Source organism: Nitrosomonas communis (assembly GCF_900114745.1).
GTDB classification, from domain to species: Bacteria; Pseudomonadota; Gammaproteobacteria; order Burkholderiales; family Nitrosomonadaceae; genus Nitrosomonas; species Nitrosomonas communis_A.
On the sequence record NZ_FOUB01000032.1, the window covers coordinates 1 to 41,475 of the forward strand.

General features: G+C 45.2%; 32 protein-coding genes and 6 pseudogenes. 22 read left to right on the plus strand and 16 right to left on the minus strand.

Features of this window, described 5'->3' with window-relative positions:
- Nucleotides 1-365 precede the first annotated feature (365 nt).
- The gene (locus BM122_RS12145) at nucleotides 366-1,643 is read left to right on the plus strand and encodes a L,D-transpeptidase family protein (RefSeq protein ID WP_256212029.1); all 1,278 of its coding nucleotides are present in this window, start codon (nucleotides 366-368) and stop codon (nucleotides 1,641-1,643) included.
- Nucleotides 1,644-1,660: 17 nt separating this feature from the next.
- Here the strand turns inward: BM122_RS12145 and BM122_RS12150 are convergent, their stop codons facing one another.
- On the minus strand, nucleotides 1,661-2,536 hold the full coding sequence (locus BM122_RS12150) for a hypothetical protein (RefSeq protein ID WP_074905805.1): 876 nt from the start codon (nucleotides 2,534-2,536) through the stop codon (nucleotides 1,661-1,663).
- 95 nt (nucleotides 2,537-2,631) lie between these two features.
- Here BM122_RS12150 and BM122_RS12155 point away from each other — a divergent pair, with 95 nt between their 5' ends.
- From BM122_RS12155 to BM122_RS12165, 3 genes are read left to right on the plus strand one after another with little or no spacing between them, the layout of a single operon-like run.
- Nucleotides 2,632-4,584, plus strand: a complete 1,953-nt coding sequence (locus BM122_RS12155; RefSeq protein ID WP_074905806.1) for a hypothetical protein — start codon at nucleotides 2,632-2,634, stop codon at nucleotides 4,582-4,584.
- A 21-nt stretch (nucleotides 4,585-4,605) separates the two neighbouring features.
- Nucleotides 4,606-5,646, plus strand: a complete 1,041-nt coding sequence (locus BM122_RS12160) for a DUF6519 domain-containing protein (RefSeq protein ID WP_074905807.1) — start codon at nucleotides 4,606-4,608, stop codon at nucleotides 5,644-5,646.
- Nucleotides 5,647-5,675: 29 nt separating this feature from the next.
- Entirely contained in the window at nucleotides 5,676-5,984 is a 309-nt protein-coding gene (locus tag BM122_RS12165) for a DUF6519 domain-containing protein (RefSeq protein WP_074905808.1), read from the plus strand.
- A 184-nt stretch (nucleotides 5,985-6,168) separates the two neighbouring features.
- On the opposite strand, the gene BM122_RS12170 is transcribed toward BM122_RS12165, so the two are convergent.
- The 4 genes from BM122_RS12170 to BM122_RS12185 are packed head-to-tail and all read right to left on the minus strand — an operon-like array spanning nucleotide 6,169 to nucleotide 10,386.
- Complete coding sequence (locus tag BM122_RS12170; RefSeq protein ID WP_074905809.1) at nucleotides 6,169-7,368, minus strand: ABC transporter permease; 1,200 nt, start codon at nucleotides 7,366-7,368, stop codon at nucleotides 6,169-6,171.
- On the minus strand, nucleotides 7,365-8,567 hold the full coding sequence (locus BM122_RS12175) for an ABC transporter permease (protein WP_074905810.1): 1,203 nt from the start codon (nucleotides 8,565-8,567) through the stop codon (nucleotides 7,365-7,367). Before BM122_RS12175 ends, BM122_RS12170 begins: the two co-directional genes overlap by 4 nt.
- A complete protein-coding gene (locus BM122_RS12180) occupies nucleotides 8,564-9,235 on the minus strand; it encodes an ABC transporter ATP-binding protein (protein ID WP_074905811.1) in 672 nt (223 codons plus the stop codon). Before BM122_RS12180 ends, BM122_RS12175 begins: the two co-directional genes overlap by 4 nt.
- Entirely contained in the window at nucleotides 9,232-10,386 is a 1,155-nt protein-coding gene (locus BM122_RS12185; RefSeq protein ID WP_074905812.1) for an efflux RND transporter periplasmic adaptor subunit, read from the minus strand. The genes BM122_RS12180 and BM122_RS12185 overlap by 4 nt, the downstream gene beginning before the upstream one ends.
- Nucleotides 10,387-10,712: 326 nt before the next feature.
- On the opposite strand from BM122_RS12185, the gene BM122_RS12190 reads away from it, so the two are divergent.
- Entirely contained in the window at nucleotides 10,713-12,386 is a 1,674-nt protein-coding gene (locus tag BM122_RS12190) for a MutS-related protein (protein WP_074905813.1), read from the plus strand.
- Nucleotides 12,387-12,548: 162 nt separating this feature from the next.
- Here the strand turns inward: BM122_RS12190 and BM122_RS23325 are convergent, their stop codons facing one another.
- Complete coding sequence (locus BM122_RS23325; protein WP_177198119.1) at nucleotides 12,549-12,725, minus strand: hypothetical protein; 177 nt, start codon at nucleotides 12,723-12,725, stop codon at nucleotides 12,549-12,551.
- A gap of 549 nt (nucleotides 12,726-13,274) precedes the next feature.
- Between BM122_RS23325 and BM122_RS12205 the strand changes: the two genes are divergently transcribed.
- Complete coding sequence (locus BM122_RS12205) at nucleotides 13,275-14,960, plus strand: GGDEF domain-containing protein (RefSeq protein ID WP_074905816.1); 1,686 nt, start codon at nucleotides 13,275-13,277, stop codon at nucleotides 14,958-14,960.
- A 256-nt stretch (nucleotides 14,961-15,216) separates the two neighbouring features.
- Here the strand turns inward: BM122_RS12205 and BM122_RS23330 are convergent, their stop codons facing one another.
- Together BM122_RS23330 and BM122_RS12210 are read right to left on the minus strand one after the other, a co-directional pair.
- Complete coding sequence (locus BM122_RS23330; RefSeq protein WP_177198120.1) at nucleotides 15,217-15,390, minus strand: hypothetical protein; 174 nt, start codon at nucleotides 15,388-15,390, stop codon at nucleotides 15,217-15,219.
- Nucleotides 15,391-15,570: 180 nt separating this feature from the next.
- The gene (locus BM122_RS12210; RefSeq protein ID WP_074905817.1) at nucleotides 15,571-15,834 is read right to left on the minus strand and encodes a hypothetical protein; all 264 of its coding nucleotides are present in this window, start codon (nucleotides 15,832-15,834) and stop codon (nucleotides 15,571-15,573) included.
- Between the two features lie 1,289 nt (nucleotides 15,835-17,123).
- Here BM122_RS12210 and BM122_RS23335 point away from each other — a divergent pair.
- The 3 genes and pseudogenes from BM122_RS23335 (at nucleotide 17,124) to BM122_RS12225 (ending at nucleotide 18,619) form a co-directional block, all read left to right on the plus strand.
- Nucleotides 17,124-17,513: a hypothetical protein gene (locus BM122_RS23335; RefSeq protein ID WP_177198121.1), complete on the plus strand. Its 390-nt coding sequence runs from the start codon at nucleotides 17,124-17,126 to the stop codon at nucleotides 17,511-17,513.
- Nucleotides 17,473-17,724 carry a protein NO VEIN domain-containing protein gene (locus tag BM122_RS26080; protein WP_177198122.1) on the plus strand — a complete coding sequence of 84 codons (252 nt, stop codon included), beginning with the start codon at nucleotides 17,473-17,475 and terminating at the stop codon, nucleotides 17,722-17,724. The genes BM122_RS23335 and BM122_RS26080 overlap by 41 nt, the downstream gene beginning before the upstream one ends.
- A 140-nt stretch (nucleotides 17,725-17,864) precedes the next feature.
- Nucleotides 17,865-18,619 (plus strand): annotated as a pseudogene (locus BM122_RS12225) (IS5 family transposase).
- A gap of 39 nt (nucleotides 18,620-18,658) precedes the next feature.
- Here the strand turns inward: BM122_RS12225 and BM122_RS12235 are convergent.
- Together BM122_RS12235 and BM122_RS12240 are read right to left on the minus strand one after the other, a co-directional pair.
- Nucleotides 18,659-20,602 carry a gluzincin family metallopeptidase gene (locus BM122_RS12235; protein WP_074905821.1) on the minus strand — a complete coding sequence of 648 codons (1,944 nt, stop codon included), beginning with the start codon at nucleotides 20,600-20,602 and terminating at the stop codon, nucleotides 18,659-18,661.
- 109 nt (nucleotides 20,603-20,711) lie between these two features.
- A complete protein-coding gene (locus BM122_RS12240; RefSeq protein WP_074905822.1) occupies nucleotides 20,712-23,498 on the minus strand; it encodes a caspase family protein in 2,787 nt (928 codons plus the stop codon).
- Between the two features lie 750 nt (nucleotides 23,499-24,248).
- Between BM122_RS12240 and BM122_RS12245 the strand changes: the two genes are divergently transcribed.
- The 5 genes from BM122_RS12245 (at nucleotide 24,249) to BM122_RS12265 (ending at nucleotide 30,326) form a co-directional block, all read left to right on the plus strand.
- Nucleotides 24,249-24,698 (plus strand): hypothetical protein, encoded by a 450-nt coding sequence (locus BM122_RS12245; protein WP_083398475.1) that lies wholly within the window; start codon nucleotides 24,249-24,251, stop codon nucleotides 24,696-24,698.
- Nucleotides 24,699-25,157: 459 nt separating this feature from the next.
- Nucleotides 25,158-25,856 (plus strand): zinc metalloprotease, encoded by a 699-nt coding sequence (locus BM122_RS24165; RefSeq protein WP_074905824.1) that lies wholly within the window; start codon nucleotides 25,158-25,160, stop codon nucleotides 25,854-25,856.
- Complete coding sequence (locus tag BM122_RS12255; protein WP_218152067.1) at nucleotides 25,801-26,841, plus strand: DUF8189 domain-containing protein; 1,041 nt, start codon at nucleotides 25,801-25,803, stop codon at nucleotides 26,839-26,841. The genes BM122_RS24165 and BM122_RS12255 overlap by 56 nt, the downstream gene beginning before the upstream one ends.
- A 193-nt stretch (nucleotides 26,842-27,034) precedes the next feature.
- Nucleotides 27,035-28,969 (plus strand): DNA/RNA non-specific endonuclease, encoded by a 1,935-nt coding sequence (locus tag BM122_RS12260; RefSeq protein ID WP_074905826.1) that lies wholly within the window; start codon nucleotides 27,035-27,037, stop codon nucleotides 28,967-28,969.
- A 175-nt stretch (nucleotides 28,970-29,144) separates the two neighbouring features.
- Nucleotides 29,145-30,326 carry a S8 family peptidase gene (locus BM122_RS12265; RefSeq protein ID WP_074905827.1) on the plus strand — a complete coding sequence of 394 codons (1,182 nt, stop codon included), beginning with the start codon at nucleotides 29,145-29,147 and terminating at the stop codon, nucleotides 30,324-30,326.
- A gap of 583 nt (nucleotides 30,327-30,909) precedes the next feature.
- Here the strand turns inward: BM122_RS12265 and tnpA (BM122_RS12275) are convergent.
- The 3 genes and pseudogenes from tnpA (BM122_RS12275) to BM122_RS26575 form a co-directional block, all read right to left on the minus strand.
- On the minus strand, nucleotides 30,910-31,407 hold the full coding sequence (gene tnpA / locus BM122_RS12275) for an IS200/IS605 family transposase (RefSeq protein ID WP_256212030.1): 498 nt from the start codon (nucleotides 31,405-31,407) through the stop codon (nucleotides 30,910-30,912).
- Between the two features lie 129 nt (nucleotides 31,408-31,536).
- Nucleotides 31,537-31,881 carry an IS110 family transposase gene (locus BM122_RS12280; protein ID WP_218152068.1) on the minus strand — a complete coding sequence of 115 codons (345 nt, stop codon included), beginning with the start codon at nucleotides 31,879-31,881 and terminating at the stop codon, nucleotides 31,537-31,539.
- Nucleotides 31,882-32,097: 216 nt separating this feature from the next.
- Nucleotides 32,098-33,062, minus strand: a pseudogene (locus BM122_RS26575) (IS3 family transposase); the annotation flags it as partial.
- A 60-nt stretch (nucleotides 33,063-33,122) separates the two neighbouring features.
- On the opposite strand from BM122_RS26575, the pseudogene tnpA (BM122_RS12295) reads away from it, so the two are divergent.
- The 4 genes and pseudogenes from tnpA (BM122_RS12295) to BM122_RS24180 form a co-directional block, all read left to right on the plus strand.
- Nucleotides 33,123-33,322, plus strand: a pseudogene (tnpA, locus tag BM122_RS12295) (IS200/IS605 family transposase); the annotation flags it as partial.
- A 392-nt stretch (nucleotides 33,323-33,714) separates the two neighbouring features.
- On the plus strand, nucleotides 33,715-36,477 hold the full coding sequence (locus tag BM122_RS12300) for a Tc toxin subunit A-related protein (RefSeq protein ID WP_074905829.1): 2,763 nt from the start codon (nucleotides 33,715-33,717) through the stop codon (nucleotides 36,475-36,477).
- Nucleotides 36,478-37,117: 640 nt separating this feature from the next.
- A pseudogene (locus BM122_RS26085) lies at nucleotides 37,118-37,432 on the plus strand (transposase).
- A 16-nt stretch (nucleotides 37,433-37,448) separates the two neighbouring features.
- Nucleotides 37,449-37,631 (plus strand): transposase, encoded by a 183-nt coding sequence (locus BM122_RS24180; protein WP_218152071.1) that lies wholly within the window; start codon nucleotides 37,449-37,451, stop codon nucleotides 37,629-37,631.
- A 163-nt stretch (nucleotides 37,632-37,794) separates the two neighbouring features.
- Here BM122_RS24180 and BM122_RS12310 read toward each other — a convergent pair whose 3' ends face one another.
- Complete coding sequence (locus BM122_RS12310; protein ID WP_074905830.1) at nucleotides 37,795-38,070, minus strand: transposase; 276 nt, start codon at nucleotides 38,068-38,070, stop codon at nucleotides 37,795-37,797.
- Between the two features lie 65 nt (nucleotides 38,071-38,135).
- A complete protein-coding gene (locus BM122_RS12315) occupies nucleotides 38,136-38,534 on the minus strand; it encodes a LexA family protein (RefSeq protein WP_074905831.1) in 399 nt (132 codons plus the stop codon).
- Between the two features lie 77 nt (nucleotides 38,535-38,611).
- On the opposite strand from BM122_RS12315, the gene BM122_RS12320 reads away from it, so the two are divergent.
- Nucleotides 38,612-38,896, plus strand: a complete 285-nt coding sequence (locus BM122_RS12320) for a DapH/DapD/GlmU-related protein (RefSeq protein WP_218152072.1) — start codon at nucleotides 38,612-38,614, stop codon at nucleotides 38,894-38,896.
- Between the two features lie 664 nt (nucleotides 38,897-39,560).
- Here the strand turns inward: BM122_RS12320 and tnpA (BM122_RS12330) are convergent.
- A pseudogene (gene tnpA / locus BM122_RS12330) lies at nucleotides 39,561-39,955 on the minus strand (IS200/IS605 family transposase).
- A gap of 191 nt (nucleotides 39,956-40,146) precedes the next feature.
- On the opposite strand from tnpA (BM122_RS12330), the gene BM122_RS25175 reads away from it, so the two are divergent.
- From BM122_RS25175 to BM122_RS25185, 3 genes and pseudogenes are all read left to right on the plus strand, one after another.
- A complete protein-coding gene (locus BM122_RS25175; protein ID WP_256212032.1) occupies nucleotides 40,147-40,401 on the plus strand; it encodes a thermonuclease family protein in 255 nt (84 codons plus the stop codon).
- A gap of 8 nt (nucleotides 40,402-40,409) precedes the next feature.
- On the plus strand, nucleotides 40,410-40,601 hold the full coding sequence (locus BM122_RS25180) for a thermonuclease family protein (protein ID WP_256212033.1): 192 nt from the start codon (nucleotides 40,410-40,412) through the stop codon (nucleotides 40,599-40,601).
- 514 nt (nucleotides 40,602-41,115) lie between these two features.
- A pseudogene (locus BM122_RS25185) lies at nucleotides 41,116-41,475 on the plus strand (transposase); the annotation flags it as partial.

Here is a 41,475-nt window from a genome sequence, read left to right on the forward strand (position 1 = left end):
TAGTACTGATCAAATAATCCGTGTATAAATCTAAATACTTTGTTTTCATGCCAGGAATATACGCTATCAGCGTGGGGCTGCGTAACATCAGTTAATATATTGATTAAACGATAATGATTCTTTTATATCACAGCGCAGAGGATTTTTATCCGACGAAATATCTTGATCAAGTTATAATCGCAATGCTTTAGGATTTCAGAATTTTTCTGATAAAAAGTAGAGTATTGTGCTGTCTTAAGATGCTGTTTTAGGTCAGAACGCAGCTAAATGCCAATTGGTTTATAGAGATTTGCTTGAATATCAAGCACCTGATAGGACTATCGAAGAGGTCAGGCTTGCAATCAATAAAGCATGGATGTTAAGTAATGAAAATTTCCAGCAACAGATTAAGGATTGATCACAAAAACTGGCTAAACCAAAGCCACATGGCGGTATTAGGGAGTCTGAAGAGTTTAAAGGTAAACAGATCAATCGAGCTTGTTGCCTTGAATTGCACACTTTCATCGTCGTTGCGTCATGGACTAATGTGCGGTTTGCTCGGCGTTATTTTCCTTCTGAGTGGCTGTCAGTCAATTTTGACTGAACCATCAGCATTGCCCGTTCCTGTGGCCAAGCCGTTGCCCGTTCCAGCAGCTAGTCATGAATTCAGCTTCGATCCAGATCGAGAGGATGTAGTCGGCACACTGCGAGTCGTTACTGTTAACAAAGGTGACACACTTTCTGATATCGCCCGGCGATTTAATCTTGGCTATGAAGAGATCGTGAGCGCCAATCCAGGCGTCGATCCATGGTTACCGGGAGTAGGCACTAAAATTGTGATCCCAACTCTGTTCGTACTGCCGGACGCCCCGCGTAATGGCATCGTGGTTAATCTTGCAGCAATGCGGCTATTTTATTTTCCAAAGACCAAGGCAGGAAAACCGCAGAAAGTCATTACTCATCCGCTTGGCATTGGGCGCGTGGAATGGAAAACACCAGAAGGTCTGACTAAAATCACCTCCAAAGTAGAAAATCCTAGCTGGATACCGACACCTTCCATCCGCAAAGAACACGAGAAAAATGGGGATCCATTGCCAGCCGTCGTGCCGCCAGGACCTGATAACCCGATGGGCACCCATGTGCTGAGACTGGCGTGGCCGAAATTTGCCATCCATGGTACTGATAAGCCGCCGAGTGTTGGTTTGCGCGGCAGCCATGGCTGTTTGCGCATGTATCCAGAAGACATCGTGCGCATTTACAACGACGTACCAGTTGGTACACCGGTGCGAGTAGTCAATCAGCCGCGTCTGTTTGGCTGGCGTGGCCGTGAACTATATATGCAGGCCTATCCTACCCTGGAAGACGACAAGCGCAATCACGATAAATCACTCAAGAAATTGTTGAGCGAGACACGCTCGACACCTAAAGCGAAACTCGATGCACGATCTAAAGCTAAGATCAACCAAGCCTTACTCAAGGAAGTGATTCGCAAGCCGCGCGCCCTAGCCACTCCAATCACACAGCCGAATATGACTCTAAGCGCCTATCTCGCCCGCACTGCACATGTGCGAAACACACTGCCGCTCAATGCCACCTGGGATGGCGACATGAGCAGGCAATTGACGGCCGCAGAAGTACTCGAGATGGCAGAAAGGGAACCTTAATAGCTTGACCAGATCATTTATTGAATTGTTGTGATAAGGTTAATCCCAATTTTATATTCCTCGGCAGGCGGGCTATTTAACGTGATTTCCCACATAGTAATGTCAGCAGGGTTAATCCCATAAAACCCTCCTAATATGTTCTGGCAGCGCATATCATTAGGGTCAGGACGTGCCATAGATGGGGGAGGGCAAAATGTATAAATTCTGAAAATTGATCGCCCAATCTGCGGTAAATCGTAGGTCTGTTGCCAAATTTTCCCATCCCTTGTCGTTAGCTTGAACACAACCGCATCCGAAGAGGGGTTCACATAACTATTAGCAACTTCTAGATTGAAGCCCAGCCCCAAAGCGCCAATCGATTCCGAAGCGATAGAGAGACTGTCCCCGACGCTGCCACCGGAGCTAATATCTGCAACCACTCCAATAGATGAAAAGCTGCGAGCTAGCCATTGCGTCTGCCCGGTAGCACTAAACGTGCTGCCTGCCTGGATTAAAGAACTTGCCATGGTATCCATGGTATCAATGCTGCCAAGCAAAACAGTATGTTCTCCTTGGCCAAGATTATTGAAGAATAACTCCCACGCTTTCACTCGGGTTAGGTCAAAATTGCCGGTCGGCCCCCAAGCTGCCATCGTCCAGCCATTCCCGTTGGGATCTAGAGAAAATCTGTAGGGAAACACGTAATTGCCATTGTGCATAGAGTGATATAAGGAAGTCGTTCTAAACACATCCAGCGGCTTTCCTTGTTGCCAGATACTGCCATCCTCCATGGTCAAGCTCATGATCAGTGCATTCGGATCCAGATTTGGATCAGCTTTTACTAATGCCACAATTTGGCTGTGGTTAGTGGCTGTCAGATCAAAATAGGACTGTGTCTCTTTGCGTAACGACACAGTTTCCCACGGATCGCTTTCTGATCGGTAGACCGCTTTTATAAATCTAGAGGGATCATACCATTCGCTACCGCAAGCGCAAGGGTACCCTAGCTTTGCTGGAGTTGCTGGCCAACGATATCGCAGGATGGCCTGCGCGTGCGGTGGAATATTACAAACTGCTTAGCTGGACGCAAGCGCTCAATCATTTACATTTGGAACGGGGGCGTACGGTTGATTTACGCAACAATCATCAATTGGAGTTACTGAATAGTCCTTTTGATCAACTGACACATACCGTAGACGTGCGGCGAATTAATTCCCAGCATACGATAGGTCGTCACAATATTCCGAGCATCGGTATGTTCGTCTGGCGGCTCAAATCTTATTCGGTTACCCAATCACCGGCTTACTGCGTAGAAGCAGAGGGACATCATTGTTTTACCTTTAGTGTATTAGGCAATGATGCACCACTTTTTGTAAAACCGAAGCCAGAAACAGATCCTACTCATATTGCCGATGAATTTAATTTACCGGTGCCAATGCGCCGAAACGCATTAGCAGCACATAAAGATCATCTCTATGGAGTAAACAACAGTTTTTATATCGAAATAGGAATAAAAGATGGGAAATCCGAGGATATAAAACTTATACCGCTGCCTTACAAAATCATTTCAGCGGATTTAAGTGGTTGGCAATATCATCCGCACCTTGGAACGGTAGCCGTTGATCCAGTGTTGGGCCGAATTACTTTTTCGCCGCAACAGGCACCAAAAAATGGGATATGGGTCAGTTATCGCTATGGCTTTAGTGCAAATATGGGCGGGGGAGAATATGACCGACAACTGTTTCGGCAAACCGATTTTAAAGTATTTAGTGTTAAACAAGATGGTCCACTTAAAACTATTACTGAAGCTATCAAGCAATGGGTTGAAACTAAGCCTGCTCATGGCATTATTGAGATCAACGATAGTCGAGAGTATGTTGAGCCAATTAAAATTGAGTTTGCTGATGGTCACAAAAGTCTCCAGCTACGTGCAGCCAATGGAAAACGTCCAATGATTCGACTGATAGATTGGCGAACGAGCCAGCCCGATGCCTTGATTATTTCGGGAAAGGTAGGGGAACATTTTACGATGGATGGAGTGATGATTACAGGCCGAGCTGTGCAATTGGATGGCGATTTGAAACATGTGACTATTCGTCATGCTACTTTAGTGCCGGGGTGGAGTCTGGACTGTAACTGTCAGCCACAGTGCATAACCGAGCCTTCCCTTGAAATTTTCAGCCCACGCGTTTGCGTTGTTATTGAGCATTGTATTTTAGGTTCGATTCAGATTAATCCGACTTTACCAGAATCGAATGAAGAACTGGAGCCATACACCCATCTTTCGGAAGATGAGGAAATGCAAACTTATATTTTGGAGAATGTAGTTCAGCGAGCTCAGTGTGAAGGTGTGGAAAGAGAAATCCGGCTAGATCCAATCCGCTTATGTATCAGTGACAGCATTGTTGATGCAACCAGCTCCGATCAGGAGGCGATTGGTGGACCAGACTGTCCAATTGGATACGCAGTTTTGACCATTATCCGTAGCACGGTATTTGGCAAGATACAGGTGCATGCCATTGAGTTAAGTGAAAACTGCATTTTTGATGGACTCATCACGGTCGCACGGCGGCAATACGGTTGCTTGCGATTCAGCTTTATCATTCCTGGATCGCGCACACCATCGCGTTACATGTGTCAGCCTGATCTGGTGGAGAGTGCGATCGAGGAGAGCCTCCGTAAACAAGCGAAGCTACTCCCTACAGCCAGCGAAATTGAGGCAGCAAAATACTGTGAACGAATTCGTGTTAAACCGCAATTCAATAGCATACGTTACGGTACACCGACCTACTGTCAGTTAGCCTTGAACTGCGCTCGCGAGATTAAACGAGGTGCGGATGATGAATCAGAAATGGGTGTTTTTCATGATCTCTTTCAACCACAACGTGAAGCCAATTTGCGCACTCGCTTGGATGAATATATTCCGGCAGGGTCAGATGTAAGCATTATTTTTGCCAGTTAAATCAGAATTAGGAGAATGACAATGAAGGGTGATTTTTCAAGGGATACATTTGATCCACTCAAACATTTCAGCCGTGTATTGGAACAGCAGGGGCGTGTACGAGTTGATGCTGATTCGAATGAGCAAACAGCCATTTTGCTGCATTACTTACGTACTCTCGTTACTGATTTGATTGGGCCATATGCTGGTCCAGAAGACTCATATGGATTTAAGATAGGACAAACAAATAATGGGGATTTTACAATAGGTGAAGGGCGCTATTATATCAATGGAATCTTATGTGAAAATGAAAAACTTGATAATGGCAAAGAGGATATTACTTATAAAACACAGCAAGATTACCCCAATCCCCCACATTTAGATCCTGGGGAAACTTATCTGGTTTACCTTGATGTCTGGGAGCGCCATATTACAGCTCTGGAAGATGATTACATTCGTGAAACAGCGCTTGGTGGACCGGACACTGGAACCCGCACCAAGATAATATGGCAGGTCAAAATAGAGCAATGGGGCAAGACAAATCCCATTCCAGAATCATGCAAAAAAATGCATTTTGAATGGGAGGATGAATGGGTAACCCGCTGGCAACCTGCCAACCGTGGTTTATTGAAAGCGCGTGTAAAGCGCCCAGAAGAATCGAGTGGTCCCTGTCTGACTGCGCCAGATGCGAAATATCGAGGTCAGGAGAATCAGCTCTATCGAATTGAAATTCATCAAGGAGGTAAAGTAGGGGAAGCAACTTTCATATGGTCCAGGGACAATGGTTCGGTAGCCAGTCGAGTGCTGAAATTATCTGGCACTGAATTGAATGTAGAGAAGCCGCTGGGTTTTGAACCCGGAATTTGGGTGGAACTTAGCAATGATGAGCAGGAGCTGAGAGGAGGAAAGCCTGGTGTCTTGAGGAAATTGATCAAAGTGGAAGGCGACCGCTTCACACTCGAGTCACCATTATCTACACCTTCTGACATTCCAAATAACGAGGATTGGCCAACCAAGGTGCGCCGCTGGGATCAACGCGGAGATGCAATACTTGTGAGAGAAGGGAAAGGTGAGGATGGATAGAAATTGAAAATGGCATCGAGATTCAATTTGTGTCAACTAATAGCAATGGTGAAAGTGAGAATACCAGTGGTGAGAAGCTGACGCACATCTATCGAACCGGAGATTACTGGCTCATACCTGCCCGGGTTGCCACAGGTGATATCGAATGGCTTGTAGAGTTAGATGATAAAGGAAAGCCAAAGCTAGTAGATGGAAATAAAGATCCTATTCCAAAACAACCATTTGGTATAGATCATTATTATGCACCTTTGGCGATTTTGGCCACAGACGGAAACCCACATAATTGTCGGTGCTCTTTCACATCCCTTAGAAAATGTCTCAAGGATCAAGAAGATTAGCTTACTGAATAATAATGGTAAATCGAATATGAGGATATTAATATTGAAGGGTTTAATTTCTTCAGGTTAGATTTCTTGTCCTCTTGATGCGTTAGAAACAGAAAGGACGACTGACCCGAAGGGAAAAAACGGCATAATACCTTGCTGCTCATAGCGGGGATAGTCGTTTTTATGTCGCCGCAATTTATTCCGTCCTCAGTGCATCAATCGGATTAAGTTTTGCCGCGTGCATGGCAGGAACGACACCTGCTGCCAGACCAATCAGAATGGAGACAGTTAATGCACCCATGACAAAGTCCCAAGGAATATTGACAGGCAATTCGCTTACTACGATTTGGAGAAGCTTAGCGAGTGTAGTGCCAATTGCTAATCCAGCTAATCCGCCAAGTGCTGAGAGTATCGTAGATTCCATCAGAAACAATAGGCGGATACGGGCGCGGGTGGCACCTAGCGCATTGAGCAATCCAATTTCGGCCACACGCTCAGCAACAGAGATATGCATCAGCGTTACCATGCCTACGGCACCGACCAGTAGCGAAATGCTACCCAAGGCAGCGACAGCAAAGGTGAGCACTGTCAGTACAGTAGAAAGGGTAGAGAGCATTTGTTGTTGAGGCGTCAAGGTAAAATCTTCGCGCCCATGCCGTTCGATGAGAATGCGCCGCACATCCTCCGTAACAGCTTGCAAGGGTGCTTCGGGTGGATAGACGATTTGTATTTCCATTAAACCTTCCCGATTGAACACTTCTAGTGCGCGCGCAGTGGGAATAAATACCGTGTCGTCCAGATCGAATCCCAGTATTTGGCCTTTGAGCGCCATCACACCAATGATGCGAAAGCGCGAGCCGCCTACCTGCAAAATGGCACCGAGCGGATTGGCATTACCAAATAGTTCGTTGTGTGCTTTTGCCCCGAGCACAGCAAATGCGCGTGGATTGCGTGGATCATCCGCAGGCAAGAACTGACCAATCGCCACGCTCATATTGAATGCCTTGTCAAAATCAGAACTTTGTCCATAAATCGTCACACGTCGACTGCGACCTGCCGCACGGATTTCAGCATTCCCCATCACACTGGCATTGATATATTGAGCGTGGCGAGAGTGCTTTAAAGCCAGTGCGTCTTCAATGGTCAATATGCGTACACTACTGATGGCGCCGACCGATCTACCGTGGGCCATGCTTTTTCCAGGGGTGACAGTCAGAATATTAGTGCCAAATTGGGTAAATTCAGCTAATACGAAGCGCTGAATGCCTTCTCCTATTGAAGTGAGCAGAATAACAGCGGCAATGCCGATAGCAATTCCCGAGGCTGACAGTAGCGTGCGCAGCCAATGAGCACTCAGAGCACGCAGAGCGAATTGCAATGTATCAAGTGTACTCATCTGCCGCTGAGTGCCTTGACAGGATCCAGCCGTGCAGCGCGGGCGGCAGGAAGCAGGCCAGCAAGGATGCCCGTTACCAGTGCAATGACGATACTGGCGAGACTAGCCCAGACAGGTGGCCAGGCAGGTAATTGTGGATAAGCCAGACGGATCAATAAACTTCCCACATGCCCCAACATAAAACCGAAGATGGCACCAGTCAGTGATAACCAGGCAGCCTCAGTGAGAAATAAGCGGCGGATGTCACTTCCTGGAGCTCCGATGGCTTTGAGCAGCCCAATTTCATCAGTACGCTGACTGACCGCTACCAGCATCACATTCATGATTAGAATACCCGCTACTGCTAGACTGATCGCAGCGATACCCGCTACACCGAGGGTCAGTGCACGGAAGATGCGATCGAAGGTAGCGAGCACTGCATCCTGAGTGATAATGGTGACATCCTCCTCGCCATCATGGCGCTGCACCATGAGTTCGCGGATAGCTTGCTTGGCGGAGGAAATGTCATTACGATTCCTGACTTCGACCAGGATACGGAAGAGTGAGGTCGTATCTAATAATGCCTGAGCATGATCAATCGGAATAATTACGATCTCATCTGAATTGAAACCCATTGTTTCTCCTTGCCTGGCAAGCACTCCTGATACGATGAATCGTCGATCAGCCAGCCGGACACGCTGGCCGATTGCATTGCCTTCAGGAAAAAATTCCTCAGCTAATTCTGCTCCCAAGACAATTTGCGCGCTGTATTGTGCGCCATGCGCCAAAAAACTTCCTTGCGCCAATTCCATGTGACGGATGGGCAAGAGATCTCCGGTACTCCCGAGGATAGTGACATCGCGTAAACGACCGACGGCAGCGAGCTCGGCGGTACCTACATTGAGTGGGGCATAGCGTCGAATTTGATGAAGCTGGCCAAGCCAGCGAGCATCTTCTAATGTCAGATCGCGTGGAGTCTGCCCCATAGATGCACCCGGGAAGCTACCTGCGGTTTCCGCGCGACCAGGTAAAACGATAATCAGATTAGTCCCGATGGATGAAAAACGATGAATCACAAAACGACGCGCGCCATCACCTAGTGCTGTTAGAACGACGACTGCAGCTACACCCAGCGCCATGGCTAGAATGATGAGGAATGAGCGAGTGGGGTAGCTTTTAACCGTTTTAAAGGAAAATAGAAAGATATCCTGCAGCTTCATTGCTCATCTGCCACAATGAGACCATCGCGCATGGCAATCCGCCGGTGTGCTCGTAGCCCTAGTTCACGATCATGTGTTACGACAATAAGGGTAGTGCCAGCATGGTGCAACTCTTCCAGCAGCGCTACGACTTCCACACCAGTTCGATGATCGAGGTTACCGGTTGGTTCATCTGCCAGCAAAGCAGTGGGGCGCAGAATGGTCGCGCGCGCAATGGCTACCCGCTGGCGCTGACCCCCGGATAATTCAGCCGGTCGGTGTTGAGCACGTTTACTCAGATCAAAAGCATGCAGTGCTTTTTCTATGCGTATTTTGCGCTCAGCTGGTGGGATACCCGCCAAAATCAATGGCAGCTCGATATTTTCAGCAGCAGTAAGACGGGGTACCAGATGAAACGATTGAAAGACAAAGCCAATTTTTTCCCTACGCACACGTGCCTGCTCGGTTTCGGTTAGATCAGTGACATCGCTACCATCGAGCTGGTAGCGCCCGCTATCAGGTCTGTCCAGTACGCCGATGACATTGAGCAAAGTAGATTTGCCTGAGCCAGAAGTCCCCATGATGGATACATATTCACCCGAAGCAATTGCCAGATCAATGTGATCAAGCGCACGAATTTCCTGCTCACCCATATGAAAGATTCGGGTAATGGCGGTAAGTTGAATCATGATTGATTGGTTTTAGGTTTGACGATGACGCCGGCAGCAATGTCTTCGTTATCAAAGGATGTCAATACCTGCTCACCTTCTTTCAAGCCGCTGATGATTTCCGTGAATGCCCAATTGGCCAGTCCCGTTTCTATGGTGCGCTCTTCAATGCGATCATGCTGGTCTAATACCAGTACTTTGCTCTGTTGTCGGATAGCTTGTGTCGGGATACGTAACACCTGTTCATGCCGATCAATAATGACTTCGACATCAGCGCTGTAGCCCACTAACAGAGCATAGTTTGAGCCTTCGGTAAAATTGACTTCAACATCAACAGTACGAGCCTGCTTTTCTATTTCAGTGACATAGGGCGCAATACGGCGCACCGTACCGGCAAAAGTTTGGCCAGGTAAGGCATCGAGTGTGATGCGTGCTTCTTGTCCGATTTTTATTTTGGGGGCATCTATTTCATCCATTGGTGCAGTAACATACAAGCAGCTATCATCGATCAAATCAATCGCGGGAGGCGTAGGAATACCCGGAGGGGAGGGCATGGTATATTCACCCAGTTCGCCTGTGACTTGCGCAATAATGCCCGCAAAGGGCGCATAGAGTATGGTGCGATCCAGATTGGCTTGAGTGACTTCGATCTGAGCTTGGGTACGTTTGACATCTGCTGCCGAGGCAGCACAGTTTGCCTGACGGGCTTGCGCATTAGCATCAGCTTCTTCAGCCCGTTGTGAACTGATAAACCCTTGCGCAACCAGTTGCTGGGTTCGGATTGATTCGCGTCTTGCATTGTCTGCCATAATGCAGGCTTCGCGCTGCCGGCTTTTGGCAGTGACCCATTGTTGTTTAGCCAATTCATGTTGTGCTACCAGATCAGCATTCCACAGCTTCAACAGAATATCCCCCTGCTTGACACGATCACCTTCATCTACGGGTAGTTTAACAATTTGCCCTCCTACAGCAGGAGCCAGTTTGGCTCGCCGGCAAGCTTTAATCGTGCCAGCACGCGTATTGACGACAGTGGCTTCCACTGTGCCGCGTGTAATGGTACCAACTTCGACTTCTACAGGCGGTTTGCGTGTGAAGTACCAGCCTGCATAACTCAGCAGGGCGGCTATGATGAGCAAGATGAGCCAATGAGACAATATTTTTGTTTTAAGCATGATAGAAATGCCTCAGTCACTTCAATAGGCAAATATACTCATATATTGTTATCAATTATTATTAAGTAAATTTATCATCGATTACACTAGAATCGTTTTGCCTGATTATGCCACGCATAGACGGTATAGATATGCTAGATTCTTAACACTCGGAAAACTTCGACTGCAAATGGTTGGCAGCCGGCATGAGAAGCTTTACATATTGTAATTGGGCGAAATTAATTTTGTTTCAGTAATATTATTTTATGCTCGTTATGGATGAGTGCGGGTAGACACAAGTATGCAAATTATCACAAGCGTTATTTTGTTAAAAGCAGGAAATAGCCATGAATGATGCAACAGAATCCAATTCCATTTCTATTTGGCGCACACCATTTATTTTATCAAGTGGTAAGCAGCCTGCAGGTATACGAGATACGCGGCCAACTGACGCTGATTATGGTGTACTGGATCCCAAAACATTCCATGCGATAGAAGCGGATGCTTTATTTGAGGAAATCAATCAAGCTGAAATGCAGATAGGGCAATCGGTACTTTACCGATCATTGGCTAGACCTACCCATGATGTACAATTGCTGCAGAAAAAACAGGAAGCATTACGCGAGTTAGCAGCCCATCCCGAACTATTTGCAGCACTGGATAGCTTCATTAAGAAAATGGTGTCTGGGGAAGAATCTCTCTACTATCTGCTCTATGGAGAGTTTGCGGGTGGACTGACCACAGATAATCCAAAAAATAAGACAGGGAAACTGGAATTTGGTGGCTATGGTTATCATCAGTTTATTGATGGAACTGAATTCGCGGTCAGTCTGGTTGAAGAAGCGGATTCGCTGCCACCCGTGCAAAGTACGTATTTGCAGGAAATGATTCAAGCCATTCGTGATTTTGCTAATTCCCGAATTTACGCTTTAATGCATGGCCCAATTTACGTTATCGATGGTAAGTTTAAAACCAAGGAAGAAAAACCACCTTATTTGCCTGTTCCCCGCTTTCGGCCCTCTGTGTTCAAATGGCTGCCCACACTGATTTTTTTGTCCATAGTAAGTGGTTTGCTTTATTTCTTTCAAAACATGCTGGTTGAGTTAGGTGTCACTTATATTGGCTATGGCATGCTGATACTTACCATACCGATCATTCCCATTATCATGCAGGCTGTCAGTTCTTCCGACCGGGATTCCGTGATTTATCCTTTACAAAGACTTTTCCGACAAAGCCCTGATCTGGCTAAAGCAATGGAAGCGCTTGGCATGATTGATGAATTGCTGTCTTTGCTCCGCTATGCTCAGTCTGTCAATGGGGAAAGGGTGTTGCCTGAAATCATCGAGGCAGGGCAACACACGCTTACTGTCAGAAATGCAAAAAATCTATTGCTTGCCAGAATGCAACCAGACTATGTTCCCAACGATATCCAATTGAATGCAGCCAATCGTCTACTGATTATCACCGGGCCGAATAGCGGTGGAAAAACAGCTTATTGCAAAACTGTCGTACAGATTCAACTGTTAGGGCAAACGGGGAGTTATATCCCTGCAACGGCTGGGCGGTTAGTGCCAGCAGAGCATATTTTTTATCAAGTACCTGAACCAGGACGCTTAGAGGAAGGAATGGGGCGTTTTGCTCACGAACTGAAACAAACCCGTGAGATTTTTTTCAATTCGACTTCCCTCAGCCTGGTCGTGCTTGATGAGCTGGCGGAAGGGACTACCTTTGAAGAAAAAATGACGCTTTCCGAGTATGTACTCAAGGGCTTTCATAAGCTCGGTGCAACGACCATACTGGTCACTCATAACCACGAGCTGTGTGAACGTTTACAAGGCGAGGGTATCGGCAGCTATTTGCATGTCGAATTTTTACCAGAAGGCCCAACTCACCGCTTGATCTCAGGGATATCCCGTGAGAGTCATGCTGATCGTGTGGCAAGTGCTATCGGTTTCAGTAAAGAAGATGTAGAAAAGCATCTTGCGGCATTAAAAGATTCTGCTGTATCCGAGAAGGATTAATAGTAGTTTACTTATTAATATTCAACATGTAGAGATAAATCAAACAAATAATTTACTCGCTTTGAGGGATATCTTGTATGTTTGTGTAAACGGTGCACTAGTTACCATTTAAAAATTCTATCTTAAAACAGGATAGTAAATAAACTCAAAACAACTTTCCAATTAGAAACAGGCATTGTCTAATTTTTGCTGATATTGTGTATCGTATTGCCAGTTGCATTGGTCGCATTGGTCATTGATAACAGGTTTATTCCAGCTATAACTAAGATGCTCTGTCATTCCAGTTTCTAGTGCTGCTTCATCAGCTTCTTCGTAAGCTGCTTGAATAGACCATTTCACCAATCAGATCTGCCGGCTTCTTGTAATGAGCCAGTAGGCTGCTTTTGCCTAACCTCCATTCTTTTTTAGGAGGTTATCGGCAGAAATTAGCACAAGTTCCGGATGACAAGGCTTCAATTTGCTCACATTGATGGAATTGAGCCTTGCCCAGCCTTCATTGGGAAACTTCTTTGGCCCACCTCCTGGCACTTACCCAGAGTCTCCAGGCTACTCCACCATGACGGAGCACAGGCTATCAGGCTATTTGAGGCTGCCACATATAGAGGAATTATAGTTGTAGAATGGGACTAATTAATAGATAGTATAAACACTAGAAATTCTTTAAATAGCAGTATCTTAGATTTCCTTTGCTTAATATCAGGAAGTAATGAAACTGCAAGAAATATCTGTTATGTCTCGATATATGAGATACATTTTTTCGTAATCGTAAACAGCAATAGGTAATAGTTCACGTTAAATTGTTAACCTACGTGAGAATAGGTTGCCTAGGCAAGTTGAGAGATTACATAAATATGACACACAAAACTACCATACTGTACCACGATATATATGCTTAAATTTCCTTTGGGGCACGGTTTATTCTCAAAATGTGATGACTATAAAGTCATTATTGCCGGCAGCCTGTCAGTTGTAGGATTGGCGCTAGTAGCGGGCATTGCAGTCTATAGTCTGATGAAACCTCAAATTGAATCTGCATTTAGCAGAAACATGGAAATCGCATTGAAGAATAAGCCACATTTTTTTGAAAATCAAACTGAGAAATTTCCGATGTATGCTCACCATGACTCGTTTCTAGCATGGGCTGATAATCAGCTTATTCTGCATATTAAAAAAGATGTGCTGGATCAGTACGAGCAGCGTATCGGAAGCATCACAACGGAAAAAAGGCTGCCGCAGCTAACAAGCTATCTCAGAGAAATCAAGGAAATCAGTAAAAGTGCTGAGCTCATATTGTGCGAAACGCTAGAAGTAGCGGGGCAGGAAATGATATGTCTTTTGAGTAATGCTCATTTTGTTAAATTCGAGCAGTTGCCAAGTGAAGTTAGAGAGACAAAAACGCTCATGAGTTACGCACTGGATGGGAAATCAGGCATTACTAGCATGAATGAATATCGGCAAGTACCCGTGGTGGCATCATTTACTCCGGTGGGCTCGCTTGGTATGGCACTGATACTGGACAAGGAAGAGTTATGCAGCGCGATGATGGAGCAAGGAAAAATCATCGCAGCGTTTGTTTTTGTGCTAATAATCACAGGATTACTGCTATTGTTCTGGCTGATACTGCCTCTAATGCGCAAATTGGCCCATTCCGAGAGAAAAGCACGGGAACGTTTGAAAGAATGCCAATGTCTGCATGGAATTCGCCGCGATATGGAGCATAATTTGCCGGAGGAAGAGTTTTACCAAAAAGTCATGGTGCGTCTGATAAAGGCGATGCAGTTTCCAGAAATCACCTCTGTCATGATCAAACTTGGCGATAAGCAATTTGTTTCTGATCGATACAATAAGGATTTAATGCATAGGCTGCAAGCTCAGATCATAGTCAATGGTGAAGCTTATGGATGGTTACAAGTCATTTATAGTGAAGAACGACCCTTTTGGATACCGGAAGAACAAGATTTGATCGATACGATCGCAAGTGATCTGGGAAGATGGATTGAGCAGAACCAGACAAAGCAACGCATTACCCAGATGGCGACCCACGATGGACTAACCGGACTACCTAACCGTTATTTACTACACGACCGCATCAAACAAGTACTGGCTCATGGTCGCCGTACACATGAACAGGCAGCGGTGCTATTTATTGATTTAGATCGTTTCAAGAGCATTAACGATTCACAGGGGCATGCAATAGGTGATTTGCTCTTGCAGGAAGTAGCAACAAGGCTAGCTGCAATTATACGTAGCGCCGATACGGTAGCGCGTCATGGCGGAGATGAATTTATTATACTTTTACAAAACATCACAGATAGCCAGGAAGCGAAAGTGGTGGCGCAAAAAATATTAAATGAATTGACCCAGCCGTTTCATATTCATGGGAAGGAATTGCATATAGGCGGCAGTATCGGCATTGCCCTCTTCCCGCACGATGGAGACGATGTGGAGACATTGCTGAGGAATAGTGATATCGCCATGTACCATGCCAAAAAGAGCGATCGCAATAGCTATCGGTTCTTTTCTCCCGAAATGAATCAAAAAATAGCAGAGAATGGTTCAGTAGAGTTGAGATAATTGGGTTGGTTAGGATAATTATTCCAATTCCAAATCAAACATGACGCGGAGGCGAGCCGCAGACACTATAAAAATAATACGGCAAGGTGAAGCCGACAAAGTCAGTTTTGATTTAGAAGTAGAATTAGGCTTCTTTTATATGAAACGATAAAGCAATATGAGGCAACTTACTTGTCCTTTGTATAGGTGTTTTTACGAATGTTCTGTCTCTGGAGGGATGATGCTCGGAATCAGCGCCGTAGAAACCAGAGTAATTCTAGTATGCATTAGAAACTGCATTAATAATCCGATATATCAAACATAGTGGTCGATAATTACCCCACGCAATAACCATTTCCTCTAGCCGCTCCTTAAGTTTTTTCCAATCCTCGCGTAGTGCAACATCTCCCTGGGGATGAGCGGTATCCGGCACTAGCTTACTGCCAGCCATGGCGAATCAGTATTCGATAAACCAGTAAATATCCCCGGGAAAGCCGGGGATATTTACTACCATGATTGTCACATTTTTTACAAGTCGTTGCGTAAAATCTGAGAAAATGGCCAAAATGGTTTTTACTTTTTATTTTTTCAAAGGGTCTTGATGACTCCACTAATTTGAGTAGTGCTTGACCTATGGGAACATAGGGTAAATAGTTCTTTGAAATTTTTTATTTTTCTTGGGTTTGATTTGTTGCCGTAGTTGTGCTTGCTTATGAGTTTGCTCCTGTCGATTTGTTTGATAGTTATCTTGCTGAATGCTGCTATCAATGGCGATAACCTTCGAAGAACTAGCTCCACTGGCAGAGACATTTATTGAATTTGCCGATACATGTCCGGAGGTACCACATGCAATAAGGATGATTACAAATATTGTTTTTTTATTAAACAAATTCATTTTATTTCTCCTTAGAAATATTTAACTATTCCTAGTCTCATCAAAATGTTTTACATAACTCCTTATCTGTTTAATGATCGTATATGGCATTTCACACAATAAAAATAAGCGCATACCTTAATTTTTTATAAGGAAAGTCTTTAAAATTGAATAAGAAAAATTCTTCTTCATATATTGGAGGATGAGGAATAGTGATTGGATTAGGTAAGGTTTCAATTCCTAAATTAAATTTATGTCAATTTATTTGACATATGATATTTTGATAAATCACTTATCCCCTTGCCAATCGTACTTCAGTACAATATACAAACTGAACATAGTGTTGAACAAAGTTCTTTAAATAGCGCTATCTTGATGTTCGAAACATCAAGACACCAATAGCAAGACAAATCCCTGCCTATTACCTTGGAAATTGCCATTAATCAACAGGTAATTCTTGATCAAATCGTAGAGGGAAACGCAGCTGAATCGGATATCGAGCTTTCCGCAATAATGGACTATCTTCCCTTCTGCTTATTCATTGATAATTTGGTTAGAATAAAAAAGAGGGGTAATTGCCTGAAACTGATCACCTTCGATGGTGGATTAGGATTAAACGTTAACCGGGATGGATGCTGAAAAATTGGTGAGTTAAATAAACGAGGTAGTCCCCCGGCTTTGCCGGGGAACTATTAAATTAACAATGACAATCGTATCAGTTTGGTTGCTTTAAATGCTAAAAGTATTGAAAATATCTGAAAACTATATGATTACTTATTAGACACCACAGCAACTAACTTTATCTGGAAGATATAATATGCCAACATACTGTGTTCAGAAGGTCCACTATGACCATCGAGCGGATTTAGCTCCCATCTAAAGTACTCCCGAACAGCTACCCGAGAGGAACACGATCAATTCCTGAATTTATATCGCGAAGAGGGCATCGGCGGATACGGTTTTCATGAGTGTTTGAACTTCGCTATGTCAGAGATAGAGCCAGCAAAATTATATATCCCACCTACATGTATTCCGCATGAGAGAAGGCACAATGATGAGTTTGTAATTTTTTCTATAACGTCTCAACAAGATAGAGAATTACCTTCTCATATTGTCGGCGTCCATGCAGCAATGTGCTTTCTTTCAGAAGTAGGCATTCCTCGTGCTTTAGATCCGATAGATATAAACGAGGAGCCATTGCGATACCATGCGGAAGGGGTAACAGAATTTACGACAATATTTGCTACATCTGTCTTATAGAACTTTCGGCAAGGTAGGCCCACACCTCAATATCACTCTGGGGCAACGGCTTGCAGTGCATTGAGGCAGGACATGCTGAAAATATTCTTATGGATACACTTCAGGCAGCGCTGGACGAAGAAATTAACCCGTTAACGCCTCGTGGACTTGTCCTTGTAAGAGAAATTGAGGTTATCGAGAGGATTCAGCAGCGTTATTTTGATATACATCCTCCGCACAACCTTCCTGTGGGGAATATCCACCTGCTACCACCAGACAAGGATTTAGGTCCTCTGGGAGAGGAGATTGTGTTTTTGCGTGAAATACAAGAAGTAATAAGAATAGGTCTCGGTGCGAATGTGGTGGAATGGGTATCACAAGCTGTTTCACAGACTCCATACGATATTAAGTCAAAAAAGGATGCGTGGTGGACTTGTCGAAGATTTTTATATCGAAGTTAAGGCAACAACTGATAATGGAGGCGGAAATATTTATTTATCTTCTGGCCAATTGAATTTCCTAGAGGAGAATAACGATAACTCGGCGCTTGCTGTAGTGATTTGCGGTAATGATCGAGAAGTTTATAATGTTATTTATCGGACACTACAGGAGATTCGGAAAGACTTTCAGTTTGAACCGATCAAGTTCAGACTAGAGCAAAGAGGCGCCTGACAAATCTTTGTCGCAGGTCCACTCAAAGCGGGTTGACAGCTGAACTCTAGGGTCTGTTGACGTTTTAAGATAAGTATTTCATAAATAAAAGCAAACTCGTAAGATTGGGTTTCCTATACCCCCAACAAAACGAGTTTGCGATGCCGCGATGGATGCTCAATGATGAGTTCTGGTCGAAGCTGGAGAAGATTCTGCTTCAAGAAGCGATGGATAACAAGCGAAATCTGCGCATGACAGTGGAAGGAATACTGTATCGAATGCGGGTTGGCTGTCCGCAGTGAAACCTACCCAAGGCATTCGGCTGCTGAAATTCCATCTATAAAAGATTCAATGCATAGTCATTGAGCATGAAAGGGTTCCATATTTTCAAAGCATTGGCTATTGATCCGGATTGGGAGTGGAAATTTATTGATGGCAGCTATGTTAAAGCACATCAACATAGTGCGGGAGCAGCAAGTCAAGAATCGCAAGCAATTGGCAAAAGCCGTGCAGGCAATACAATACCACAAAGATCCATTTAGTGGTCGATGGTTATGTCTTGCCAGTTGAGTTTGAAATTACCGGTGGAGAAGTCAATGACTGTTCTGCAGCACCTGATTTGATTGCCAGGCTGACTGACGCAAAAGCGATGGTTGCGGACAAGGGCTATGACAGCGAATAGATACGGGAACAGATAACGAAGAAGGGGGCTCGGGCTGTGATACCAAGAAAGCGCAACTCGTGGATGGGGAATGCAGATATGGATTGGGGTTTATATCGATACCAGCATTGGGTGGAGAATGCTTTTGCCCGGCTAAAGCAGTATCGGGCAATAGGGACACGATACGACAAACTGAAGCGAAATTATGAAAGTATAGTAGCTATGGTGTGTGGATATCTGTGGCTACCTATGTGAAATGTCAACAGACCCTAGACTATCATTAACTATCCGCTTTTAACTTGGATATTTATAAAAGTGTAGCCACTTAAAAAGTGGCTCCTTTAGCACATATTTACCATTTTCGATTTTCCAGAAATATTGGCCTGCAGGGCTTTCCAAAAATTCCAAACGCCTCTCTTGCCTTCTCTTACCCACCACACTTTTAGAAATCGCATAGCGTACTTCCCCTTCCGGCCCTAAGATTACCGTCACTCCACCGTAAAACTCGAACGCTGCCTTATTATCCTTGCGTGGTATCCTACATCGCTGAGTAATTTCAGCAACAAGATCGAATACGACTTGCCCATCAGGTCCTACTCGCCTTGCCGAGCGAATCGATTCAACAGAAGGAAGATCAACGACAGCCCCTTCTAAGCGAGGATCGTTCTCAGCCACCAACCCGAATTCTTCCATATATTCTGGACGAGAGACGAACTCACCAAGGACACATGCTTGCCTACGCAATTCCTCTGGCCCCGCTGCAGAGGCAGGGTCACCTTGAAATTGAAGGTGGGCAAAGTCGAGTTCTGTCACTGGCCCACAAGGTGTTCTCGTGGAGCGCCATAAAAGTGAGTCTTCTGAGAGGTTACTCACATAGCGTGGATAGATCATGCGCCGTAGAAACGCATCTATCAATGCCTCGCGATAACCCCAGACATCATCTGGCACCAAGTCGTAATCAGCCGTAATTATTGCCCTCAAATACTCTCCAAACCTTAGATCAACAGGAGGGCAATAATCTATTGCGCGGATCAGAACTGATAGGAATTGACTTGCTAATTTACTCGCTTCGTCAGCCAAAATATTTTGAAGATCCACTGGAAGCTCACCCTTAGGCAATATACCTGAGCCCTGTGTAGCCAATCGTATATATCTTTCGGTCTTACGTTTATAGACAGTAAGAAAAGCTTCAAAAATCGCAGAAACCAAAACTTCGCCCAGCTCATGAGGTTCGAGTATTGGGTTATAGAGTTTTGGGGGTTCGGTGCTGATCGAGCTACGTAATGCCCCATTCTTTCCAGTAGAATGGCCAAACTGATGAGCAAGATCAGTCAAGAATTTCGCTTTCTCGATTCTTCCACCCGAAGTCGCAAGTGCTCTTATCACAACCTCTCTATAACTAAAATGCTGAAATAACGCGACCAAATCAGCGAACGCCTCATGAAAAGCAATGACATCGGGTCCACTCGGCAGGTTGAGGCTGGACCGAAGGCCATCCAGAATTGCATGAGTCAGTTCGTGAGCAATAATGTCATGTGAGAGGCAGGTGAAGACAAAGCCGCCAGGCAATGTGCGATCAGTAGGCTGATTTTCACTGGCTCGATAATAGCCGAAGCATAACTCACCAAGTTTTTCATCATAATAAGCATTCTGTTCCAAGAATGCATGCGGACGGAGATAAAGCTTATCCTCTTCGCTCTTTCTTTCAAATCCCCAAGCAATTTGGCGCCCAAGCGCACTTCTGAAAGTGGAGTAAACATTGCTGCATACCGCATAAACCATTTGCTGATGGAAACGAGGATCGGAAGGGGTGGGATCCTGGCCGTGTTTTATCAATAAAGCCTTATCATCGAGATCGACGCGGCAGTAATGCACATGCTGTGCACCATCATAATTGTCCACTTTGAAAAACCTGCCCACCGGCCCTGGTTCCAAGGGTTCATAGGGAACATTTATTAAAGCAATAGAGCCTTCCAGGCGAGAGATAGCCGGATCGAGCGCAAAAATACGCAGTGGCCGATAAAGCGGATCTTCTTTTTGCCGTTTTAGGGGAATCGGAGGGATTCTCTCTACATTTTTTCCTAAAACAAAACGAGTTCCCAATCCCGTCCATACTTTTTTTGACTGCCTATTACTGGGCTCTTCTGCTAATATGGGCGTGTCTTTTTCCCTGCTCTGTGCCTCTGCCGAAATAGCTTGTGCTGTGGAAGCAATATTCTTAAGGGAGTCATCTGTCATATAGTAAGTTGAACCTATCTGCTAAATTGCACCAAGCGTCTTCAAGCAATTATGTATTCATGCTTGAACCATAAACATTCCTATTCATATGTTCCAACAAATTACCCAGCTATCTATTGAAGATACTCAACGGTTGAAGCAGGTGCAAAGCTTTGGCAGAAGGAGCACAGTAGAGGCGTGCATGTTGCCGAGGAGTGCTCCCGAACTCAGCCGTTACCCGTTGCTCGAATTGTTCATTAGATAGCCCATCCATGCCAAACTGTAATACGCGCAAGGCGCGTACCGTAAACTCGCCATGACCATCACTTTCCCAAGCAACTTCGCTGGAAAGGCAGGCTGAGAAGACGACTTCCCTCATCAAGCTGGGTCCGCCTGAGGTCAGCGACCTACGCCTATTCAGGTTCTGGCGAAAGTGGCGGTGAGCCTGCTTCAGTTCATCTGATGCGACAATGAAACGCGGACGTTCATCAGCATCAGCAACATTGGCACCAGGCGTGGTCCCAACCGCAAATCGAGAGATCGTTCCGGAATGACAGCAATCTATGAAGCAGGTAAGATTGACACCGCTAGGTAGCTGGTTGAAGATTTCACCTATATCGTCATCAATTAGAAAAGCCCCACCGGCAAAATCATATGGGCAAATTGCTTCATCCTCATTAGCGCTATCTCCACCTAACTCATCCCTATTTACATCTGGTAATTGGGTACCATGACCCGCATACTGAAATACGATCACATCACCCGGCCGGCTTGATGTCACGAGTGAGGTCAATCTTTCTATGATATTGGCTCGAGAGGCTTTTTCATCAAGAAGCAAGAGAGGCTCTTCAAATCCCATGCGCTTAAATGCATTCGCCCAAGCTTGCGCATCTGCGACGCATCCGAACAGTGGTGCAGTAGGATACCGGTTTATCCCAACACAAAGCGCTCTATAGCGTCCTGTTTCTTTGGTAATGATTGATGTCGTGCTAGGCGTCATACTACTCGTAGATAGCGGTTTAACTACAATATCCGGAGCTGATGCAAGTTGGATCTGTTCCGGCCAATCGACTTGATCATTCCACAGTTCGGCTTTACGCATACCGCTTTGTTCTGTAATATATTCGAAAATAGAGTCGGCGTCTGATTTGCCAAGAATCCTTCTAGCGACACTTCCCATGGTAGGGCCATCATCATCGAAACCGCCATGCGTTTGGGAAGTGCTCGCATTGCGGCCTTGAGTGCTTAATGAAACCGACCAGATTACTTCACCGGAAGCATTCGGTATGCCAAGACCAAAGAGCTTCTTAAGCTCAGAATCGCTCCTGATACTTTCCTCCAGCCCGAGAATGGGCGCCTTGCGTTCTGCCTCAAGCGCTGAATAGATGAGATAGAGTAGCGACTTGCGATAGACCATAGCACAATTATCATTTTGCTCGAAGCTCTTGTTCATGGTAAATATGCTGAGCTGATTGATACCCTTCCCAATGCGATCTGCCAATTTTGCTTTAAAGGTATCAACCCGAACGGCTGGCGCCAGAAAGTGCACGGACTTAAAGTAAGGAACTTCAAGATCAAGCGCTGCTGGTATGAAATAACAATGGAAAATTGAGCCAGCGCTATGGCCGACCGCATGCAACTCGACTTTGTCTTTATGAGCGTTACAAAATTGACTGATCTTCTCGGCTACATACCATGCCCCACCTTCACTACCGGCATTTGACGAGGAGGCTAACTGGGCGCTTAATTTCATACCACTCCAGATGCGCGGTCCCTGCAATGCTCGCACAGTCTCTTCGATCAAAAGATCCGTGGTATGATCAAAAGCATCACGTGGCAGAGCACGTATGGCACCTTCACGCGCGCGTCTAAGGAGCTGTGCTATTGTCTCAAAGGCGCCCGTTTCCCATATGAAGTAGATCGGATAAATACCATTCTGTAGCCACCAATCGATGTGCTTCTGGGCAATCTTTAAGCCGGCCGATTCTTTCACCAAGCCACCGTGGGCAAAAAACATGATGGGTAATTTCATGAGTTGCGTTTTATCCAGGGCTTTTGGTAAGTGTTCCTCGAAGATGGCATCAATATCACCACGTGTTGTTTTCCACTCGCCTTCTGAGGAAAATTCTCCCATATTCAAATTCACCAGATGTGGTCGAAGCATCTCAAGCATGACTGGAGTCAAGCCTGATGGCCCTCTCGTTGCCTCAGAGGTTGTCTGCAACACTGCTCTTGCTTCTGCTTCATCATGACTTAGCTCAGCGTCTGCCGGCTCTTCTCCTGTCGGCACCCGTGAGAGAGAGTCGAGCGCTTCCTTGATTACTTGGCTAATCTCCAGCGCGCTCTCTACAAAAGGAGCATCGCTCAAATCGCGTGCAAATACTCGTGCTTTACCCAGAGAGGAATGCAATTCTCTCACTCGACTCACAATATCAGCAAAATTAATGCTGTTTCCCGGGCAAGTCTTTGTTGACATCGCGTTGTGGAAAACGAGACTTTCTGGTGCCAGTTGAAATTTTTTTTGTACGCGCGCAATAACCTCAAGTGTGGTCTTGAGCTGCTCTCCCTCCAGCTTATCATTGCCGTAATCAAAATTGCCAATTATCCCAAACATAAGTGGCCCAGCTATTAAGTTCCCATTGTGGCCTTTAGCACTAACTGGCGGTGAATTCCAATTGCGCCCAAGCCAAATGCTGCCATCGGGCGCAATCGTAATATGCTGGGCAATGTCTTGCCATCCCTTAGTTTCGGTATGATAGCGCCACATCCCGACAATAGTTTCATGACCTTTATATTGAGCATGATCCGGTTTCCAGGTGTGATGCATGTGGACCGCATTGATCTTGCGAGTGAAAGGAAATTTATCAAGTAAGACAGCATATTCCTCACAAGTAAGTTGTTTGAAAGGGACGGGCATTATAATGATCTCCTGATCAAATAAATTTCATTTCTGCTACATCATCAGATTTACGGCCTTATCAATTAAACTTTTGCTGCTGAATTATGCTAAGGAATTAATAACAGATAAACAACAATGCAAATGCATACATTTTTCTCAGTATGAGTAACTGGAATAAAAATAGATCAATAATATATCCAGAGATTGCTTGACGTTCTCGCTACAGTACACTTCTAACAAAAAGCCACCTATGGAAATTCTGTAACTTGGTTCAATAGGATTGACTAACCCAGTTAAAATATAATTGTAACTATAGCAAAACCAGCTAGAAATGATTCAAAGAGTATTCTCATTGTCTCATTTAGCAGAAAAGGGCATACGCCAAAGCACTGTGTAAACAACAAAACCAAACCGTTGAGATGCTCTTCAAATCCTATAGATTCTGAATCATTCTTAACTGGTTACGCTATACTTACTCCACCGACATAATTAAAAAGGTTCTTCCGGAAATTGCGTACATAGGCTCAGTGACAGATTAAAGAGATGATGGAAAAGTAGAGCAAGACAGATTGAAATAGCACTATTTTTACTCATGAGGCTGTTTTCAAAATGTCGACGAGTTTGGCTTGATCACGTTTTTGGCATAATTGGTTATTTTCATCAAAGTACGCGTTATATTGCGCATGCCATAGTCGTTGCAATAAAGAGGATCAGTGGCGTCTAAGATGCTCTGTTTGCCGAAGTCGCAATGTATTGTGTCGAGGAAAAGTGATTCGTCGCTTTCGAACGATACCGATAGGTCAAAAGGCAGTATTTATTGATCTTCCAGTCCAATGGGTAGAATGCTCCAAGTGCCGTGCAGTGCGTCAGGTAAAGGTACGATTTGCCGGTGAACGTAAAGGTTATACTCGTGCATCCTTTCGAATCTGCCTGATTCCAAGCTTGGAACTTTCAACATACTTCAAAATCGGGCTGTGCGTTCTCTCTGTGCCTCTCTATTCCATTTTTAAATCAAACTTGACTTTGTCGGCTTCATCTTGCCATATTATTATACTGTCTGCGGCTCGCCTTTGTGTCATTTTTGATTTAGAAATGGAATTAAGCGGAGGGGCAAAAAATGATTTGAATTCAGCAATTTTTGCTGACAATCGACACATATTTTTAATTTTTAATCACTTATCAGTAATAGAAAATGTATGCAAATGTATTATTGCTTGAATTTTTGTTATCACTTAGCATGATCACAAGATTAGATAGAAAAAAAACGTTTATTTTTCCTATACATGCGGGATAACATGTACTGTGTACTTCGAATAAGGTCTTTAAAATCCAATTAGGGCGTAAGGAAAGTAACATCGAGCAACCCATGCAGTATATTGATTAGTATTACAGTTACAGGCTCTGGATAGCTGAAGGGGATTGCTTCCGCCCAGAACGGGTCAGGTATAGCAAAGAAACGTGCGATTCTCCAAGCTTAGTTAATAAGTATAACTGGTTAATAGATAGGATAGTATTTCTCTGTAAATCTCTTGAGACTGATAGTTAAACACGTTTAAACGAATTAGATGACTTTCAGCCATCTTTTTTATTCACCCATACCAAGGAGGGTGCTTACTATGGCTATAAAAAAATCTTCCCAAACAAAAAAAAGGTTGTGGTTGTAAAGAAGACTACAGCATGCCGGGTTCAGCCAAGACCATGGAAACAGGCAATGAACAGTCGGAGGCGGTTCACACCATGCCAGGAGAAGGTTTGAGCAATGAAGATATTAGCAGAATACTAAGCAGTGGTATGGGCGGCGGTAGCATGAACGGTGATAAGGGAAACGAACTCAGCAGCGGCATGCCTGGAAGCAACATGAGTAGTGACAAAGATGGCATGGTGGGAGATAAGGGAGGCGATACCAGCAGCGGTATGCCTGGAGGCAATATGGATGGTGACGGAGGTGGAGGTGGTAATGATGGAGGCGGAACGCCACGTTCAAGGAGTTGTGCCACGATGGATGTGCACCGGAGGTTATTGTCGCGCTACCCATCCTATGCGCGAGCTAGGGATGAAATCGAGAATCTGGCGTTTCAATACGCAATGAACCCTGAAGCGGTTCAGCGTCCCGGCGTAACTCGCATTCCCGTTACTGTCCATGTTGTATGGAATACTCCCCAACAAAATATCTCCGATGCACAAATTAATAGCCATATCGACATTCTTAACCGCGATTTTCGTCGCACCAACCCAGACGTGAACAATACACCAGCACTATTTCTGCCGTTGATTGCAGATGCGAGGATTGAATTCTTCCTTGCCAATATAGATCCTAACGGTGCTCCATCCACAGGAATCGACCGTAGCAACGACTGTCGCTTCTTTCAGCAGTGATGATGCTGTGAAATCCCAGTCGACTGGCGGAGCTGACGCTTGGTCGGCCGATCGTTATTTAAACATATGGGTTTGCCAGCTGGGAGGTGGGTTACTTGGTGATGCTCAGTTCCCTGGCGGTCCTGCAGCAACTGATGGTGTAGTGATCCTACATTCAGCATTTGGAACTACTGGAACTGCCTCACCGCCGTTCCATCTTGGACGCACGGCAACTCATGAAATCGGCCACTGGTTGAACCTCAACCATATATGGGGAGATGACGGAACGGGATGTTCTGGCACAGATAATGTTGCTGATACACCTAATCAGGCTGGAAGCAATGCTGGCACCCCGACCTTTCCTTTTGTCTCATGCAACAACGGACCTAACGGCGATATGTTCATGAACTACATGGATTACGTCGATGATCCTGCGATGTTCATGTTTATGGCTGGCCAAGTGACACGTATACAAGCTTGCCTTGATGGGTCACGCAGTCTAATTGGAACTGAGGCCGGCGTTCCACGGCAGAGTTCTTCACCAGTTGCGGCTTGGGGAGCGAATCGGCTCGACGTATTTGTATTGGGCAGCGATCGCGCGCTTTATCACAAGTGGTGGAACGGCTCGGCCTGGGCGCCCTCTGTAACAGGTTACGAAGCCATGGGCGGAGTCTGCCTCGGCGATCCACGGGTTGTATCGTGGGGAGCAAACCGACTTGACGTATTCGTTATCGACACCGACAAGGCGCTCTATCACAAATGGTGGGATGGCTCGGCGTGGGGACCGTCGTTTGCCGGTTTCGAGCGTATGGGCGGCATTTGTGTCGGTCAACCCGAAGTGGTGGCCTGGGGTCCAAATCGGCTGGATGTATTTGTGACCGGCACGGATAGCGCACTGTACCACAAGTGGTGGAACGGCTCAGCCTGGGGCCCTTCAGTCACCGGTTACGAGACCATGGGGGATAATATCCTCGTTTTGAATTTTAAAATACAAGGGTGGGTTTGACGATTGATAAACAACAAAAGTCACTAATTCCATTTCTAAATCAAAAATGACACGAAGGCGAGCCGCAGACAGTATAAATAATATGGCAAGGTGAAGCCGACACAGTCAGTTTTAATTTAGAAATGGAATAACTCAAAAAGTCAGTCTCGAGCTTTACAAGAGGTAATTTAACTTTCTAATTTGTGGAGGTTTTATGCTCAAGGCACTAGAACGAACAAGCCAATTGGTTCAGCCAGGTTCTAAACTTGCTGAGCTAATCTATCGTAAGGCTCAACTGGGGATGCTTCCGAATCAGAAACTTTTAGGCCTTTCGACCGATGAAATACAAGCAGCCTTGGAAGGCCGTAGATCAGCTCTAGAAGCAACACAGCAACACGAACGTGTAATCGAGGCACGTGCTCTTGGTATTGAAGCGATTGTCCGTCAAGTCGCACGTCCTTCGCTCTTGGTAGAAGATGGAAAGATTTCACTAACTGACACCGATGGGTTTCCTGATGATCTCACTTCCCACCTGCAAAGAATTTCTGACGTCGTTTCACGAGTAGGGCGTGTTGAAATTCTCAACCATCGGATGGATTGGGCGGGTACGGGTTGGGTTGTGGAAGACAGGATAATTATCACCAACCGTCATGTAGCCGAGTTTTTCGCAGGGCCAATGGGACCTGGTCGATATGGTTTCTTGTTAAATACCGTTAGTGGTCGAACATATGGATCGAAAATAGATTTTCGCGAGGAGTATGCACGACCAGAGGTCGTCGAAGTAAAGGTAACAGGGATTCGATATATTGCTGGACCGGGTGAGCCCGATATTGCGTTGCTTCAGATGGACGAATCAGCCACTCTGCCTCTTCCATTAATATTGGCTGCTAAAGAGGTCCAAAGAGATCAATTAATCGCTGTGGTCGGTTATCCAGCATACGACAGTCGAAATGATCAGCAAGATATTGCTCACTATTTCGGCAACATCTTCAACAAAAAGCGATTTGCACCAGGGTATATCACACAACAGCCAGCATCTGGGCAGGATCTGATGCATGACTGTACAACGCTGGGAGGTAACTCCGGTTCCGTCTTATTTGATCTGGAGACGGGCGAGGCGATTGGGTTACATTTTGCTGGAAATTACCTCGTTGGAAATTACGCTGTGCCTGTCCGTGCGATTAAAGCAGCCTTGGCTGGCGTGCGCACGATGATTTCACTCGCTACCACGGAAAAGGTTGAGGAAAAGGCTGATGGTAGCCATGATGCTGAATATTTTCTGGGGAGAGATGGTTATCAAGTTTCATTTCTGGGAGCAGGCTTTGAAGTGCCTCTGCCAGACTGCAATGCGCATCATAATGATTTGATTCAGGTTTCCGGCACAAATGGTGAGAAAACAGTTGAAATAACCTATCGACATTTTAGCGTGCTGTACTCGCGCAGTCGTCGCGTACCCAGACTCACTGCTGTCAACATCGACGGTGCAACTCATAAGCGTATTAAGCGACAAAAGAGTGGAGACCAATGGTTCTTCGATCTTCGCATAAGCCCTGAATTACAGCTCAACAAGAACGATTATGGCCTTTCTCTGATAGACCGAGGTCACATGGTGCGGCGTGAAGATCCGAACTGGGGCGCAATTGAGGAAGCGCAACAGGCTAACGATGATACTTTTCATTACACTAATGCTGCCCCGCAACATTCTCGACTCAATCAAAACAACAAGACTTGGCTCGGACTAGAGAATTACATTCTAGATAATGCACGAACCTTTGGCTTACAGGCATGTGTTTTTACTGGGCCTATTCTGAGAGAAAATGATCCTTTATTAGAGAATACCAACGTTCAGATACCGCTGGAGTTCTGGAAGGTTGTAGTGGTACGGGACGCCGAGCGAAATAAATTGCATGCAACTGGATATGTACTTGGGCAAGGACAGCTGGTCAGGGACATTACAGAGGGATTTCTCTACGACGAGTTTGGTACTTATCAGGTGGCCATTACTACCATCGCTAAGGCGAGTGGCATCAACTTCAAGGGATTAGAAGAGAATGACCCACTTGGTAAGCGCATCCGAGAGGAAGAAGCTGCAGGCGGACGTTTGATAGCGATTCCAATCAGTTCAGAAAGAGATATTTACTTTGGTTAAAAGTAATAGCTATTGCTGGTTTTGTTTCGTTTACGAAAGAGGATTAAATAGAATGACGAGACTATAGAGGGGGCTTTATGCATGGTGGATTTGTTCTGCTCACGTAGCTTGCTTGCTGATAACTTATAAAAGTTGTACTTCAATCTTAAATCTATCTTTAGATAAGGAGATACTTATGAAAAAGAATTACATTATTTTACGTTCTCCATCTGCAATCTCACGCGATACACTTCTAGGACCTCCTAATTTACTCACCGCTGAAGCTTCCATGAGTGGCTCGTTATCGGTGGAAATTGAACATATCGAACGCCGACAGATTCCTGCATTGACCGAAAAACGGGACGTGCTGGCTGTCGCTCCTTCTATTCCCATGAAGCTAATTGCTCCGCTTGAAGTTTCAGCAGCACCTGCTGCAGAAGATGTCGCCTGGGGAGTAAAGGCTGTTGGTGCGGACACTTCCCCATTCAGTGGCAAAGACATTACTGTGGCTGTCCTCGATACGGGCATCGATGCAAATCACCCTGCGTTCGCTGGAGTAGAAATTATCGAAAAGGATTTCACTGGCGAGGGTAACGGTGATCAGCACGGCCATGGTACCCATTGCGCTGGGTCTATCTTTGGACGAACTACCGAAGGCAAACGAATCGGTGTTGCAACGGGTGTTAATAAAGCTTTGATTGGTAAAGTGTTGGGGCAGAATGGAGGATCCAGTGAGTCCATCGTTAGTGCCATCCAATGGGCGGTAGAAAATGGCGCTAACGTGATTTCCATGTCGCTGGGCATTGATTTTACCGGATTTGTTAAGGAGTTGGAAGAGCAGGGGTTTCCGCCTGAATTAGCAACTTCCCGAGCCCTGGAAGGTTACCGAGCCAATGTACAACTTTTTGAAAGAGTAGCATCCCTAATCAGAGCTCGAAGTGCTTTTGGACAGGCATCTGTGATCATTGCCGCCGCTGGCAACGAGAGTCAAAGGGACGTTGATCCTGATTTTGAGATCGCTGTTTCTCCTCCTGCGGTGTCCGAGGGTATTATTTCAGTTGCTGCCTTAGGGCAGGGGGCGCAGGGTTTAACAGTGGCCTTTTTCTCAAATACCGGTGCCAACATTTCAGGACCCGGTGTGAACATTACCTCTGCCAAACGAGGAGGAGGCTTCCAAGTGATGAGTGGGACTAGTATGGCCACACCTCATGTCGCTGGTGTTGCAGCTCTTTGGGCTGAGCAGATCAAGAGCGTCGGCATTCTTAGTCCCTTGTCATTGGCAGGTCGGCTTGTTGGTAGCGCGACCCTTCAGGGTTTACAGCCCGGGTTGGATCCTTTTGACATCGGCATAGGCCTGGCTCGTGCTCCCCAAGCCTAGCCGCGCGATAGATTCTGATAGGTCAATACTAACAGGAGGTCAATACGAGAGGAAAGATATAGCAGGTGATCTTTCTCCTCCTAATCTACAAATAAGCGGGAAGTGTAGTTTGCTGAGTTCTTAACAGAGAATTCAGGATGACCAGGAAAAAACTACCCCTTACGTCCTTCTACGAAATGGACGATGAATTTCATGATTATGATTTATTCGATTTATTTGATTGAAATCCAGATGGAATAGATAAGGAGAAGCAATGAAAGTAACAATTACTATTGAGGAGGATGTCGAGGGAGTCTTGTCTCAGATTCAATCGACCAGGTCACCCCATGAATGATACTTCCCGCTAGTTTAGTTCAACAAGGGGTATCCGCCACTAATAGGATAATAGCTAATGTAAGCTTAGGGAAGGTGATGGATAATCGCTCTTCATTTTTTCGCTTAACATGAAGGAAGGGGCAAGACATGAGCATTGATGAGGCGATTGACTATAGCATATCCCCTATAAATTGATTATAATTTACGTATGACCTATCCGATATCATTTCGCCATAAGGTATTATCCGTTCGAGAGAAGGAGAACCTCTCAATCGCGCAAGTGGCGCAGTGTTTTGGTGTAGGGGTCGCCAGCGTGATGCGTTGGATTAAAACTCCCGATCCCAAGACCACCCGTAACAAAGTGCTCATCCTCTTTCTCTTGGTGCTGGATATATTCTCTGACCATCTCTTCATCTAATCCTACCGTGGATACAAAATAACCGCGTGCCCAAAAACTTTCACCTGTGAAATTTCTAGATCTCCCCATAAACTTCCGCGCTATCGATATTGCACTTTTCCCTTTGATATACCCTACTACGTAAGATACCGAGTATTTCGGAGGAATACTGATGCACATGTGTACATGATCAGGCATCAGGTGCCCTTCTACTATTTGGCAGTTTTTCTGCTCCGCTAATTCGCGCAATACCTTTCCAAGGTGTTTTCGTATCATTCCGAATATCACTTTCTTCCTTCTTTTCGGAATAAATACGACATAGTACTTACAGTCCCATGTCGTATGCGTCAAACTCTGATAATCTCTCATTTGATTCTCCTAGCTCTTGATCAAGCTAAAAGAATCACGGTAACCGTATCACACGGTCAAACCTTTAATAATCCCCCGGCATAGCCGGGGGATTACCTTATTTATTTAAATCATTTTATATGGGATCTGCTATACTGTGCGTGCTGCACTCTCAGCATCAGTCGGATCGGATTTTCCTTGAAGTCGGCGCTTGACACGATCAGGGCGATTGACTTCCCATACTTCCATACCCTGTTCGCGCAATAAACGGGCAAGACCCGCGCCATATGTTCCTGTACCTTCAACGCCAGCACGCCGAACCTTTCCTAATGATCGTGCCCACGTCAGTAATTTCAGATAACCTGCTCTATTAGTCGGTATGGAAGTAAGTATCCCTATCACTTTACCTTGATCATTGATGACCACGCCAACGTGGGTATCTAAAGGGGTATCAACGCCAAGAATAACTTCATTTTTAACCAGTGTGCCGTCCATATGTATACTCCTTAATCAAGATTAGTGCATTACCAACCCCAGTTACCGGACAGGACACTCACGGTGCAAATCAAGGCTCCTATTAGGTCACGAGTATTGCGCCCGGCAACGCTCGGGGAATGCCTGGACCAGATCGACAGGTCAACGCAAAGGCACTTCGCCAATCCCAGCACGGGTCAGATCAAGTCAGGCATTCCATGACATATTAAACTGAGTGTCCCAGCCATTGCCCTTCCGACTCATGCTTTGTTGGATGCCATGCTGCTTTAGTAATTGCCGGTGACTTTCTGAGGCGTATTGGCTACCCCGATCGGTATGCCATAACAGGCCTTTGCCGGGTTTACGTTTCCCAATAGCCATCTGGAGCGCATCGTTGATTAACTGTGTTTTCATATGCGCGGCCATTGATCAGCCTACGACCTGCCGAGAAAACAAGTCGATTACGACCGCCAGATACAACCAGCCTTCCAGGGTATGAATATAAGTGAGATCGCCCCCATATACCTGATTTATCTGATCTATGGAAAACTGACGATCCAAATAATTAGGCGCAATAGGCAATTCATGCTTTGAATGGGTGGTAGCTTTAAATCGACGTTTGGTTTTACAGACCAGTCCGGCTTGCTTCATTAGCCGGCTTATTCGACGCCGACTCACGGATCGGCCTTGGTGAGACATAGCTATTTTGAGACGGCAGGTGCCGTAGGTATTCCGGCTTTTTTCAAATGCTTTTTTTACAATACCGCTGAGTTGCTCGTCTTTTCATTTCCTGAATGAAGGCATTCGATGCAGCCAATCATAGTAAGCACTCTGTGAGACCTGTAAAAACCGGCACATCGATAACACGGTGAATTCACCTTGAGGCTGTTTGATCCAGGCGTACTTCACCGTTGCTCCTTGGCAAAGTACGCGGCAGCCTTTTTTAATAGGTCGCGCTCCTCGGTCAGTCGGGCAACCTCTTTTTTTAGTCGCTTTAACTCTTCATAGAGATGTTCGTCAGTGCGCACTGCCTTTATGTTATCCACCGGTCGACTGTATTTACTGATCCAGGTAGGCAAGGTGTTTTCATTCACACCAATTTCCCTGGCGGTTTGGGCTACCGGTTTACCCGATTCAATGGCCAGCTTTACCGATGACTCCCTAAATTCAGCTGTATAGACTTTGGGTTTTTCTTGGGTCATTTAAATACATTCCTGCTTTCAGCTATTTTTAGGAATGTGTCCAGTTTAGTGTAGCCACATCAACGGATAAAAGGACGAACATCGAGCTATCTGTTTGAAGAATTTCCTCACCTTAAGAAGAAGTACTGGGGAAGGCATTTTTGGGCGCGAGGGTATTTCTGCACGACAGTGGGTCAGATGACAGAAGAGATGATCAACAATACTTAGAGAATCACTTTGAGCCAAATCCAAACGATAATTTTAAAATGGAGCCGGAATAAGACGCGTCGTTTAGTCGACGCGTATCCGGACTTTCAGTCCGTAACTCTAACCCACCGGCTTTAGTCGGTGGTTGTTTAGTTGTTAGAAATCAAACTACTATTGTTTGCAGGTGATTTTGCTGAACACCTGTTGGATACTTTTTATTTTTTAACTTAGAACTAGTATGTCATTGGAGTTTCTTATTAAGAATACTAACCAGTAACCTGTTGGATACTTTTTATTTTTTAACTTAGAACTAGTATGTCATTGGAGTTTCTTATTAAGAATACTAACCAGTATACAGATAAGTCTATTTCACGTTGTTAGCACGATAAGATAATAATTCAATAAGACAAAGCAAGCATAGAGCTATTTGAAATGCAGCAATTGATAATCAGGAACGGAGAAAAAAATGAAGGAACATTCAAAATACGCACCCCGCCCGGATGTACTTGGTAATAATCGACTGACAAATACAGTGCGTGATGCATTGGTCCATGCGAACTCCACACCTTTATATCAGGTGGAGAAATTGAATGAAACTGAAATCGTGCTTGCGCGAGTAGAAGATTATCTGGGAAAAGGACATTTCGGCGCTGCTTTACGCGAAGCGGACACTTTGCGTATAGATGATTCCGCACTTGCCGAGCATTACGAATTTTTGAGGTTGGAAAAAACAACCCGGGGCAGTATCGGTATTGCCGATCGTTATTTCATTCGTGGTGATAAAAGCAATGCAAGACGGTACTTCGAGCGTGCTTTGCAACCGAATACAAATAACATGTCAGTCATAAGAGTTACACAGACTGCTGAACGCGTATTCGATAAATTACTGGACGAACGCAAAGGTTTACTTAAAGGGCTGCGGGACAGCATTCATAAAGAATCCTTTGACCAATGGTGTCAAAAAAAGCGTAAGTTACAGGATTTTACTGTAGTTGATGCCGCTGATATACGTCAGGCCATTTTTACTGACTATCACCTGGAATCGGTTTTCGGTGAACTGCCACCGATTGATCCAGATCCGGGATATCTTGATCCACTACCCGCGGAAACCGAATTTATCGGGTTTACAGCGAGTGTGCCAGGTGCAATATTTAGCTCCGCAAGTCCCGGTGAGGAAGCCGCTGCTCCTGAAGACAATCGCTTGCGAGCATCAGTGGCGATGCCGATTGTTAGTAATATTCTTGTCGCTAAGGTAGGGCTGTTTGCATTAGATCATGGACTCAGCCCCAATGGACAAGCTGCTAGTACAGTACCGTTGTTCCGCTACGAACACTTGCGTGATAGTGCACAGCAAATCATTTCGCATATTCAATCGATTGAATCACGCATGCTGCCAATACAGTTAGAGTTGGATAACTTTGCCGAGGTCGTAGATGCGATTCGACGACCGTTGGCTGAGCAGGAAGCTGAACTTGAGGCGGTAAAACAGAAAATACACGACCTGACTGAAGCATTGGTGAAGTTGGTGCAAGCGGAAAAAGCCATGGCTGAAGCGGTGGTGCTACTACACAATGCCCAGGATGAATGCGAGTGTGACTGGTGGTGTTGGGTTGTGGCTGTTCTGAGCTTTGCCGCTGCCGCTGCGATCGTTGCAGTTTTTGCCATTGCAGCATCGGCAGCAGCACCAGTGATTGGACCGGCCTTTTTTGTCGCCTTGGGTTTATCAGTGCCGGTTGCGTTATTCGCAGACATGTTTGTTCTTACTGGTATTAATACGATAACCTGCAATAATGTTGGGCAAATTGGTGATGCTGCTGAACGCACATTAAAAGGACTGCGTCAGACCATAGATGATGTAGAAGCTGAATTAAATTATGCGCTCATGCGAAAAGACGTGTTAATCGCGAATATTAACGGACTTAACAACAAATTATCGGAAGTTTACGAGAGTAACGCGGCACGAGTACTTGATGCCAAGACTCTGGATCTTATTCAATCTCAATATAATAATCTTCGCCAATCTTTGTTAACACGGGCACAGTCTGTAGCAAAACTTGCACAAGATGCTTTTAACTTTGAACGGGATGCCAATGTTCATCTGATAAAGGAAAGCTATTTTGATAGTGACCGAAAAGATTACACCGCTGTGGAAAGCCTGCAGCGTGATCTCGGCGGTATGGATTATATTGACCTCACCGGCCGCACACAAAAGGCCTTACAACTTACTCATGTTATTTCACTACGAAAACACTATCCCATGAGTTATATTGCCATGCAGCTCACCGGATGTGCGCGTATAACGACGACTTTAGCAGAATTTGATCGTTGGTTTCCCGGTACATACATGCAACGCATCAAGGAAATCAAAGTAGAAGTGATGGTACAAAACCAGGTAGTTGCCGCGCGTGGTTATATTTCTAATGATGGCGTTTCGTTTATTCGTTTTCAGGACCCAGGAGACAAGCGAAAAATTGATAATGTTGAGGTATTTGTGGAACCTGATCCTGATATTGAAAGGCTTTGTTACAAGCGCCTGCAGCGACGCAGGCATGTAGATACTATGGCATTTCCCGATTTTGATTCCTATTTGTATAAGGATCGTCGTCGGAAGCTACAAGAAAAAGAACGCAATTTCTTCGAAAATGTTGGACCAGAGAGCAGTTGGATACTTGAACTATTACCCGAGCAGGTATTTGAGTTTACGCAAATTTCTGATGTGCGGATATATTTTCAATATGAAGCTTTTTTTGATGAAAATTTGAAACATATACTGGAAAAGAAACGTTATCAGGATAGGCAGGAGAGTGCTGCGCTATCCATTAGCAAAGCGTTGCAAAGTAAAGGGGAGTCCACAGATTTTTCAGATACCGTAAGAATAAAAATCACCAGGGAAATGTTTGAAGTGCCAGTTGTCGATAAAAAAATCGTAAATGTTGGGTTTCTGGTCAAGCCTAAAGTAGATGCTGCTTTGGAAGGCATCGCAAGACTTGAAGTTTCTCTAGAAAACCCAGCACCCATCCAGGTGTCGACCAATGAGCAGGGTATTGTCGCTACCGCCAAAAATCATACGGCAGGTACAGGACTGGCCGAACTCGAAGCTATGGCACATGGCAAACCTGTGGAAGGTACATGGACGGTTAAAATAGCGGATCTGCCTAATAGCATAAGCACAGATGCAATTCAAGATATTTTTCTGTTATTGAATTATGAATTTGTGCCGGCTACATAAAACGAATTGTGTAGATACATCGCCCGTAATAAGCCTGAGAATTATAGGGACGAAATTTGAGTTAAGGATGATCTCTGCTAAGAACGTGATATAAACTGAAAATCTAAACAACAAAAAATAAACAACAGAATCAATGCAAAGGGTAAGTCGGTTGTATGGCGGCAGTTTATAATAATGTGAGTTCGATATAAAAAAGCTGTAAAAGGAACCTGAATTCCTTATGATGAAGTAATTTTGGAAAAGAATTTCATCACTGGAGGAGTCAGATTCCCATGGATACCACAACGATTTTTTGTGCAAGTGACGAATTTTGTAAAGAGTTTGAGCCACGGTGGGAGCCGCGCTTATTAGAGTCGTCGCTGAAACGGCGTCGGCAGCAAGAAGCGCTGTGTCTAAGAAACTGTTTGGAAATTATGAGTTCTGGATTAATGGAACGTCTTTTTTGCTATTAGCAGACAATATGATGAATCTACAAAAAAACGGAAGAAACGTTATCCGAGCAACCTGAGTGAGGGAGCGTTGCGTTATTTGAAACCCCATCTGCCAGTATCAGCTGTGGGGAGGCCACGAGAGTTGAGTATGCGTCAGGTGGTCCTATAACGGGACATGGGAACGTCTTCATCATTGGTTGCGTTCTCGCTTGCGAGAAAAATGTGGCCGACACAAACCTCCAACGGAAGGTTGCCTGGACAGTCAAAGCGTCAAATGTACCGCAATTCCTGGTCAGCGTGGTTTCGATGCAGGCAAGAAGATCAATGGTCGTAAACGCCACATTCTGGTAGACACACTGGGATGACTGTTGGCGGTGGTAGTCACTAGCGCCAGTGTGCAGGATCGTGACGGTGCCCGCCTGCTGTTGCGTCACTTGCCGGGAGGGTGCAAAAAATTGAGGAGGATTTGGGTAGATGGTGGCTATGGCGGTCGTTTAATAGAACTGGGTCGCACAACGGTTTAAATTCTGTCTGGAGGGGGTGTTGCGCCCCAGGGAAACCAGGAAATTTGTGCTATTGCCTTGTCGCTGGGTAGTCGAGCGCACTTTTGACCGGCTGAACCATTCACGCAGACTGAGTAAAAGCTATGAGCGCCTCACCCGGACGGATGAAACCTGGGTTTACATCGCCATGACCCGCATTATGTTGAGGCGCTTGACATAAAATAGGAGTTTCCAAAAGTTTCTTAGCCTGTCACCAGGCATAGTAGGCACTTGCGCTAACTTCCATCACACGACACAGCACGGTTACCGGATATGTCTTCTGTTGCACCTGAATAAACCCGTACTTTATTCGGCTTCTTTCGCAAAGAAGAGTGCGGCCTTTTTTAATACTCTCGCTCCATCCGCAATGGTTCATTTTCCTTACATAAACGCAGCAATTCGGATTGATCTGCCAAACTCAATCCCGGCTTCTTCGCTATCGATTCAATGCCTGAAGGCTTGCGCTCCGCCCGAACCCAGCGCCTCAAAGCACTTAACGATATGCCCAGGTGCGCAGCAGCCTGCTGTTGACTATTATAACCTTTCTCGAGAACCAACCGGGCTGCATCCTGTTTAAATTCCAAACTATATTTGAGCCTATTGTGTTTTATCTCACTCATTTAGAGCCACCTCTTTTGACAGTATATAATCTGCCTTTAGATGTGTCCGGAGTTATTAGACCATTTCAGGGGGGATAAGCTGGGTTCTCAGCGTGCAGTTCGATCACGCCATTGCAGGCATACAATCGTTTGACCGTATATTCATTGTTAATCACCGCCAGTACGATATGCCCGTGTTTGGGTTCGACTGAGCGATCAACCACCAGCATATCGCCATCGTGGATATGGGCACCCGTCATGGAACTCCCTATGACACGAAAGAAATAGGTCGCTGCTTTATTGCGCACCAGATAATGATTGAGATCCAGTTCCTTCTCAACATAGTCGTCTGCCGGAGATGGAAACCCGCCGGGAATTCGATGCTGCAATAACGGCAGGATGCAAACGGCAGGGTCAAGCTTTGCTCGCTGCAAGACAGGCAGAGCCGATTCGCTAGTTGGTTCAACTGGAACAATAATGGTCATGACGATTTTGTGACTACGGCTCAAATATCTATCTGGGGACTCGCGTATATTTTAACTTCAACTGCACCGTTCTTGATGTGTGCGAGGTTGGCATAGGTGACTATACGCTATTTGGCCCAGGCGTGCAGATTCTTACACCGTTACATCCGTTCAACGCAGATCTACGTAGAACGCAGGAATATGGAAAGCCCATCGAGATCGGAGCGGACGTATGGGTGGGTGGTGGAGCATTGATTTTGGCCGGCGTTCATATCGGATCCCGAACAATTATCGGGGCGGGTAGTGTCGTGACGCGCGACGTTCCGGAAGGCGTACTTGCCGTCGGAAATCCATGTCGAGTGATTCGCGAGGTTTTGGAATAGTTGCCATGGCGATGGCTTAGGTGTTTTATGAGGAGGGTTTCTATATCGATTCTCATCGATGATGATGGCCGTCTCGATGGCTTCCTTTCCAGTGCCGGTGACTATGCCCTCTATGGCCTCCACCTCGGTAGGCATTGTCGAAATATCTATGTCCACCATGGATATGCCTATGCCCCCCAAAGTACCTTTGATTAAGGTAAATTGATGGGTGATATCTGTACCCAAATGAAAATCCTCTGTAATATCCCGATCCTCCGTAATAGCCTGTACCTGGATAATAGCCTGCTGCTCTAGAGTATCCCATTCCTGCGTAATAAGAAGGAGCTACACATCCGCTGAGAAGAAAAATCAAAATCACGAATAAAAGTGAGATAATTTTTTTGCCATTCATGATGCACTCCTTATAACTATTTCAAATGAAATTCATCAATAAATTTGATGTAAGTAAAATTTCATTTGTTATAAATATTGTATAGATTTCACCCTGAACAGTATCTGAACGCAAAATAATTCCCAATCAGCATTGAAGTAGCTCATGTTATTGCCTGAGTAGTACCAAATAACGTATCAATGTGTTGTAGTTTACTAAACAACCACCGGCTAAAGCCGGTGGGTTAGAGTTACGGACTGAAAGTCCGGATACGCGTCGACTAAACGACGTGTCTTATTCCGGCTCCATTTTAAAATTATCGTTTGAATTTGGCTCAAAGTGATTCTCTAAGTATTGCTTGTCATCTCTTCTGTCCTCTGACCCACTGTCGTGCAGAAATACCCTCGTGCCCAAAAATGCCTTCCCCAGTACTTCTTCTTAAGGTGAGGAAATTCTTCAAACAGATAGCTCGATGTTCGTCCTTTTATCCGTCTCATGATCTCACTCGGAGCCATCTCCGGCGGACAACTCACTAGTATATGCACATGATTCTTACTCACTACGCCCTGTATGATTCTGATTTCAAATGCTTCGCACGTCTGACGAACCAACTCTCGAACCCGTTCTGCTACCTCTCCTTTCAGAATCTTATATCGATACTTCGTTACCCATACAACATGGTATTCAATCTGATAAACCGTATGATTTCAATAATCCATGCCACACCTCCTATGTGGCATATTCTCGCAGCTAAAGCTGACCGGCTAAAGCCGGTGGTTTTAACCTAATGATGGATAATAAAGACGGATATCTAGTAAGGCGGTGAGACAATTAATTAAGGAGGTAAGGATGAAAGAAACAAGCGAGCGAAGGCTTTATAATGAGTTTCATTAATTTCAAAAGAGTTTTATTCCTGGTATTACTATGCATCGCGTTCTTGCCGTTATTCGCAGTGGCTCAGGAACATATCGGGCGTGTAGTCGGGGTAGCGGATGGTGACACGATCACTATACTGGATGATCGCAAGCAGCAAATCAAAGTGAGGCTCGCTGAGATCGATACACCAGAATCTGCACAACCCTATGGGCGCGTGCCAAGCAGGAGTTATCGCGACTTGTCTATGGAAAAACGGTAAGTGTCAAAGTGCAGGATACAGATCGCTATGGGCGTAAAGTAGGACGTGTTGATGCAGATAATATCGATGTCAATGCAGAAATGGTAAGACTTGGTGCAGCTTGGGTGTATCGAAAATATACCAGTAATCAATGCCTCTATGCTTTGGAAAAACAGGCTAGGCAGAATAGAGCAGGGTTGTGGAATTTACCGGAAGCCTAGCAAGTTGCACCTTGGGAATGGCGGAAGGCGAGGCGGTAAAGCGCGAAGTCTGTGTACTTCACATCTGTAGCTCTGAAAGAATGAATGATGTGCCTGCTTTTCTTTATAGTTATCCTGTTTTCTTCGTTTCAGGTTCATTCAACCGAGACTCATAAACAGATCGTGGAAGGCTTGAAGCCCCACAGCATTACGATCATTGGTGAACGTCATAAGCGTCCTGAATCTATCCAATTTTTCCGGGAGCTAATATCCAGATATTTACAGTAAAATAAATGCCTATCTGTTGCTCTGGAGATTGCCAGCAATCAACAGGCAACTCTAGCCCTAATATTGCACGAAGGGAAGTGGCAATTCCCTATTAATTCTTTATAATTCAGTTATCTACGCTGAATAAAGGAAAGGAATTGCCAGTGACAAAGTGTACCCGGGAATCATTTAAATTTCCAGATGTAAAGAAGCGTACTGTTGAAGTGAATTTCCAGGGTGGTGATATTACATCAGATGGTGGCGGCAGGTGGATAAGCACACTGGGCTGAGTAAAGCGGTTGCTCAAGTACTGGAAGACAATCGTCGGCAGGCAGGTTGCCAGCATGGTAGATTGGCGCTATTGCGCCAACGGGTTTATGCATTGGCATGTGGTTATGAGGACCTCAATGATCATCAGCCATTACGCTATGATGTGGCGATTCAATCAGCGGTTGAACGCGAAGAGGTATGAGCGAGCAGTTCCACTTTGTGCCGCTGGGAGAACCAGGCGAATCGACTAACAGCCTGGCATATTCATCAAGTGATGATAGAACGGTTTGTGGCTTCCTTCAAACGAGTGCCCAAAGAACTGATTCTGGATTTTGATGCTACTGATGATGCGGTCCAT

Coding starts and splice junctions, on each gene's coding strand:
- BM122_RS12145 (WP_256212029.1), top strand. CDS start 366: ATGAAAATTTCCAGCAACAGATTAAGGATTGATCACAAAAACTGGCTA.
- BM122_RS12160 (WP_074905807.1), top strand. CDS start 4,606: ATGAAGGGTGATTTTTCAAGGGATACATTTGATCCACTCAAACATTTC.
- BM122_RS12170 (WP_074905809.1), bottom strand. CDS start 7,368: ATGAGTACACTTGATACATTGCAATTCGCTCTGCGTGCTCTGAGTGCT.
- BM122_RS12175 (WP_074905810.1), bottom strand. CDS start 8,567: ATGAAGCTGCAGGATATCTTTCTATTTTCCTTTAAAACGGTTAAAAGC.
- BM122_RS12180 (WP_074905811.1), bottom strand. CDS start 9,235: ATGATTCAACTTACCGCCATTACCCGAATCTTTCATATGGGTGAGCAG.
- BM122_RS12185 (WP_074905812.1), bottom strand. CDS start 10,386: ATGCTTAAAACAAAAATATTGTCTCATTGGCTCATCTTGCTCATCATA.
- BM122_RS12190 (WP_074905813.1), top strand. CDS start 10,713: ATGAATGATGCAACAGAATCCAATTCCATTTCTATTTGGCGCACACCA.
- BM122_RS12205 (WP_074905816.1), top strand. CDS start 13,275: ATGCTTAAATTTCCTTTGGGGCACGGTTTATTCTCAAAATGTGATGAC.
- BM122_RS23330 (WP_177198120.1), bottom strand. CDS start 15,390: ATGGCTGGCAGTAAGCTAGTGCCGGATACCGCTCATCCCCAGGGAGAT.
- BM122_RS12210 (WP_074905817.1), bottom strand. CDS start 15,834: ATGAATTTGTTTAATAAAAAAACAATATTTGTAATCATCCTTATTGCA.
- BM122_RS26080 (WP_177198122.1), top strand. CDS start 17,473: ATGCGTGGTGGACTTGTCGAAGATTTTTATATCGAAGTTAAGGCAACA.
- BM122_RS12235 (WP_074905821.1), bottom strand. CDS start 20,602: ATGACAGATGACTCCCTTAAGAATATTGCTTCCACAGCACAAGCTATT.
- BM122_RS12240 (WP_074905822.1), bottom strand. CDS start 23,498: ATGCCCGTCCCTTTCAAACAACTTACTTGTGAGGAATATGCTGTCTTA.
- BM122_RS24165 (WP_074905824.1), top strand. CDS start 25,158: ATGCCGGGTTCAGCCAAGACCATGGAAACAGGCAATGAACAGTCGGAG.
- BM122_RS12260 (WP_074905826.1), top strand. CDS start 27,035: ATGCTCAAGGCACTAGAACGAACAAGCCAATTGGTTCAGCCAGGTTCT.
- BM122_RS12265 (WP_074905827.1), top strand. CDS start 29,145: ATGAAAAAGAATTACATTATTTTACGTTCTCCATCTGCAATCTCACGC.
- tnpA (WP_256212030.1), bottom strand. CDS start 31,407: ATGAGAGATTATCAGAGTTTGACGCATACGACATGGGACTGTAAGTAC.
- BM122_RS12280 (WP_218152068.1), bottom strand. CDS start 31,881: ATGGACGGCACACTGGTTAAAAATGAAGTTATTCTTGGCGTTGATACC.
- BM122_RS12300 (WP_074905829.1), top strand. CDS start 33,715: ATGAAGGAACATTCAAAATACGCACCCCGCCCGGATGTACTTGGTAAT.
- BM122_RS12310 (WP_074905830.1), bottom strand. CDS start 38,070: ATGAGTGAGATAAAACACAATAGGCTCAAATATAGTTTGGAATTTAAA.
- BM122_RS12315 (WP_074905831.1), bottom strand. CDS start 38,534: ATGACCATTATTGTTCCAGTTGAACCAACTAGCGAATCGGCTCTGCCT.
- BM122_RS25175 (WP_256212032.1), top strand. CDS start 40,147: ATGAGTTTCATTAATTTCAAAAGAGTTTTATTCCTGGTATTACTATGC.